We start from the raw sequence: 57,671 nt of genomic DNA, 5'->3' as shown, positions 1-57,671 counted from the left end.
TCCGTTTTACCGCACTAAAGTAAAACTAAAAAAAGAAATTGTAACGATGGGCGTTGAAGGCGTAAATCCGCTTAAAGTTGTGGGTAGCTATGTTAAGCCAAATGAGTGGAACGCACTTATATCTGACCCTGAAGTAATTTTAATTGATACACGTAATGATTACGAAATTGAAATTGGTACATTTCAAAATGCGGTCGATCCAAATACTAAAACGTTCCGCGAATTTCCACAGTGGGCTAAAGAAAACTTAGACCCTGAAAAACACAAAAAAGTGGCGATGTTTTGTACCGGCGGTATCCGCTGCGAAAAATCGACAGCCTACATGAAAGAGCAAGGTTTTGATGAAGTTTATCACCTTGAAGGCGGTATTTTAAAATACCTAGAAGAAGTGCCAAAAGAAGAAACCATGTGGGAAGGCGAGTGTTTTGTATTTGATAATCGCGTTGCGGTTGATCATGACCTACAAAAAGGCTCTTATGATCAATGCCACGCGTGTCGCATGCCAATTACAGAAGACGAAAAGTTAAAGCCTGAATACATGGAAGGCGTTTCTTGTCATCACTGTATTGAAGAAGTAACGGACGAACAACGCGCACGTTTTGCAGAGCGCCAAAAGCAAATAGAACTAGCGCAAGCGCGCGGTGAGGGCCATATCGGTAATGAAGCACAAGCTGTTTTACAGCAACGTAAAGAAGCTAAAAAAGCCCAAAAAGACGCTCAGCGCGGTAAATAAATTTATACAATAAGTGTTACATTTAAAGAGTCTATTTAGGCTCTTTTTTTGTGCCCAAAATTGTGCAGTAATTGTTTTCACACCCCGATGATAGTGTTAGTCTGCAAAATAGATTTAGTCATTTTAATGCGCATACAGGAAGGGATTTATGCAAGCCGAACAAGTTGAAATCGCACAATTTTTAGCACAACATCCTCCTTTTGATGACTTACCTCAAAAAGCGCTTAATGAGCTAGCTCAACAAGTAGAAGTGGCTTATTTTAGAGCAAAAACAGATATTTTGAGTTTTGGACAAGATATTTCTGATTTGTATGTAATTAGAAGTGGTTCTGTAGAAATGTATCGCCGAAATGGCGAGCTGTACAATCGTTTGGCTACCGCAGGTATATTTGGTCAAATGGGTTTATTGATGAACCGTAAGGTGCGTTTTCCTGCAACTGCTCTGGAAGATACGTTAGTGTATTGCATAAATGTTGAGCTATTTAATCGTTACTGTGATGAGTTTGATGCGTTTGCTGATTACTTCGAAACAGACGGTAACGTGCGTTTGCATCAAGCTATTGTCGAGCAAGCCGATGGTAATGACCTGACAACCGCGAAGGTAAAATCATTAATTCACAGAGATGTAGTCACCGTAGATGCAACTTCTACGATACAAGATATCGCTAAATTAATGACCGAAGAGGCGGTATCGTCAGTGTTGGTAACAGATGTAAATAAACCCATAAATGATGACCCAGAAGAAGATGATGGACAAGTAGTTGGTATAATAACTGATAGGGATTTACGCACTAAAGTAGTGGCTAAAGGGCTTGCCTTTAACACGCAAGCAAAAGATATTATGTCCACTAACTTAGTGCTTTTAGATGCTAATGACTATATTTTCGAAGCAGTACTTGCCATGCTTAGAGATAACTTACATCATTTGCCAGTCGTACAGAAAAGACGCCCAATTGGAGTTATCTCACTCTCTGATATTTTGCGTTATGAATCCCAAAGCAGCTTACTGTTAGTGCGTGGCATACTGGCTCAACAAACAATAGAGGATTTGGCGCATTATGCGCGCCAATTGCCCAATGTGTTTGTTCGTATGGTGAATGAAGATGCAAACTCACACATGGTTGGTACAGCCATGGCTGTTATAGGGCGTACATTTAAACAAAGACTACTTGTATTAGCAGAAGAAAAGTTTGGACCACCTCCTGTGCCTTACTGTTTTATTGCTCTGGGCTCAATGGCTCGAGACGAGCAACTTATTGTAACCGATCAAGACAACGCGCTTATTTTAGATGACAGTTACGACGACGAAAAACATAACGCGTATTTTCAAAATATTGCCGATTTTGTGTGTGATGGCTTAGCGCAGTGTGGTTACACCTACTGTGATGGAGAAATTATGGCGTCGTTTAAAAAATGGCGTAAAACTCGCTCACAGTGGTTCGATCAATTTGCAGATTGGATAGCGCAGCCAAAACCACAAGCGCTGCTTAATAGCGCTATATTTTTTGATTTAGACGGTGTGTGGGGTAAAACTAAGTGGGCCGACGAGCTTAAAATATTTATAGCAAAACAAAGTAAAGTAAATCGCGTGTTTTTAGCTAATATGGCAGCAAATGCACGCAACAGAACACCTCCACTTGGCTTCTTTAAAGGCTTTGTTATGGAGCATAATGGCCAACATAAGCGTTCAATGAACTTAAAGCGAAGAGGGACTGCACCTCTTTCTGATGTTATTCGGGTGCACGCATTAGCCATTGGTTCACGCAAACAAAACTCGTTTGAGCGATTAGAAGATATTATTGACGCAAAACTTTTACCACAGGGCAAAGCGCAAGATTTACGTGATGCACTTGAGTACATTGCCATGATGCGGATTCGCCATCAAGCGTGGCAAATAGAGAAGGGCGAAGAGCCCGATAACGACTTAGACCCACATTTACTTTCTCCGTTCGAGCAACGAAACTTAAAAGAGGCATTCGCTATTTTAGAAAAAGCACAAAGCTATTTAAAATTTAGCTACACAGCAAACTCTGGTATGAAGTAGCCTATGAATCCGCGTAATCATAAAGCAATTAATTGGCAAGCTAGGTATAACGAGCTTGCAAATAGCACCAAAAATAAACTCTTAAAACACTTTTATGCGGGTGCTTATAATCAAGACAAAGCTGCAATAAAAGACGTACCTTTTGTAGCAATGGATTTTGAAACAACAGGCTTAAATAGCCAAAACGACGATATAGTGAGTGTTGGTTTAGTGCCGTTCAATTTAGAGCGCATTTATTGTAAGCACAGTCGGCATTGGGTTGTGCAGCCTAGACGAAACCTTCATGAAGAGTCTATTTTAATACATGGAATAACGCACTCTGAGGTAAATGAGGCCCCTGACTTTAATCAAATTATAGAGCCTTTACTTGAAGCGCTCAGTGGTAAAGTTGTCGTGGTGCATTACGCTGCAATAGAGCGCCACTTTTTAAACAATGCTTTATTACTAAGACTTAAAGAAGGGATTGAGTTTGCACTGGTAGATACAATGGAAATAGAAAAAAGAGCACTAAAAGCAAGGCAAGGGTTATTAGGGCGGCTGTTTAACACAAAATTAGGTTCTCTTAGACTAACAGATTGCCGTGCGCGTTATTCTCTACCTGCATATCAAAATCACAATGCGCTAACGGATGCACTTGCTACAGCTGAGCTTTTACAAGCGCAACTGAGTCACCATTATCGTGTAGACACGCCCATTTCAGAGCTGTGGCTCTAGCTTTTAATGACCAAACAAAAAAACGCCGCAAAAATTGCGGCGCTTTCGTTACTAATTAAAAGTGTTACTTACTAAAAGTATTATTTAACTGGGCGAGGCTCAGTTCGTAAACCTAAAACTAAGCTTAAACACATAAACAACAATACAATAGTAAATGGCAACCCTGTAGAGACAGCGCCTGCTTGTAGAGCTTCAATTGCTTGTGTGCCACCAATCCAAAGTAAAGCAGCTGCAATTGCGCCCTCAACCGATGCCCAAAATATACGTTGTGGTACCGGTGCATCAATTTTACCGCCAGCTGTAATTGAATCAATTACTAATGAACCCGAGTCAGATGACGTAATGAAAAATACCAACACTAGGGGCTGTTGATCTTTCACATTGGTAGCCAAATCATTGCACATGCCAGCGCTAACATACTCTCAAACTGTAATTTCAATTTATCGTACCTTGTCGCTATAGCACGGAAGTGCTTTAGCCTTGCAAAGGCATTTTCAACTAAATGCCTATATTTATATAAGCACCAATCAATATCACCATTACCTGTTTTTGAATTTTTCTTTCTAGGGATCACTGGGCTTGAGTTTCTCTCTCGAACCTTATTTCTAATGACTTCACTATCATAGCCTTTGTCTGCGATAACAAAATCGCCTTGGGGCAATAATTCAATCAGTTCATTTGCCACTTTACTATCATGAACATCGCCGCCTGTAATAATAAATTCAATTGGTAAGCCATAACTATCAACAGCTAAATGAATTTTACTTGTATTACCGCCACGACTTAATGCTATCGCTTGTTCTTGTTGAGACGCAGCACCTGTACTGTGTTGATGTGCTTTAACATAACTGCCATCAATGAATTCCCACTCAGTGTCACTATTGGCGGATAATGATTTGAACAACCTTATTAATATTCCTTTTTTAGACCAAAGTAGAAATCGGCGGTAAATAGTATTCCATAAACCAAAACACTCAGGGAGGTCACGCCATGGGCAACCAACACGTAAGCGATATAAAATTCCTTCCATCGTTTGTCTGTGTTCAAGCTTGTTATAAACTCTATCTTCAAGCAAAATTGATTTTAGCTTCGACCACAACTTATCAGTGAGCATTAATCGGGGCATGGTAATCTCGTAAGGTTTGTTTTTGGCGAAGTAAATTATACGAGATTACCGCTTACGCACAAAATTCAAACAAAGATCAACAGCCCCTAATAAAATTGCAATAAACGATAAAATATTAGATAGAGGTAATTCATCAAGCATTTGGAACATAGCTAAAGGTACTTCAGTTAAACCATTAGTGCCTAACGCACCAACACCATTAACTACTTGATCAATCGCAATACCGCCGTAAATAGACATCCATAAAATAGTAACAGCAGTAGGAACAAGTAAAACCGCAATTAAGAATTCACGAATTGTACGACCCCGTGATACACGCGCGATAAACATACCTACAAACGGTGACCAGGAAATCCACCAAGCCCAGTAAAACACAGTCCAACCATGCATCCATGTTTCGTCTTCACGACCGTGAGGATTACTCAATGGAATAATATTTTCTACATAGCCCATTACGGTAGTTGGTACATTACCCATTGCTACAGCAAAGCCTACTAGGGCGTGTTGATCTTTGCGGTATAAAAAACAAACAGCATAAGGATAAGGTATAATTGAATTCGCTAAAAAACGTTACACCGAACCCTCATGCCAAGATTAATGTTAACAGACGCGACATGGAATGTCTTATCAAAAGTAATGCACTTAAGTGGTCGAATTTATAATAAGCCTGAGCATAGAAAAACGCTCGAAGGCATACTCTATAAGATGCGTACCGGTATTCCTTGGCGAGATTTACCGTCTTATTTCGGCTCGTGGAGTGCTATTTATAGACGATTTAATTTATGGTCCAAAAAAGATATTTTGAATGAATTATTTCGAGTGTTATCCCACTATGCTGATATGGATTGGATCTTTATTGATGGCAGTATTGTCAGGGCTCACCAGCATAGTTGCGGTGCAAGAACCGCTGACAATGAATCAATCGGTAAGAGTCGAGGTGGTAATTCGACTAAAATTCATCTTGCAGTAGATAGCGGAGGATTGCCTGTTTATTATGAATTATCCTGTGGAAATACGCATGATATCGTCCATGCAGAGTCACTTGTAGCCAATTGCCCAACGAGTAATGTTGTTGTCGCAGATAAAGGCTACGATAGTGAAAAACTAAGAGAGTTTATTCGTGACAATAGCGCTACACCCGTTATTCCACGCAAGGATAACAGTTTAGTGGGTAATGAAGATATTGACTGGTGCATGTACAAATATAGGCACTTAGTTGAGAATGCCTTTGGTCGGATCAAACAATATAGAGGGATAGCCACACGGTATGAAAAGCTTGAGCGGAATTATCATTCCATGCTCGCTTTAGCATTCACTATGATGTGGCTACCAATATGGGCTGATTAATATATATACTACAAAGATCAACAGCCCCTAGTAGTAAGATCACTATTTAAGTTAGTAGCACGGTTTAATTGGGTTAGCCAAGTATGCGTTATTTAATGGGGTGTTGAATTATGCTTACGTGTTCATTAAAGTGACAACATTCGTGATATAAATTAGCAGGTGATAAATGAACCAGTTAACAGAAACATCAATAAGCTGCCCTTATTGTGGAGAAAGTATAGAAGTATTACTTGATGCAGCAGATATTGATGAGCAATACATAGAAGACTGCCAAGTGTGCTGTAAGCCTATTTCGTTTGTGGTATTTGAAAATGATGACGAGCTAAACGTGAATGTTTACAGCGAAGACGATGCATTTTAACTCGTTAATTAGATAGTCGGCTGCAAAATTGCAGCCTTTTTACTGTGTATGTGTTTGGTTAGCTATTTTGCTCACGCGCTAATTGGTTAGGGAGAAGTTCTTCTACTATTTCGCGTGCTGGAAGTGTATAGCGTGTGCCGTCAAACATTACTGAGGTAAACTCGTTAATATTAGTAATGCCTGTTAAGGTCCAGCCTTCGCCGCGCTTTGGGCAATATACTGTGGTAGTGGGTTGTATTACTTTAAAATCGTCACTCATTACGTTCTCTTACTCTTTTTGCTTAAAGATAATGCTTGTTAATGGGGTATGGTAAGTTAATAATGCGTGCCCATAAAGAGCTAATTTAACTAACCACTTAAATAAAATGTTTAATACCACAAAGCTTGAACGCGTTACGCTGCGTTTAATTACCCACAAACACGCTGCGTGTTTATTTAATATTTTAAACCACCCGCATGTGTCAGAATTTAACGACTACGAAACACCGCTTAGCAAAACACAAATCAAACAATTAATACAAGATGATATTAGTGCCTACTACGAAGGCGAAGTGATTAGAGTCGCAATTGAACATAATACATCAGGGAAGTTAATGGGTACTTGTGGGCTTTATAATTTAACGCCGTGTAAAAGTAGTGCCTTTATAGGGTTTGAGCTGCACCCCGACTTTTGGGATAAAGGCATAATGTTTGAAGTAGTGAGCGGTTTTATTGAAACCCTAGTTAAGGATATTGCGCTTAAACATTTGTCGGCTGAGGTGAGTGCACACAATGCACGTTCCCATAATTTACTTATTAAGTTAGGTTTTAGCTTAAGAGAAAATTCTATTTGGCATAAATCACTTTAACTCAAGACGGCAATTATAAGTGCTTATCTTTTTTGAATCCTCAATCCTTAAAGCTCAGTAAATAAAATACAAAAAATAGCGGCTTTCTATTATAGTTAAGCGTAAGCAAATGAATTTGTTACCCGTGTTTTATTAAACATTTACGCTTAACAAGGATTTTATATGCTAGATAAACTCTCTCAAGATGCGCTTGTAATTTGGGCGACCATTGACCCAATAGGCACTATGGCGCTGTTTGCTGCGCTTACTTCTCATTTAACTGATGATGGGGATGATTTTAGCCGCGTTTTCGGTTGAGCTTATTATGACCGCGCTGGAAATAAAACAATGGGTTAAGCTCGATTAAATAACTCCTAAACATTGAAAGGAATGCCGCATGGCAATAAAAATAACAAAACACTCTTTTATTAATTTAAGTTTAGCCGTAGTCATTTTTGCTATTGGTATTTTAGCCATACGTTATTACAACCATTATGTATCGGCCTATACAGATGTAACAATTAACTCAAGCGTGCTTAATGAGTCGCGCAAAGTGTTTATAAGATTACCTGCTAATTACAATCCAAAAAAAGCGTATCCGTTAATTATTAAAACCGATGGTAACTTTAATTTAGATACATGGGACAAAGCACTTACAAAACAAGCTAAGAGCGAAAAAGGGGATAAGGCTATATTGGTGTCTATTCCTAATTTGTTTTTTACAGATACACGTAATCGCGATTTAGTGCCTCCTTATGCCCGCCAAGATGTAAATACACAAGCGCGTCCAGAGCACGAAACACTGATTGAACCAAATGGCGAAGCCGACAAATTTTTAGCGTTTATTGAAACTGAGTTACTCCCTTATTTATCAGCAAAATATAAGCTTAGTAATAATCGTGTATTAAGTGGTTTTTCGGCAGGTGGTAGCTTTGTACTTTATACACTGCATACAAAGCCTGAACTGTTTAATGGCTACTTTGCATTTAGCCCAGCTGCTTGGTACGACGACATGACCGTAGTTAATAATGTAAAAGCATTTTTAACTACTCAAGCAAACAAAGTTAAGGCGCCTACTTATTTATATCTATCGGTTGGTGGGGCAGAGCACCCGTTAATGTTAAAAGCGTTTAATAATTTAGAGACCGCTTTAACAGCCAACCCTAATAATAACCTTGTGTGGCAAAGCGCTGTAAATGAAGGTGCTGAGCACTCAGATAATCCACCACTTAGTGTAGCTAAGGCATTAGCTGGTTATAGTACGTTTATTAAAAAGTAGATTAGATTGATTCAAAGTGTTAACTGTATGTATATACAGTTAACGTTGTTCTGTGTATTTAGAATGCTTAATCAGCTTTATAGTACTTTACTTAGTTTAATATTATCAACGGCTTAAAAAATCAAGCTGGTTTAAATTATTTTGTCAGGAAATACGTGCACTGTGTTTATATACAGTACATGGCTATTGAGTTAGAATGCAGTCAGTACCTATGAGCATAAACACATCTATTTGTTACTGCTTTTAATCAGCCTTTCGCCTTTGTGATCAGCAATAAGCAGTGTAAGTACTTTGCTATTTCAATATAGTTTCAGCATCTTTTTATACTCTTGATGGAGCCAATATAAATTGGCTGGTGGCTTTATATCAGGCATTGATCAGACCCCTAGGCAACTTTTTGGATTTTATATAAATGCAACGCATGTCCACCAATGAGCCTTATTATCTTTTCCCTGAACTCATCAAAACCATCCAAGCTGATTTTGTCGCCTTGCTGGAGTAGATTAATTCCCTCAAAACACTGAAAGACCCAACGTAATGTTGGGTTAGATATTTCTTTATTGATTTGATTCGCTATCGTGGCTTTTTCTTTTTTCATATTCGCTCTCATTCGTCTTTGCGCGATTGAATAAACTAACAATGAAAGTGTCATCACCATCAACAGAGCATCTATTCTACTTGGCTTTTTGATAAATAATGATGAAACAAAAAACAAGGGGTCTTTTAAAAACCTAAACCCTTTTTCTACTTCAGATTGTGCTTTGTAATGCTTAAGTAAACCTACTGGTGAAAGGGCTTCTTTATCAATATTCGTTGCTAATACGAAGCATGACTTTTGTTCTACAATCTGTTTTATTGCGCTTTCGTTTTCTTCAATTTCTGCCGTGATTTGCCATTCAATATTTTTTACTGGCGCATCTTTTTTAGGTCGCCCTTTACCTTCATAGACTTTATGCTTAATAAATTGCTGAGTCGCTATTTGATGATGCTTCATCTTTTTCGCTAATTTATCTAATGCGCGTTGTGCGTCAGTTTGACAAGCGAAACGTTGAGCTTGTAAATGGAAGAGGTCTTTTTTGATGCCTGTGTGTGCTCGCTCAACTTGTCGAACAATGCTTTTTTGTGCTCGGCTATTAGCTGCTTTTGAATAAATAATCATCCATCTTTGCTTTATCCCCATATGCTCAATCTCTTCAACAACATATTGATAGTTATCATCAATATTAACCCATTGGTTGGCTGCTATGGCTGTACTTATAGAGGATTTTTCAAGAGAAATTGTTGAAGGTACTAGCGTGAGAAATTGAATTTTGGTTAAAAACTCAGCATTACTTTTATGATAAAGTTTACAGTCTGCCACAAGGTATTTAGGAGCTTGGCTTTTTTTGAACTCGTCAACAAGCGCCTTACTTCGCGCTTTAAAAATAGCGGTGTCTGCGCTGTTACCATCCCAGTTTTTACATGCAAGCGGGATCCCACCATCTTGGCTAACAATGATTTCTTGTACGACTTGTTTTAAATCAGGACGGTGAGCCTTGCTATAGCCATGAGTAATTTTAATGACGTTTTCATCACTATCTCCATCATCAAAAGCATATTCACCTGTCAGAGAGTGACTCGTTGTATCAAGTGATTCAAAGGTTTTATCAACTTGTTCTATTTCACATGCTTGTCCGGAGACTAATGAAAATAAGCTTTCACAGCCAAACTCGAAGCATTGATCGAGAGTTCTACCAAGTTTGTGACGATTAAAATGTGATGCTTGAACCCCTTCACGAAATAAATGTTCAAGAGGCAAGTTAGTAAAAAATTGAGGGCTGAGTGATAAAGATCGATTGGCAAAACCGAGTCCATTCATGATCATGCCTTTTACAGCTTCACCGGGGGTGATTTCTTGTTTATCGTCTTGAGGTAAGTATTGATCTAAAAGGCTGACAATTTTTAAGTCTTCTATAACACCTGAAACAATACCGTGATGGTCTAACCGTTTGATTTTTAGATTCATATACACCTCAAAGTTGAGATGTTATTTTATCAAATTAAAGAGAATTAAGCGTTTAAATTAAATCGAAATTTTTGAAATTGGTCTGATCAATGTCTGTTATATCAAAAGAACACATCATACTAATATTGTTATAATGCTAAACTTAGCAATAGAGTCAAATTAAAAAAAAGTAATCAAAGAGGTTAATGCCAGTCAGTTAACAGCTGACTGGCATTTTTTATTGGGGTATTTACTGGGTTTTGGTTTCACACATCTCGGATACGCCCGCTCCTGTTTTATCGGTAATATGTGATGTTCAACTTGAGCTTGTAATTGCTCTATTGATTTAGGTATCCGTCCTGCATTTTCTATAAACATTGTATGAATAAGGTTAATAATACTAATAGCACACGTCGTAAAACTCAGGTGTTTTGCATATATTCCAGACTTTTTCTGCGCCATTTTCACCATTTTCACCATTTGATATCGGAGCAAGTTATAGCTCAACATTACGCCCCATAATTCTTGCGCTATCATCTCAGGTTTCTTGCTGCGTAGCGTGAAGTGACTATTCAGTAACGTTTGTTTCATTTCTCGATAACCAAGTTCAATTTCCCACCGTTCACTATAGAGGTCAACAATGTCAGCCTTAGGGAAACGCATTGGATCAGTCAGTGAAGTGAGTATATTCACCTCTTTCCCCTTAACCGTTTTTGTGACTAGCCTGACTTCAATGCTCTGTGGTAAATCGTCGAACTTTTTTCTCGCTTGTGCTGTTGCTTTTAGCTTGATAAGTTTGTCTTGACGACCTAAAGAGCGAACAATTTCATATTGCGTGCCTTTTCTCATCGGTTGAAGCCAATGCCTATTTTCCCCAGCATGATGCCAACGATTGAGTAAGCCTAGAGAATAGAAGCCTCTATCAAATAACGTCAGTGAGTTATCGGGTGTTGCCTCGATTAAGTCTTCAGCCAACACCATTTCACTAGTACGACAACTATCAAAGGCGCTCCCCATTAATAAATGGCTAGTTAACTCCATCAAACACACCATGCGAACCTGAGGGAAAGCCGTGTCACCATGCTGATTTTTCCACACGGAGAATGCATGTTGATTTTCAGCAGTATCCGGTGTGCGCCAAATAACACCATCAACACCCAGTAGTGATAGCCCGCACCATGTGGGATGGTTCGCATCAGCATTCCACATTTGCTGACTTTTCTCAAAAACCTGTTTAACGGCATCAGCCCCAAGCCGCTGCCTAGCCTGTACAACCGCACTGGGTGCAACGAGTTCTTTTTTACCTGGTAAAGCGAGCCCTAATTTACTGACAATACTCCACAGTGGGTCTTCACGATAAAACGACATACAAATGACTCAGTTGACCTAAGCCTTCTGAATTGGGTGCGTAGCTATTGGCAAGAGAAAGTGCGGTAGTGAGTTGCAAAATAAAAGGCTCCTGAATAAATTCAGAAGCCTTTATAAACTAACCAGAAGATCGGTCAATGGATCGTCAAATATTTCTTAACTGATCGGCATTAATCAAAGAGGTAGTCAAAATAATAAAGCCTGCGATAACTACATCCACTAAAAATATAAATGCCGAGTAGTGGATTATGAGTGCTTAATTAAAGTTTTACTCGCTCATAGTAATGGGCTGCAAAATGGTAAACGTAAAAATAGAGGCATCGTGAATGGTGCTATTACAAATTAAAAATCTGATAGCAATGCGGCTGTTAATGTATTTGTTGAAATAGCCTTAAATGCAAAATTCAGTATTGAAAAAAGTATGGAAAAATAAAAAAAGCCCAGTTAAAAAAGTTAAAAGGGCTAAAAGGGTTGTGCTTAGGGAAGTTGTAGTCTTTTTTTTAAACTTATATTTAAAACTTATATCTAAATCCAAATGCTATACCGTCATCTTCCGACTGCTCCATTTGTGCTTGTTGATCATCGTTATCGCTTTCAAAGTCGCTAAAGTCTTTACGCGCTTCTACGTAGGCAATAGTGTCTTCGTCAATTAAGTAGTGAAGGCCAATAACAGCAAACTGACGATTAAATATATCGTCTGGGTCGGCGTTAAAGTTTGGCTGAATTACGTAATCATCACCGGCATCAAATATGTTGTAGGCAATAAAAGGGCGAAAATCGTTATCAAAGCGGTAAGATGCAAATGTTTCTATACCGATTGCGTCTTTAATTAAGCGACCAATGTTATCTGTGTCGTGATTTTTGTTTTTATTTACGTTGGCAGCAACGTATAGGCCGAGCTTATCAATGTTGCCCCACATAATACCTGCACCATAAATTAAATCTTCAACATTGCGAGTAGAACCATCGCCAAACGTTAAATCAAACTCACCACGGTTAACACCTGCTGTAAGTGTTAGCATGTCAGTTGGGGTATAAGTTACAGACGCACCAAATGTGTAATTAAATTCAACTTCTTGGGCTGCACTATCGCCAGAGTTCCATAGCGCTTCACATTCTTCTTCTGAAATGTCGGTTATGTCACAGGTATAGAATTCGCTGTTTTTAAGCTGCGCTTGTACTGCAAAACTAAAATCGTTATAGCGATTGCGGTACTGCACTAATTTATCTCCACGGCCAGTGCCATTAACAGCGCCATCGTCTTTGTTATAGGTGTAAACACCAGCCGCATTACCATCCCATACAAAGCTATTATTTGTGCCGTAAACCACGTCGTACCATGCACCCCATTGTTTACCAATAGTTAGTTGCCCGTACTTTCCGTGCGAAAGGCCTGCGTAACCTAAACGGTTATACAAAAACTCGTCCTGAATAGACTCAAAACGATTGTTATAAATAATATCACTGCTGCCAACAGGGTTTACACCCCATTCTACGAGTGCAAGGGCAGTCCAGTCTTTCTTCATAGGTTGGATCTTAAGAAAGCTTGAAGTTGAACTCTGTTAATGATCAAATAGTTACGCCAATAAAAACATGACTAAAAACAGAGTTCACATGCAGATTAACCAAGTTTCAAACCAATTAAAAGCCCTTATCTCAGAAAAACACCTCATTGAGCTTGCAAAAACCTCTGGATTTCAAGTTCGACACCGTTGCCTGTCGATCGTTTCTCTGCTCAAAGCCGTATTTAAAAGCTTATCTTGCCTGCAAGACGCTAACTTGTCAGATATCCATCAAAACTTGCGAACGCAGGCTGATTGCACGATAAGTTATAAACCCTTTCATAATCAAATTCGAAAACCAGCCTTGACTGAGCTTGTCCGTGAGCTCGTTATTCAAGCGATGTCTAAATTGACTGTAAACACGCTGGATAAAACCTTTTTTACCCAGCGAGGAATACAGCGAGTGTTATTGCAAGATGGTTCTTCATTTGCTCTACATGATGAATTAGCGCAGGTTTTTGCTGGTCGTTTTACTGCTGTAAGTCCTGCCGCAATTGAGTTGCACGTTACCTATGACCTATTTAATGAACAACCCTGCGAAATAGATATTCGTCCTGATGTTGAAACTGAGCGCGCCTTTTTACCAGGTAGCCACACACTTGAAGATACGTTATTACTTGCTGATGCTGGGTATTTTGACTTAGATTACTTTGAGCAAGTAGCTCAAGATGGCGGATATTTTTTGATCAGAGCAAATAAAAACATTAACCCAATCGTTACATCAGCCTATTGCGCGGGTATAGAACTTAAAGAAAAGAACATTAAACTCAAAACGTTACTCGATAAATTCGCAAGCCAACCACTTGAATTAACAGTACGTTGGAAGAAAAATGGGCCCGAGTACAGGCTTATCTATTTACCGAATGAAAAGCGCCCCGTTTTCCTTGTTACTAATTTAAAAGAGGCACAGTTTAGCTTTGACGAGCTACTCGATATATATGCAACTCGTTGGCAAATTGAGTTGTTTTTCAAAGAACTAAAGTCATGGAATAACCTTAAAGGGTTCATCACACGAGATCCTCATATTGCCGAATCATTGGTTTGGCTGAGTATACTGCAAACACTTATCAAGCGTTTTATCTGCCATAGTGCAGCGGGTATGTTTAAGTGTGCGATCTCGACATTTAGAGCGAGTAAGTGCAGTTATCTTTGGTTGGATGATATTCTGGATTGCATAGAACAAACACGGTGCAGCCATAAGATACATCGTGTATTTGAGCTACTAGCGGTAAATTGTAAGCGGCAAAGCATTGAGAAAAACAATGATATTTGCCGTTTTAAGATAGGAAGTCACACGGTCTGTGTTCCTTAAGAACTAAGCTATGAGTGTTTTTTAGCATATTTTTAATAATAACCTCTATATATCAAAGATTCATAAACCGTAAATTACTTATACATTCATTGAAAGAGCAAAATAACAAAGTAATAGAAAATTCTTTGGACGCTATTTTTACAATTGAAGAAACGGGACAAATTGTTCATTTTAATAACACGGCTAAAAATGTATTTGGCAGTGCTCTAGAGGACAAAGAAAACGATTTCATTTCACTATTCAACTTAAATAAAGCGGATATTAATTGTATTGAAGAAACTATAATTGATGGGGCAAAAATGCCCTTCGAAGCTATTTATACTGATGCATTTGGTAACAAGCAATTTTATTCGATAACACTCAGTAGTATTTTTGATGTGTATAACAACCGCTATCAAGTTGCTGCGATTTTAAGAAATATTACTTCACTGAAAAACATACAATCAGAACTTGAAGGTTTAAATAGTACTTTAGAGCTTAAAGTATCCCAAAGAACCATAGAACTAGAACGCGCTATAGATCAAGCCCTAGCAGCGAGCCAAGCAAAAAGTGACTTTGTTGCTAACATTTCTCATGAAATTCGTACCCCAATGAACGGCGTATTAGGCATGCTAGAAATGTTAAAAGAGGAGGGGCTATCTGAGCAACAGCATCATTATTTAAAATTAGCTAACAGCAGTGCACATTCATTAATGAACTTAATTAATGACATCTTAGACTTCTCTAAAATTGAAGCCGGAAAACTCGATATTGATAATCATACTTTTGATGTTGTCACCGTATGCAGTGATATGATTACTTCTTTAGCATTGCAAGGACAACGAAAAGGACTTGAAGTTTTTTTAGATACAAAAGACGTTATCGACCGGATGGTGATTGGTGACAGTCACCGCTTAAAACAAATTTTGATAAACTTAGTTAATAATGCCTTTAAGTTTACCCACAAAGGTGAGGTTAGCTTAACAATTGGCTCTAAGTACATCACCAATTCTAAACTGTTAATGAGTTTTACGATCAAAGATACCGGGATTGGTATTGCTCCTGAAAATTTAGATAGATTATTCGAGGTGTTTACACAAGAGGATTCAAGTACGACTCGTCACTTTGGTGGAACAGGTTTAGGTTTATCTATTTGCAAAAAGTTAGCCCAGTTGATGGGAGGTAATATTACGGTTACTAGTAAAAAAGGGATTGGCAGTGTTTTTATTGCTACGGTAGAGTTGCATGTTGCACAGCAGAAAAAGTTAAATACCAGCATTGAATTAGCGACATCAATTAACGTGGCAACATTAATTGCGCGTGATAACGTATTTAACAACGTCACAAATTTACTAGTACACGCGTGTAAAATAGATAAGGATAAAATTGTCCGCTTAGATTATTTTAGTGGACATAGTGCATTTGATGCCGACTTATTAATTATAGATGATGAGCATCCACAAATTGATGCCCTCATTAGTTTTTGTAATCAATATGATAAGAAATATGTGCTGATTTTACGTGATATGGTAGTAAACAAGCAGTCTACGATAGTGGCCGAATATAGCCATATTTTAAATAAACCACTTACCCAAGATCAGTTTAGCTACAAGTTAGCGAGTTTATTCGGCGCAAATAATGAACTTGTGGTTGCAGCAGCTAACCATTTAATTGAAGAACCTATAGAGCCAGACTTATCGAATTATAATGTATTATTAGTTGATGATAATATGATCAACGTTGAAGTTGCTAAAGCTATTTTAAAACATACGAAAGTAAAAATAACCACCGCATCAGATGGCTTAGAAGCATTAGAGGTATTAAAACTACATGAGGGTAAAACCTTCGATATTATTTTAATGGATTGTCAAATGCCAAATCTCAACGGTTACGATGCTACTAGCGCAATAAGAAGTGGTAAAGCGGGAAGTGAATATTCGTATGTGCCAATTATTGCTATGACAGCAAGTGCGATGGAAGGCGACAGAGAGCGCTGTTTAGCTGCAGGGATGAACGATTATATTACTAAGCCAATAAAGCCACAAACGCTAAAGAGTAAGCTATTAACTTGGTTAAACTGAATCACATCCATTGTGTAAGTGTTCAGCTGCTATGCAGCTGATTTTTTTGGTTTAGCTTCTACTGAGCTGACTATCGTTGCAGCTAGTTTTGTAATATCAGCACTGTCGAGCACGGTTTGCGTATCTGACCAATGTAATAACTCAATTTTTCCATCTTTTTGCTCTACAAGTGCCGTGCAGCTCTCAATCCAATCCCCATCGTTGCAATACATAATCCCATCATCCACTTTTATTTTAGGGTGATGAATATGTCCACAAATAATACCATCTACTTTTTGTTTTTTAGCTTCGCGGATAGCGGCATCCTCAAAGGCTTCAATAGCTTCACGGGCTTTGTGTACTCGCGCTTTGATCCACGCGGCAAGTGAGTAGTAATTCCCACCAAATACTTTACGTATACGATTTATCCAACGATTTAAAAACAATAAAAAGTCGTATCCTGCATCACCAGCTATGCTAATGAGTTTGTTATAGCGAGTTGCGATATCAAATTCATCACCATGAACAAGCAAGAATCGCTTATTAGCTTTAGTGGTGTGAATAAACTGCTGATGGACCTCAACACCGAATAAAGTTTGATCAACGTAGTTACGAAACGTCTCATCGTGATTACCGGGAATATAAATGACGCGTGTCCCATTAGCTGCTTTTTGTTGCATAGAATTTAATACTTGATAATGTGAAGAGTGCCAATAAAACTGACGTTTCATTGACCATAAATCGATAATATCACCGACTAAATAAAGTGTATCGGATTCTACCGAGTTTAAAAAATCAAGTAAGTAATCAGCTTTACAATCTTTGTAACCTAAATGAACATCAGATATCCAAATGGCTGGATAATGTTGTTTTTTACGCAGTTGATTGTTTGTCATGCCCGTCATCCATAGTGTAATAATTAAACACTGTAGATAAATCTAATGACACTTATGAGACACTTTAGCGAAGCCTCCATGACAATTTACACCAAGGCACGTAATTAAAAGATTTCTACAAAGCTAGAAAAGGTGAGTCATTGAGCAGCTATTATTATGCATTGCTATTAATCGCTCATCAAAAAGGCCGCATTTAAATGCGGCCTTTTAGTCTATTTTAAGCGTGCGTGTTATTAACCTTTAACAGCCGCTTTAATTGTATCAATTGCTGTGTCGATATCAATCATTAGCTTTTCACCGGTGCGGCGGTTTTTAAGCTCAACTTTGTTTTCGTCAAGGTTGCGCTCACCAATTACTAGCGTAAATGGCACACCAATGAGTTCCATATCGTTAAACATAACACCAGGGCGCTCTTTACGGTCATCAAATAACACATCAAGACCTGCATCTTTTAAACCTTGGTAAAGGTCATTTGCAATATCAGGAATACGATGCGATTTGTGCATGTTCATTGGCACAATTGCTAAATCGAATGGCGCGATTGATTTTGGCCAAATGATCCCGTATTGATCGTTGTTTTGCTCTATAGCAGCAGCAACAATACGTGAAACACCAATACCGTAACAACCCATGGTCATTGTTTGGTTTTTACCGTCTTCGTTTAATACGCCCGCTTTCATTGCTTGTGAGTATTTAGTGCCAAGCTGGAAAATATGCCCAACTTCAATACCACGTTTAATTTGTAAAACACCTTGCCCACATGGGCTCATATCGCCTTCAACAATATTACGGATATCAGCAACTTCATAATCAGTTACATCACGATCCCAGTTAATGCCGCTGTAATGCTCGTCATCTTTATTAGCACCGGCAACAAAATCAGCAAGTACGTTAGCCGTTCTATCAACAATAATTGGCATCGACAGGCCAACCGGGCCAAGTGAACCAGGTCTTGCACCAATCGCAGCAACAATATCAGCCTCTGTTGCCATTTCTAGCGGAGAGTCTACTAACGGGTGCTTCTCAGCTTTTAGTTCGTTTAATTCGTGATCGCCACGCAGTACCAAGGCAACTAAACCACGTACTTCGTTTTCATCAGGCGTACCATAAACAATTAACGTTTTAACACCGCGATGAGGTTTTACACCGTAGTGTTTTTTAAGCTCGTTAATCGTTTTAGCGTCAGGAGTTGGAAACGCTTTAAGCTCTTTTGATGCTTCAGGGCGTGGATCGTTTGGTGCAAGCGCCTCTGCTTTTTCAATATTAGCGGCGTAGTCACTGCCATCACTAAATGCAATGGCATCTTCACCTGATTCAGCAAGTACATGAAACTCATGCGATACGCTACCGCCAATAGAGCCTGTATCTGCGATAACAGGACGGTAATCAAGACCTAAGCGCTCAAAAATATTACAATATGCCTTGTGCATCGCTTGATATGTTGCATCTAAACATTCTTCACTTAGGTGAAAAGAGTAGGCATCCTTCATTGTAAATTCACGAGCACGCATCACACCAAAGCGAGGACGACGTTCGTCGCGTACTTTAGTTTGTACTTGGTATAAAGTAACTGGTAACTGTTTATAGCTGCTTATTTCTTTACGTACGAAATCAGTAATCACTTCCTCGTGCGTTGGTCCAAGTGCAAATGTACGGTTATGACGATCAGTAAAGCGCATTAGCTCAGGACCAAACTCATTCCAACGACCAGACTCTTCCCACAAATCAGCCGGTTGAATAACTGGCATTAGCATTTCAATGGCGCCAGCTTTGTCCATCTCTTCACGTACAATGTTTTCTACTTTACGTAGCACACGTAAACCAGAGGGTAACCAAGTGTATAAACCCGAAGCGACGCGACGGATCATACCGGCTCTAAGCATTAACTGATGCGATACGATTTCAGCATCTGATGGCGTTTCTTTAAGTGTTGCGAGTATATATTGGCTTGTACGCATGTTTTTTCCGAAATAGAGTAATTATGTTCTTTTAATAGAGCTTAAGTTTAACAGCGGATGCTTTTACACTAAAGCGCTAAGTGAGTTATTTAGTTTTTTTCTATGCTTGTTACTAGGTTATGCTCGCCATTGACTTGCCAGCGAATATTATAATTGTACAAAGTCATACCGTAGCTTTGCTCGCCATCTTTTTGTTTTTTATAGGCAGGGCGGGGATCTTGTTTTAAAACATTAGCTATAAAATCATGTAAATCTGGGTACTGTGTTTGCGCATTAACAAACTCAATTGCCTGAGGGCTAAATTCAACCGTCATTTGTGTTTCTGGGCGTGTATCTGCAAAGCCAGCACTGGCTTCAAACATAGCATCTGAATAAGGTAAGTACGGTTTAATATCGATAATGGGTGTGCCATCAAGTAAATCAATGCCAGCGAGTAATAAACTAAGTTGTCCGTTTTTATACTCAATACCTTCGAGCTTTACTGCGCTCATACCAATCGCGTTTGGTCTAAATGTAGCGCGGGTAGCAAATACACCTTTTCGTTCATTGCCACCTAAACGAGGTGGGCGAACCATGGCAGAATAACCTTTATCGGCCGTTTCATGAAAACGAAATAACAACCAAATATGAGTAAATTCATCTAAACCACGTACAAACTCTTCGCGATTAAAATCAGGTGCAAAAATAAGTTTTGCCTTGGCTTGTGGCACTAAACGAGGCTGCCTAGGTATAGCAAACTTTTGTTTATAAGGAGATTCAATGTGGCCAATAGCCGAAATGGTATAATCGCTCATAGTACTCGGATACAAATAAAATAGAGCGCTATTCTACCTTTATTTAGCGACTATGGCATTAATGTGAATAAGTTTATTACTTATAGACTGTTTGGTTTACATGATGAAAATTAGCAGGCCTTAAAACAAAAAAGGGTAAGCTCTTAAGCCTACCCTATTAATACATGTTAAAGACTCATTAAAACATGTATTGAACTGATACAGACGCTACATCCATGTCTGGATCAATATCATCGTCAAGTTTGTAACGTTCATACTCTAAACGAAATTGAACATTTGTTGTAAGCGCATATTCAATACCTGCACCGTAAAACGCATCTCCACCATCTGTAGAGGTTGATATACTTCCTACTGGTAAGTCTTGTGTGTAGTCTGCGTCCCATTCAAGCCAACCACCTTTTGCGTATACAGTGAAGCTTTCAGATAGAGGAAGCCCTAGGCGTGCGGCAAGTGATACGCCATCAATCTCAGCTTTACTGTCTATGTCACTAACTTCATCAAAGTTTTGGTAAGCAAGCTCTAAGCTTAAGTACTCGTTAAATTGAGTACCAACATACCCTTTGAGCATTTGTGCATCGTCGTCAAAGTCAGTGTCGTTGTCACTGTCTTCAAACTCAAAAGAATATTGACCGTAACCGATACCAGTATAAATACGTGGAGAATCAAAATCAGAAATATCAGCGTGTGCTGCTGTGTTAAAACCCAGTGTTGCTAATGCAAGTGCAGAAAGAGAAAGTGTTTTAATCATTGTGAATAGCTCCTTTACAAATTAAAAATTAATGTTCGATTAAGTCAATCAAACTTCAATTTAATAAGTGCAGTGAACATGCCAATTTTAAAAACAAGTAAAAACCCCTCATAATACCTACTTTAGTACTGGTTATCGCAAGGGGGTGTTTGGTTTTTAAGCAATGCGAGCTTTTGTAGTGATTTGTTTTCTAAGCAGTTTTGTACGTTTTACAAAACAACATGAGTTTTTTACACAGCTACATTTTGAATTTACAGAACAGCTAAAAGTTATACATTGTGTAACAAGTTTTCAGTTTCAATTGCTATTTCTTTCATTTTAATAGCGTAGTTTTCTAATTTTAAATCTTCGTCTGTCACTGCTTTAAATTCAGGCACTTCTACTGGATAACCCGTTTCATCCATTGCGACAAAACTTATAACACAGTGATTTGTTTCAACCATATTTTGTGTCTTTGGATCGCCACAACGTACTTGAATAAATATCTGCATACTTGTTTTACCGGTATGCGCTATTTTAGCTTCTACTTCGACAATTTGCCCTACTAATATTGGACGTCTAAATTTAACCCCAGCAACTGACACAGTCACACAATAATGACCACTCCAGCCAGCTGCACATGCATAACCAGCTTGGTCAATCCACTTCATGACGACTCCACCATGAACTTTACCACCAAAATTTACATCGGTAGGCTCTGCTAAAAAACGAAAAACAACTTTTGACGACGGCATAGATATTACTCATTTATTAATACTGCATATGAGCATAGCGCAAAAAAGGGGCCGAAGCCCCTGCAATTTAGGATATGTTTATAATTTATATGTAAAAAACGTAGTTATATAACTATACGACGCATAATTTAGTTACATATTAGGGTAATTTGGTCCACCAGCGCCTTCAGGTGTTACCCACGTAATGTTTTGGCTGGGGTCTTTAATATCGCAAGTTTTACAGTGCACACAGTTTTGGGCATTAATAACAAACACTTTATTGCCTGCTATTTCTTGTACTTCGTAAACGCCAGCAGGACAATAACGTTGTGCGGGTTCATCAAATTTAACTAGGTTTACGTTAATAGGAATTGACGCATCTTTAAGCTTTAAATGACACGGCTGTGATTCTTCGTGGTTAGTATTTGATAAAAACACACTTGAGAGTTTATCAAAGCTAAGTTGTCCATCTGGTTTTGGATACGCAATTTTGTCAGCAGCTTTTGCATCAACAAGGGTAGAGTGAACGGGCGTATTATCTTTAAATGTAAACGGTAAACCGCCATTAAAAATATTTTGATCAAGCGTGTTATACGCACCACCTATAAACTTACCAAGTTTGTGCATTGCAGGGCCAAAGTTACGAGATTGATATAGCTCTTTATATGCCCACGATTGCTCAAACGCTGTCTGGTATTTAGTTAAATCGGTATTTGCTAACTCATTTTGCAGCGCTTCGAAAATAACCTCAGCGGCAATCATTCCCGATTTCATTGCTGTGTGATTACCTTTAATTTTTGCAAAATTAAGTGTGCCTGCATCGCACCCTACAAGTAAACCACCAGCAAAATGCATTTTTGGTAATGAATGCAAGCCACCTTTAGCAATAGCACGCGCACCGTAAGCAATACGTTCAGCGCCTTCAAGTACCTTTTTAAAAACTGGATGGTGTTTCATTCGCTGAAACTCATCAAACGGACTCAAATGTGGGTTTGAGTAATTTAAATCAACAATTAAACCAACAACAACTTGATTGTTTTCACTGTGATACATAAATGCACCACCATTAGTATCGCCGCTAAGTGGCCAACCTGTACCATGAACTACCTTGCCAAGCTCATGTTTACTTTCATCTATTTGCCAGATTTCTTTAAAGCCTAAACCGTAATGCTGCGGCGATGAATCCGCATCAAGTGCAAACTCATTGATTAGTTGTTTACCTAAATGACCTCGGCAACCTTCGGCAAAAATAGTGTATTTTGCACGAAGCTCCATGCCAGGCATGTAACCGTCTTTTTCATTCCCGTCTTTGTCTACACCCATATCGCCAGTAATAATGCCTTTTACTGCTTTATCTTCAATTATTAAAGAGTGTGCGCTAAATCCTGGAAATATCTCTACGCCTAAGCGCTCAGCTTGCTCTGCAAGCCATCGACATACATTGCCCATAGATATAATGAAGTTACCATCATTATGAAATGTTTTTGGTGTAGCAAAGTGGGGGATTGATGTCGCTTTTTGCTCGTTATTAAACCAATAAATTTCATCATTAGTTACTTTGGTTGTAACCGGTGCGCCAAGCTCTTGCCAATTAGGTAGTAGTTCATCCAAAGCTTTGGTTTCAAAAACAGCACCAGAGAGTACATGTGCACCTACTTCAGAACCTTTTTCGACTACGCAAATCATGCACTCTTGTTGTTTTTCTTGTGCTAATTGCGCGAGTTTAATTGCACTTGAAAGCCCAGCAGGGCCTGCACCAACAATTACTACATCAAATTCCATGGTTTCACGTTCGACCATAATAACCTCTTTATCTATGACGGACTTATTTGAATGTTTACTACGCATTTAAATAAGGTGTACAGCCTATTTTTAACCTTGCAAATTAAACGTTACAGACTGTGAATAGTTAAAGGTTATTTTAGGTTGACGTTTACGTCAACAGGAAGTAGTCTAATTTCATAAAATAAATAGGTTGACGTGCACGTTACCTTGTAGGTTTAAATAATTATGGAGTTCCTATGAAAGTCCTCGTACCAATAAAAAGAGTGATTGATTACAACGTAAAAGCACGCGTTAAAAGTGATAACAGCGACGTTGATTTAACCAACGTAAAAATGGCAATGAACCCGTTTTGTGAGATTGCTATAGAAGAAGCAATTCGCCTCAAAGAAGCCGGCACAGCCAGTGAAGTGGTTGCCGTAACTATTGGTCCTAAAGCATCACAAGAACAATTACGCACAGCATTAGCATTGGGTGCTGACAAAGCCATTCACATCGAAACCGATGAAAAGCTCGAGTCACTTCATATTGCAAAGCTACTCGCTAAAATTGTAGAGCAAGAAACGCCTGAACTTGTCATTTTAGGTAAACAGTCAATTGACTCAGATAATAATCAAACAGGTCAAATGCTCGCTGCGCTTACTAATCGTGGGCAGGGTACATTTGCATCAAAAGTGGTTATTAAAGATGGCAAAGTAAACGTAACCCGCGAAGTTGATGGCGGGCTGCAAACGGTAGCACTTAATTTACCGGCAGTTGTTACAACCGACTTACGCTTAAACGAGCCTCGCTACGCATCACTGCCAAATATTATGAAAGCCAAACGTAAGCCGCTTGAAGTAATAGCAGCAGATTCGCTTGGTGTTGATTTAACACCGCGTATTCAATTAATAAGTGTTGAAGAGCCAGCTAGACGCACCGCAGGAATTATTGTTGAAGACGTTGCACAGCTTGTAGAAAAATTAAAAACAGAGGCAAAGGTGATTTAAATGAAAACACTCGTAATTGCAGAGCACGACAACGGTGCCTTAAAGCCAGAAACCTCAAAAACTATTAACGCCGCAGTAAAAATGGGTTTTCCTATTGATATACTAATTGCAGGTAACAACTTAAGCGCAATGAGCTCACAAGTTGCCAGCATTGATGGCGTAGCTAATGTTTTAGTGGCCGATAATGTCGTTTATGAACATCAGTTAGCTGAGAGCATGAGCGATTTAGTGTTATCACTTAGCGACACCTACAGCCACATTGTTGCAAGTGCTACTACAACGGGCAAAAACTTTATGCCACGTGTTGCCGCGCTATTAGATGTCGCGCAAATTTCTGAAATTATCGCAGTAGTGGACGCAGATACATTTAAACGACCTATTTATGCAGGTAATGCAATCGCCACGGTTAAATCACTCGACAGTAAAAAAGTAATTACCGTACGTGCCAGTAGTTTTGATTTACAAGGTGAGCAATCAGCTGTTGCTTTAACAAATATTGATACAGTATCAGATTCGCAATTAAGCAGCTTTATAAGTGTTGAGCAAACAGAATCAGAACGTCCAGAGCTTACAGCTGCTAGTGTGGTCATATCGGGTGGTCGCGGTATGAAAAACGGCGAAAACTTTGCATTACTTAATGGTATTGCCGATAAACTAGGTGCAGCTATTGGTGCGTCGCGTGCAGCAGTTGACGCAGGCTTTGTACCTAACGACATGCAAGTAGGGCAGACCGGTAAAATTGTAGCGCCTAACTTATACATTGCCGTGGGGATTAGCGGTGCTATTCAGCATTTAGCGGGCATGAAAGACTCAAAAGTAATCGTCGCGATTAATAAAGACCCAGATGCACCTATTTTTCAAGTCGCTGATTACGGTTTAGTGGCTGACTTATTTGAAGTACTGCCACAGCTTGAAGGCGCTTTATAACGCTTAATCGAGCAAAATTTATTCTGGTTGAAAGCCGTGGTGTTCTTTGAGTGCTGCGGCTTTTTTATTCGGTTAATTCAAGACACAAAAAAACCAGCCAATTGGCTTAATGCCGATCAGTTAAGAAATATTTGACGATCCATTGACCGATCTTCTGGTTAGTTTATAAAGGCTTCTGAATTTATTCAGGAGCCTTTTATTTTGCAACTCACTACCGCACTTTCTCTTGCCAATAGCTACGCACCCAATTCAGAAGGCTTAGGTCAACTGAGTGATTTTTTATGTCCTGACTTTATCAAACAATGCGCTGAAACCGCTGGTGTCGCGACGATAAGGAAAAGAAGGCTTCCTGTTGAGATGTCCGTTTGGACAGTCATTTGTATGTCGTTTTATCGTGAAGACCCACTGTGGAGTATTGTCAGTAAATTAGGGCTCGCTTTACCAGGTAAAAAAGAACTCGTTGCACCCAGTGCGGTTGTACAGGCTAGGCAGCGGCTTGGGGCTGATGCCGTTAAACAGGTTTTTGAGAAAAGTCAGCAAATGTGGAATGCTGATGCGAACCATCCCACATGGTGCGGGCTATCACTACTGGGTGTTGATGGTGTTATTTGGCGCACACCGGATACTGCTGAAAATCAACATGCATTCTCCGTGTGGAAAAATCAGCATGGTGACACGGCTTTCCCTCAGGTTCGCATGGTGTGTTTGATGGAGTTAACTAGCCATTTATTAATGGGGAGCGCCTTTGATAGTTGTCGTACTAGTGAAATGGTGTTGGCTGAAGACTTAATCGAGGCAACACCCGATAACTCACTGACGTTATTTGATAGAGGCTTCTATTCTCTAGGCTTACTCAATCGTTGGCATCATGCTGGGGAAAATAGGCATTGGCTTCAACCGATGAGAAAAGGCACGCAATATGAAATTGTTCGCTCTTTAGGTCGTCAAGACAAACTTATCAAGCTAAAAGCAACAGCACAAGCGAGAAAAAAGTTCGACGATTTACCACAGAGCATTGAAGTCAGGCTAGTCACAAAAACGGTTAAGGGGAAAGAGGTGAATATACTCACTTCACTGACTGATCCAATGCGTTTCCCTAAGGCTGACATTGTTGACCTCTATAGTGAACGGTGGGAAATTGAACTTGGTTATCGAGAAATGAAACAAACGTTACTGAATAGTCACTTCACGCTACGCAGCAAGAAACCTGAGATGATAGCGCAAGAATTATGGGGCGTAATGTTGAGCTATAACTTGCTCCGATACCAGATGGTGAAAATGGCGCAGAAAAAGTCTGGAATATATGCAAAACACCTGAGTTTTACGACGTGTGCTATTAGTATTATTAACCTTATTCATACAATGTTTATAGAAAATGCAGGACGGATACCTAAATCAATAGAGCAATTACAAGCTCAAGTTGAACATCACATATTACCGATAAAACAGGAGCGGGCGTATCCGAGATGTGTGAAACCAAAACCCAGTAAATACCCCAATAAAAAACGCCAGTCAGCTGTTAACTGACTGGCATTAAGCCAATTGGCTGGTTTTTAGTATTTATAAACATTTTACTAAATATTAGTAAGTTGCGCTGCCTTTAGTACGAGGGAAGGCAATAACGTCACGTACGTTGCCCATACCTGTTACATAAGCAACTAAGCGTTCAAAGCCTAAACCAAAGCCTGAATGTGGCACGCTACCGTATTTACGTAAATCGCGGTACCAGCTGTAATCTTCTTTGTTTAAGCCCATTTCTTCTAAGCGTGCATCAAGTACATCAAGACGTTCTTCACGTTGTGAACCGCCAATGATCTCACCAATACCAGGTGCTACAACATCCATTGCGGCAACGGTTTTACCGTCTTTGTTTTGGCGCATGTAGAATGCTTTAATATCACGTGGGTAGTTTTTAATAACTACCGGTGCTTTAAAGTGCTCTTCAGCTAAGTAACGCTCGTGCTCAGACTGTAAATCTACACCCCATTCAACAGCGTACTCAAACTTTTTTCCACAGTTTTTAAGGATTTCTACAGCGTCTGTGTAATCAACTTGTGCAAAGTCTTTATCTACAAACTCTTCTAAACGCGTAATTGCGGTTTTTTCTACACGTTGTGCAAAAAATTCCATGTCATCACGGCGCTCTTCAAGTACGGCTTTAAACACATACTTAAGCATGTTTTCAGCCAGTTTTGCTATATCTTCTAAATCAGCAAACGCTACTTCAGGCTCTACCATCCAAAACTCTGCAAGGTGGCGAGAAGTATTTGAATTCTCTGCGCGGAATGTAGGGCCAAATGTATAAATTTTTGACATTGCAGACGCGTAAGTTTCGCCATTTAACTGACCAGATACAGTAAGGAATGTTTCTTTACCGAAGAAATCTTCGCTGTAATCAACATCGCCTTTGTCTGTAAGCGGTAAGTTTTGCATATCAAGCGTTGATACACGGAACATTTCGCCAGCGCCTTCACAGTCGCTTGCCGTAATGATTGGCGTGCTGATCCAGTAAAAGCCTTGTTCGTAGTAAAAACGGTGAATAGCTTGTGCTAAACAGTTACGTACACGAGTTACCGCGCCAATCATATTTGTACGAGGGCGAAGGTGGGCGTGCTCACGTAAGTACTCAATGCTGTGGCGCTTTGCCGACATTGGGTATGAATCTGGGTTTTCTACCCAACCTAACACAGTCACTGAGTTAGCTTGAATTTCGTAAGATTGACCTTGGCCAGCAGATTGTACTAAAACACCAGTAACCGACACAGAACAACCGGCTGTTAAGCTAGTAACTTCATCATAATTATTCAGTGAATTAGGAACTACCGCTTGAATAGGATCAAAACACGAACCGTCATGAACGGCTAAAAATGAAATTCCTGCTTTTGAATCGCGGCGAGTACGGATCCAGCCCTTAATTGTTACTTGGCTGTCTACCGCAACATTGCCTTTTAATAGCTCTGAAATCGCTAAATGGCTCATCTTCACTCCAATGATATAAGTTGCCTAACTATTTTATTTTAACTGTGCGCAACACTCGGGCATAAATTGCACATAAACGGCGCTGCACTTGAACCCTGTATCTTACCTAGTAAAGTTAAATAAAAAAACTATTGTGGGCAACTCTTTAAAAGTTTTTATGCATGCGGTTTATTTTTAAGCAGTTTTAGAGGGTTTATTACTTCTAATGTTATTTGTTACTCTCAAATTTAGTGATTTTGTGGCATTATTAACAAACTAATTAAATTTATTTTTATTCACCTTTAAAAAATCGATGCTATGAAACAAGTTTTTATATTACGTGGACTACCTGGAAGTGGTAAGTCTTATTACGCGCAAAACCTTGCCGACGAATTAGGCGGCGCTGACGAAAGCCAGTACCTAATTTGCTCAACAGATGATTACTTTATTAATGAGCAAGGCGAGTATCATTTTGACAAGTTTAAATTACCGCAATTTCACAATTTAAATTTAGCGCGTTTTATAAATGCACTTTCCCAAGGCACGCCTTTGGTAATTGTAGATAACACTAATATTAAAAAGTGGGAATTTGTAGCGTATTCGCAAGCGGCTATCGCTTTAGGTTATCAAGTAAAAGAAGTGATAGTGGGTGAAGTGAAAGACAAATCAATGCAGCATTTATACGCTAAACGCAACTCCCATCACATCCCACTTAAAACGATTAGCAAAATGGCGTACATGTTTGAGTGGTAATCACTTAGAGATTAGATAAGGCTTTTATATCGCATTGTGTAATGGCATTTAAATGAGCAGTGATTTTTTCATTGCTCCAATCCCACCAAGCTATATCTAGCAGCGTATTTATTGTTTTATCGTCAAATCTGGTTTTTATCACTTTAGCGGGATTTCCACCTACAACGCTATAAGCCTGTCTCTTATACACAAGTCTTTGAATATCGTTAAGTCTGTGATCTAATCGATCATCATCACTCATAGATTTATCATATGCACACAAACACTTCTGAAGAATGGGCTCAATTAATTTTTGGTAACGCTAATTTAGGAGATCCGAGACGCACCCGACGATTAGCTCTACTAGCAAGCGATATGGCTGAGAATGCAGACAGCTCAATTGTTAAGGCTTCTGATACACCCGCAAAAATTGAAGCCGCTTATCGTTTCATTAGAAATGAGAAAATATCCCCTCAAGCGATTGCCGATTCAGGATTCTCACAAACGAGTGAAGCGGTAAAGCAGTTGCCTTTGGTTCTCGCTATCCAAGATACGACAGGATTGACATTTAAACACAGTGTTTGCAAAGAATTAGGCGATGTGAACTGTGCAAATACATTAGGAAAACCATCAAAAACAAGAACGCTATATGCGCATTCAACTTTAGCAATTGATGCAGATACGGAGCACGTTATTGGTTTACTCGACCAGTCCTATTGGTTTAGGAAATCAAAGGTTAAAGGGACTAAAGATCAACAACAGCAACGCCCTTACGAAGAGAAAGAAAGCTATCGCTGGCAACAAACATTAATGGATATAAAAAAACGTACAGGTGAATTATCAAATATACTTAACATCTGCGACAGAGAAGCTGACATTTATGAGTACATGACTTACCAAAAAGATGAAGGGCATCGATTTTTAGTCAGAGCAAAAGAAAATAGAAAATTAATAGAGCCTCAATGCAATCTCAATCAGTTAATAGAAACAGCGCAGGGTCAGTGTTGTTACACTATTAATATAGCGCAACGTGCGGGAAGAAAAGCGCGTCAGGCCCGAATTACATTGAGCTATCAACCTATAACACTCGCCAAGCCTAAGCGAGTACAAGGGCAAGAATCACCGACATTGAGCGTCAATGTCATTGTCTGTCAGGAAAAAGAAAGTACGCAAAAAAATCCATTATGTTGGATTTTATATACGACAGAGCCCGTAAATACAGCAGAAGATGCCCAGAAATTAGTAAGATACTATGAACTTCGCTGGCGTGTAGAGGAGTTTCATAAAACATGGAAAACAGATGGAACCGAAGTAGAAGATTTACGTTTGCAGCACAGTGATAATATTTTACGAATTGCGATCATTAAAGCGTTTATTACTGTCAGGTTATTACAGCTGCAAAATATGGCGCAAAGGAGTGAATTAGACAAAGAAGTGAGATGTACAACTTGTGTTAAAGAGATGACGTGGAAATTACTATGGGCAAAGGTTGAAAAGGATGTGTTGCCGGATAAAGTACCGTCTCTCCATTGGCTATACTATAGTTTAGCGAAATTGGGAGGGTGGTATGACAGTAAAAGAAATGGTCGAGTTGGCGTAAAAGCACTCTGGAAGGGGTGGTTGAAATTAGCAGAAATGGTCGAATCTGCCGAATTGTTAATATCAATTCAGCAGACAGAAAAGTTGTGATCAAGAGACAGCGCTATAAGCAGGTACATCGCAGGTAACAACTGATTTACTGGCAATAATAGCGCCGCTGCCAATTTTTACCCCGGGCATAATTGTAGCGTTATAACCAATCCAAACATCATGACCAATTTCTGTATTGCCTTTAAAGGGTAAATCATTTGATTTTGGTGCAAATTTTTCCCAGCCATTACCAAATATAAAAAATGGATAAGTAGAAAATCCAGAAGTTTGATGGTTAGCGCCATTCATTATAAAAGTAACGTCTTTAGCTATCGCACAAAACTTACCTATGATCAGACGATCCCCAATAAAATCGAAATGGTAAAGCACATTTTTTTCAAAATTCTCAGGGCCATCAGGATCGTCATAATATGTATAATCGCCTACTTCAATATTGATAGAAGTAATATAGTTTTTTAAAAAACCTACTTGAGGAAAACCTTCCATTGGTGAAGGATTATTGGTGTTTGGTCCGTTCATGAGGTTTCCTCTTAATTTTGAGTTAGGTATAGATATTAATCTATAGATTTATAAACGGCTAGTGGGTGCGATGTGCTTAGTGATACATGCACTTCATCGCCTGGGTTTACCACAACTTCATGGCTTACTCGGCTAGTTACAACCGTAGAACACGCAAGTTTTACAGCGCACAAGCGGCTGCCACCTTCAAAACGTACCCAAATTACTTCGCCGTTATTGCCAATACTGCTTTGAACAAGTAACACATCGTCTGGTCGAAGTAGTACATCAACGTCGCCATTTTCACAGTCAACGCCATGAGCGGGCGCATTACCAATTGAGGTAGTGGCTTGTCCTTGGCTAAATTGGCCGCTAATAAAGCTGGCTTCACCTAAAAAGCGTGCCACAAAGCGATTGTTTGGGGTACTAAAGCAGCGCTCTGGTGTATCAATTTGCTGAATTTTACCGCCTTTAAGCACACCAACACGATCACCAACGGAGAGTGCTTCTTCTTGGTCGTGTGTTACCCAAATAGCGGGTACGCCAGCGGCTTTAAGTGCGTTTCTAATATCCCAACGAAGCATGTCTTTAAGAGCGGCATCTAAGTTTGAAAGCGGCTCATCAAGTAATACAAAATCAGGTTGGTGGGCAAGGGTGCGCGCAAGTGCTACACGCTGTTTTTGTCCGCCAGAAAGCGTTGCTGGTTTTTTATCTCTAAAATCGTTCAGTCCAAGTAGGTTTATCCAATACTCAGCAGGAGCTGTATCTTTTAATCTAAAGCAAATGTTTTGCTGTACGGTTAAGTGCGGAAATAACGCAAAATCTTGAAATACAATACCTACACTGCGTTTTTCAGGAGGTAGTGTTAATTTGGGTGTAGCGCGCCATTTACCCGTGTTTATTTCGCCTTCGCTAATAGGTATAAGGCCAGCAAGGGCTTGTAAAATTGTACTTTTACCACAACCTGTTGGCCCTACAAGCATAAGGATTTCGTTTTCACCCAGCGAAAAGTTTAAATCGCTTACTACGCGGTTACTGCCATAATCTATAGACAACTGACTTACAGATAGCATTATTTTTTAAATCCTTCATGTTCAAACTGGTTGCGTCTTTCGCCAGACATCATAATAGCTAAGCCGCAGGCAGATATCACTACTAACAATAATCCAGGAATAGCGGCGCGACCAAAATAGCCCGCTTCGTATACACGCCATAAATAAGTAGAGAGTGTTTCAAACCCTGTTGGGCCAAGTAGTAGAGTAGCTTCTAGTTCGCGCATTGACTCTAAAAACACCAGTGCTGCACCGGCAATAATACCGCGCATAGTTAAAGGTAGTGTTATGCGAGTAAATACTTCTCGTGGGCTTGCCCCTAATACGCGCGCAGACTTTACTAAGCTTGGATCTAAGTGTTCAGTGCTTGTTCTAACAGAGCCTACAGCAAGTGGTAAAAATCGCAGCATATAAGCAATAATAAGCAATCCCAGTGTTTGATATAAAAACGGTAACTGCAAACCACCGTAAACAAGCGCTGTTCCCATTACTATGCCTGGAATACCAAAACCAAAGTAAGTAACACGCTCCATTATACGACCCGCTTTTCCACTCAGTGCAGCATGTGCAACGGGGATCGCAACGATAACAGCTACAATTGCCGCAATACCTGATGCATACGTAGAGTTCCATGCAATATTAAAATCAAATGAGCTAAAACCATCGCGAGCTAACCAAAGCGAAAATATAGCCAAAGGCAAGCCAATAGCGAGTAGTAAAACAGGTGCAAACGTAACAAACATGGCACTTAACTGTAATTTACTTGGAAATAAAATTAACGGGCGACCATGGCGCTCAGGCGCTGTTTTTATTTGTGATTCAACTAAAAGTAAAAAACCGACAATAACCATCAGTTGAAGTGAAAGCATTGCAGCGCGTCCTAACGCAAAAGCGTTGTATTCAACGTAAATTACGCGGGTAAACGTATCTAAGCGCATCATTGCGGGCGTGCCAAAGTCTGATAACGTATAAAGCGCGACTAACAATGAGCCTGCTGCAATACCGTTAACTACGCGCGGTAATATTACTTTAAATATACTTTGCGTCATCGACATGCCTAGCGTACGCGCGGCATTAACCATGCTCGCGTCAAGGCTCAGTAAAGATGAGCGAGTTGTCATCATTACAAACGGGAAGGTATACAGCGTCATTACAATGGCGGCACCTGTTAGGCCATACATTGATGGTGTTTCTATTCCTGTTAAGGTGTTTATTTCGCCACCGGGGCCAAAAGCAGCATAAAGGGTAAACGCGCCAATATAACTGGGAATTGCCAGCGGGGCTGCAAATACAACCAGCCAGAGCTTTTTAAATGGTAAATGCACATACGCGCTAATAAACGCCAGTGGCACTCCAATTAAAATAGATCCGAGTACCGTTAAACCCATTAACGATAACGTGTTACCTAAAATTTGCAGATTGTGGGTGTCAAACACTGAGCTTGCATCGCTTGCAAGCACAATTAATACATAAACAGGGGTTAGCGCAACAAGCGCTGCAAGCAGCGCCATTGGATAAGAGGCAGGTATTTTCATTACAATACGCCGCTGCTTCGCATCAAATCTATAGTAGGGCGTAAATCAGCTAGCTGTGTTAAATCTACTTTAGGTGGGGAAATATTAGCAAGTGACGGTAAACCCTCTGGTTGGGTAATACCATTTACTAACGGAATTTCGTACGCTTCACTGGCTAAGTAACCTTGTACTTCTTTACTTAGTAAGTAACGCATAAAGTTAGTAGCAAGCGGATCGTCGTTAAGCGCTAATACACCCGATGCATTAACTAAACAGCCCGCATCATTTTGTGTAAATGCTAAATCTAGCTTGGCATCAGGCTTACCTGATTTTAAACGCAAAGTGTAATAGTGATTTGCAAAACCAATATCAACTTCACCGCGCTCAACGGCCATAACAACACCTAGCTCGCCGGCGTATGTTTTAGCACGTTTTTGAATCTTTTTAAGCCACTTAGCGGTTTTGTCGTCGCCTTCTAAAATTCGCATTGCGGTTACAAACGATTGAAAAGAAGCGTAGGCGGGCGCCCAGCCAATACTTAAATCGCTGTCGGCAATTTCCATAATACTTGTTGGAATTTGATCTTTAGTTAAACGCGACGTGTTATATGGCAATGTACGAATACGGCCAGTTACTGGTGCCCACTCTTTATATCTAAACTGTGGTTGTAACTGAGCAGATAAATCACCAGGGATAGGTTGTGCAAGGCCAGCATCGGTTACTAAACCAATTGCGCCTGAATCAACCGCCCAAAATAAATCAGCGCGGCGAACGCCAGCTTTAGCTTCTGCAACAATGGTATTTGCTAAAGCAGCAGTAGGACCACGGCGTATACCGAGTTTAAAGTCTGGATTTTTTTTCTGGATTGCTTGTAATACGTTTTCATACAAACCACCTTCGCCTCGGCCTAAATAAAGCGTTAACTCGCCTTTAAGCTTTGGTAAATCGTCAACAGAAACAGGGTTTGCTATATCAGCGGCTAGCGCACGAGAAAGAGGCAGTGGCAATGAGCCAACCACCCCTAACGCAGCTAGGCCTTGAATAAAGGTCCTACGCTTCACTTAAAATACATCCTTACGTGCTTTTTCGGCTTTTTCTATTAAAACCTTAGCGCGGTCTAATTTGGTTTGCATGTCAATGATCACATCGCGTACTTCATCTACGTTTTTGCTGTTTTTAATGGCTTGTGGCAGTGTTACGTTAAAGTCTTTTTCCAGCACTTCAACTAGTTTTGCATCTTGTTCAATAAGTGTACCTTCAACGCCTTCAAACAGGTGCAAATAAGTATCGTGAACAATTTCAGTTGCTTCGTCTCGTAAACGCTCAGCAAATTTAGCTACTACACGGTCTAATTTGTGCTTAATTTCATCAATTGTGGCACTTTGTGTCATTTCTTTTGTAGCAGTTGTTTTTACAGAGTCTAACAAGCCTTTTTGCTGGAATTTTGCAGCAAGCTTAACAGCCCCAAGGCCTTGCCACAAGGCTATGTTCATCGCTTTTTGCTGTTTACGAACTTCCTCAGCAGGCTGCTTATTATCAATGGCCATTTTTACGCCATAAAGACCCTGCCAAATAGAAGCGTATACTGGTACAAAGTTAGTTTCTATTGCGCTGTGAAACTTAACTGATTCCCAATATTCAATTAAATCATCAGTTTTTACGGCTTTTGCGCCTTTAGTATCGTAGTCGCTTACCATGGTATCAACTTTGCCTACCATCCATTCTACTTCTTCTGCGTAACTTTTAAGGTTAGCTTGAAGATGATTAACATGCTCGCCAATAGGGCCGTTAGCTAATACTGGTTGAGCCATAAACGCCGAGGCGAGTAAAAGGCTTGCACCTAAAGTTTTGGCTGGTTTAAATAGTAATTTCATAGCAAAGAAGTCCAAAAAGGTAATTGTAAATGATAGACATTATCATATAGCTAATAGCTAACGAGATCAATAACTACAAACTCGCTTAATAGATAAAAACACTAAATGTAGCGGTAGGTTACAGTAAATAGCGCTATAACCTGTATTCACTACCGGCTATTAAGCGTAATGCTTGCCTTTAATGGCATTATAAATGGCATCACACAGTGTTTTTATACTGGTGTCGTCACTTATATACGGTGGCATAAGGTAAATTAGTTTACCGAATGGACGTATCCATACACCTTGTTCTACAAAATAAGCCTGAATTATAGCAACATCAACATTGCCAGCAGCCTCGTTTAGTTCAACAACACCTATTGCACCTAAGGTACGCACATTGGAAACCGCATCTAGTTCACTGCATTTATTAAGTTGTTGTAGCTGGGTGTTTATTTGCTTTATTCGTTGTTGCCAGTTTTGCTCAAGTAACAAGTCAATACTTGCACAGGCCGCTGCACAGGCAAGCGGATTACCCATAAAAGTAGGGCCGTGCATTAAAACACCTGCTTCACCTTCGCTTATGCCAATGGCTATTTTATCGCTAGTGATAGTGGCCGAGAGCGTCATTGAACCGCCAGTTAATGCTTTACCAATACACATTATATCGGGCTCTATGTTGGCGTGCTCTACAGCAAATAATTTACCTGTACGGCCAAAGCCTGTGGCAATTTCGTCGCAAATTAGCAATACGTTATATTGGGTGCACAATTTACGTACGCAGGCTAAATAATCAGGGTGATAAAAGTTCATACCACCTGCGTTTTGTACAATAGGCTCAATGATAAAGGCGGCTACTTGGTTGTGGTTTGCTTTAAAGTATTCTTCAAGCTCTTGGGCTTCTGCTTGGTTAAACTCGCCCCCAAATTGACTAACCGGTGCAGGTACAAAAACGTGTTCAGGTAAAAAGCCTGAATATAAACTATGCATTGAGTTAACGGGGTCGCATACGCTCATGGCTGCAAAGGTGTCGCCATGGTAGCCCTTGTAAGGCGTCATTAATTTTTGTTTTGTTGTAATGCTTTGGCTTAACCAATATTGCAGCGCCATTTTAATCGCTACTTCAACACTTACTGAGCCGCTGTCGGCTAAAAACACTTTAGTTAAACTAGGCGGCGTTATATTTACTATTTTTTTGCACAGCTCTACCGCGCTGTTATGCGTAATACCGCCAAACATAATGTGGCTCATATTATTAATTTGCTCAATCATGGCGTTATTTATAACAGGGTGGTTATAGCCATGTATTGCGCTCCACCACGAGGCCATGCCATCGATTAATTGCTCACCAGTTTCGAGGTGAATAATATTGTGATTAGCATGTGTAACGGGGTATACCGGAATTGGCTTAGTCATAGATGTATATGGGTGCCAAATGTGCTCACGATCAAAATCAAGGTCAATAGTATTCTTTTTAATCATATGTAAACTTTAACTTGGTGGGCTTCATTGACAATGTTACTTCAACTCGTAGACTAAGCCAATATCACCGTTATGAAAAAAATAAGAGAGTATTATGGAACTTGCACCTGTTCGTCACGATTGGACCCACGCTGAAGTTAAAGCATTATTTGAAATGCCATTTAACGATTTACTGTTTGAAGCCGCATCAGTTCACCGTGCTAACTTCAACCCAAATGAAGTGCAAATTTCTACGTTGTTATCAATTAAAACAGGCGCTTGCCCAGAAGATTGTAAGTATTGCCCGCAGTCGGGCCATTACCGAACAGATTTAGAACGCGAACGCTTAATAGAAGTAGAAAAAGTAGTAGAGCAAGCACGCCTTGCAAAACAAAAAGGCGCTACCCGTTTTTGTATGGGTGCTGCATGGTCAGATCCAAAAGACAGAGATATGCCATACATTTCGCAAATGGTTAAAGAAGTAAAAGAGCTAGGGTTAGAAACCTGTATGACGCTGGGTAAACTCACAAACGAAAAAGCGCATGAACTTAGAGACGCTGGGCTTGATTACTACAATCACAACCTTGATACGTCACCTGAGTATTACGAGCAAATTATATCAACCCGTACATTTGAAGATAGATTAAATACCATTGACCACGTACGCGATGCCGGTATGAAAGTATGCTCGGGCGGAATAGTCGGTATGGGCGAGCAAGCAAGCGACCGTTTTGGACTACTTATGCAACTAGCTAATTTGCCACAACAGCCAGAAAGTGTGCCTATTAATATGCTCGTTAAAGTTAAAGGCACACCGCTTGAAAACGTAGACGATTTAGATCACTTTGAATTTATACGTACCATAGCAACAGCGCGTATTATGATGCCACACAGCTATGTACGTTTATCGGCAGGGCGCAACGCCATGAACGAGCAAATGCAATCTATGTGCTTTTTTGCAGGCGCTAACTCAATATTTTATGGCGATAAACTACTTACCACCGAAAACCCAGACGCTGATGCCGATATGAACCTAATTAAAAAACTAGGCATGAACCCAGAAAAACGTCATGACTATTCAGACGAAGCAGTAGAAGCCTCGCTTTCATCGCAAGTAGCCGACAAAGCAACCTCTGAATTGTTTTACGAAGCGTAGGCTTTTATATCTATGCCTTTTGATTTTATAAATACGCATCTGCAGGCTCGCCAGCAAGATGCGTTACTTCGTAAACGCCACGTAGTGCAATATGCAACAGTGCGTACCATAACGGTTAATAATAAAACCTATCTTAATTTTGCCAGTAACGATTACTTAGGTTTTGGTGATGTGGCTGTTAATCTTAATGACTCCCAAGCATTAGGCAGCCACAGCTCAGCATTGGTTACCGGTTATCAGGCGCAGCAAAAAGCGCTTGAACAATACTTATGCGGGCAATTTGGTTATGGCGCAGGAATGCTATTTAACTCAGGGTTTAGCGCTAATAGCAGCGTAATTAAAGCGTTGTTTCAAGATAAAGCGGCTGCGCAAAACAGCGCTATTTTTCAAGATAAGTTAAATCATGCAAGTTTGATTGACGGGGCTATGCACTCTAACGCGGCTTTAGTGCGTTTTAATCACAACGACATGAACCATTTACGTTCACGGCTCGAAAAATCAAAAGCGCAAAACAAGCTTATTATAAGCGAAGGCGTATTTTCGATGGATGGCGATATAGCGCCTCTTAAAGAATTACTCGCACTTGCAAAACAGCACAACGCATGGCTAATGATTGATGACGCACACGGCTTTGGTGCATTAGGTAAAACCGGTTTGGGCAGTTGCGAAGCGTTTATTACTCAAACGCTGCCAGATATATTAGTCATTACCTTTGGTAAAGCAGTGGCTAGTAGCGGCGCGTGTGTATTAGGCAGTAAACAGTTTATTGATTACATGCTGCAATTTAATCGCGATTACACGTATTCAACTGCTATGTCGCCGCTTATGGCAAGTCACACTCTTGCGCGTATTAAAAACATAAAAACAGCTGATGATAAACGCGATAAGCTAAATGCCAATATTGCGTTATTTAAGGAACTCGCTAAAACTCACAATATTGCTGTAATGCAATCAAACACAGCCATACAACCCATTGTATTAGGCTGCGCTGAGCAAACGTTGCAAGCGGCTGAAAAATTAAAGCAGCAAGGCATTTGGCTTACCGCTATCCGTCCGCCCACGGTGGCACATAACACCTCACGTTTGCGCATTACACTTACTGCCGCTCATACGGAGCAAGACATAACGCACTTAGTTAAGCATTTAGTAGGTGCAGTAGCATGACTGCTCAGCCAGTATTAAAAACAGACCTAGTGCAAACACAACTTGTAAAACCGTGCCTAGTGAGTAGCGAGTTAAATAGAGAGCCAAGTCGAGAGCTAAGCAAGGAGCTTAAAAAGTCTACACAAAGTAAGTTTTCAAAAGCGGCGGCGAGTTATAACACCCATGCAAATGTTCAAAAACACGCAGCGAGCGATCTATTTGCGCTAATAAAACCAGGCATTAATAAAAATAAGCTTTGTGTTGATTTAGGCGCAGGCCCGCTTGTTAATACGCATACCTTACAAAGTATGTTTACAAGCGTTATTGCCATGGATTTGAGCATAAACATGCTGCAAAGTAGTAATTTAACCGCACCAAAAATATGCGCCGATATGGATAACTTACCGCTACAAGCAAACAGTGTTGATGTTATTTACAGTAACTTTGCAGTGCAGTGGTCTGCTAATTTTTCGGCTTTAATGCAATCACTTTACAGTATATTAAAACCAGGCGGGCGGGCGTACATAAGCACTGTGGTAGAGGGCTCACTTAACGAAATAAAAACAGCCTTTGCCGCGCTTGATTCAAACAGCCACATAAATACCTTTAATAGTGAATTGCATATAAACCAATCAGTCCAAAATGCAGGGTTTATTATTAACAGCGCTAAAAAACGTATTTACACCGATGAATACACAACACCTTTAAAAGCTATCGCCTCCATTAAGGCTATTGGCGCTACTACGCAAAATCATACCAATACGCGCCAAGGGCTACTTACCAAATCGTCGCTACAAAAAGTATGCAGTGCGTATCCGCTTATAAATAACAAAGCATGTGTGTCTTATCATGTGGTGCTGTTATCATTAGAAAAACACTAAATAAGCCCAAATACATTAAAGGCAACGCATGAAAGAATTTTTTATAACAGGCACCGACACCGATGCCGGAAAAACCCACGTTACCAGTTTGCTATTAAAGTTACTTGCCCAACATAAAAAACAAGCTATTGGCTTTAAGCCCCTTGCTGCTGGCTGCGAAATGGCGTTCGATCAACTAGTAAACATCGATGCCCTTATACTAATGGAAAGTGCAACAGTGAGCGGTAAATACGACGTAGTAAATCCGTTTGCGTTTGCACCCCCTATTGCGCCGCACATAGCCGCTGAGCAAGTTGGAGTTAGTATTACTATTGATAAACTTAGTGATGCTTATAAAAACGTAAAACAACAGGGCGCTAATTACATACTTACCGAAGGCGCTGGTGGCTGGGCGTTACCTATTAATAAAAACGATTATTTATACGACTGGGTTAAAGCAGAGCAACTGCCGGTAATACTCGTTGTTGGTATGAAACTAGGTTGCTTAAATCATGCGTTACTAACCGCTGCGCATATGCAAAGTATGGGTATAAACTGCGTTGGCTGGATAGCAAACCAAGTTGATAAAAACATGGACGAATACCAAGCAAACCTTGATTCACTTAAAGCACGTTTACCGTTTCCAATACTTGCTATAAGCCCATACAGCGAGCAAACTCCTAAGTTACAAATATACAAAAGCTTGCTTAGTGCGTTATCTATTAACACTTAAGTGGTTTTAAAAAAGTTACTTTTTTAGGTAAATCTTGAAATAGTCAGCCTTAGTACACATATAAACGTTTATAAATACATAGCTTGCTTAAAGACAATGTTACTAAGGACATAACGACTATATGACGCACCCATTTATTGAAAGCTACGCCCCAGATGCGCACGTAAGCGCTGAGCCAAAAGCACTAAACTATGGCTTACCTAAAAAACGCGTAGGCATAATAGGTGGGGGCACAGCTGGCGCCACAATAGCCATTAGGCTTGCTGCGTTAGGGTTAGAGACTTATGTACTTGAAAAGAAAAAGTCGTTAATTGATGGCCCACCAATGTGCCATTTGCATGCAGGTGGTAATTTATATCGCGAAATACCCGACGAAGACTGCATAGATTTACTCAAGCAATGTATAGATATTGCGCGCCTTTATCCTCACACCATCGATGTTCGCCCCACAGTATTTGCAGTGCCTAAGCGCGATGACGACGCCCCGGAGGATTTATTTCCGCGTTTAAATAAATTAGTAAAAGCCTACAGCGAGCTTGTAGAGCAAGACAGCGCTAATAAAGTATTAGGCGAGCCAGAGCATTATTATCAGTTATATAGTTATGAGCAAATGCTAAAGCTTGCTAAACAAAAACAAGTAGCCAAGCCCACGTCGTTAGATGAGTGGATGATACCCGTGGCTAAGCATTTAGATTTAGATAAGCTAAAGTTTCCGCTTATTGTTGCACAAGAATATGGTTGGAATATATTTCGTTTATCGGCCAGTGCACAACTCGCCCTTGCACAGTACAAACACGCTCATGTTTTAACAAGCACCAGTGTTAAAAATGTATCGCCAGTTATAAATACCAATAAAGATAAGCAAACACATAAGTGGTGCATTGAATACCAATCAGAGCCAAGCCTTGATGAACAATCTGATACACAAACCATTGAGGTAGATTACCTAATTAATGCGTGTGGTTTTCAAACCGGTATTATTGACGACCTGGTTGGTGTAGATGTAAAACGCATGGTCGAATTTAAAGCCTCTTACATTACTCATTGGCAAGGTGCTGGTGGGCAAATACCCGAAATAATCATTTATGGTAACCGTGGTACGCCAGAAGGTATGGCGCAGCTAACGCCTTACCCTAACGGATATTTTCAAATACATGGCATGACTAACAACATTACATTGTTTAATGATGGCTTAGCTGATGCAACGCCAATGAGCGCACAGCCTAAAATTCCCAATAAATACCTGCACTGTATTAAAAATGGCTGGGATGAAGGAGCTTTGCAAACACGCACCCAAACAGCAATTGAGTATGTAGCCGAGTTTGTCCCTGCATTTAAAACTGCTAGCACACAAAATAATGCCTTGTTTGGCGGGCAACAAATCCCAGGGGATGACGACACTTTGCGCGTAGCCGATGTAAGTTTATATTCGCATATTAATTATGCACGGGCCGAAAATGTTAAAGCATCGTCAACGTTAATAGCGGCAGATCAAATAGTGGGTGAGTTTATAAAATTAGGAATAATAAGCAGCGATCCTGCTGTAAATTATCACCGTAGTACACACCAATGGTCGTATCTTAAACATAATAGCGGTGACAAAATTGACAAAATTGACAAAATTGACAAAATTGACAAAATTGACAAAATTGACAAAATTGACAAAATTGACAAAATTGACAAAATTGACAAAATTGACAAAATTGACAAAATTGACAAAATTGACAAAATTGACAAAATTGACAAAATTGACAAAATTGACAAAATTGACAAAATTGACAAAATTGACAAAATTGACAAAATTGACAAAATTGACAAAATTGACAAAATTGACAAAATTGACAAAATTGACAAAATTGACAAAATTGACAAAATTGACAAAATTGACAAAATTGACAAAATTGACAAAATTGACAAAATTGACAAAATTGACAAAATTGACAAAATTGACAAAATTGACAAAATTGACAAAATTGACAAAATTGACAAAATTGACGAAATTGACGAAATTGCACGCATGTTGGCACACGAGCGTGGTTTTCCAATTGATATGGCAGAGCTTAATAACAGCTTGTAATAAGCTGACTTATAAAGAAACTTTAGTCTTAAATTTGCTGTAAAACGCTTCTTAAAAAAATTATCAATAAACACATAAATAACACTTGTGTTATGACATAGTTTGTCACAGAATAGCGTTAACGTTATGACATAGTGTGTCATAACGCAGTGATTGCTTTAACCTAATTTAATTTTATGTTCGGTGATCAAACCTATTTTTGTGAGGACAATATGAAACGTATATTTTTGTTTTTATTAACTAACCTAGCGGTTATGTTGGTATTAGGTGTAGTGCTTTCAATAATAATGAGTGCGCTGGGCTTAAGCCATCGTAGCCTTGGCGGAATTTTACTTATAGCCACCGTATTTGGTTTTGGTGGATCGTTTATTTCGTTATTTATGTCGAAATGGATCGCTAAAAAATCAACAGGCGCGCATGTAATTACGCAGCCTCGAAACGAAACCGAACATTGGCTTGTACAAACGGTATCTGCCCAAGCACAAAAAGCAGGCATTAAAATGCCAGAAGTGGCTATTTACGACAGCCCAGAAATGAACGCGTTTGCAACGGGCCCAAGTAAAAACAACTCGTTAGTGGCAGTAAGCACAGGCTTAATGCACAACATGACCAAAGATCAGGCCGAAGCCGTACTTGCCCACGAAGTATCGCACGTGGCTAACGGCGACATGGTAACGCTTACGCTAATACAAGGCGTGGTAAACACCTTTGTAATATTTGCCGCAAAAGTATTGGCTGGCATTGTAGATAACTTTATTAATAGCGATGAGGAAGAGGGCGGCAGTAGCTGGACATACTTCTTATTCGATATGTTATTCCAAGTATTATTTGGTGTGCTTGCAAGCATAGTGGTGGCTAGTTACAGCCGTAAGCGTGAATTTGCAGCCGACAGCGGCGCAGCTAAATTGGTAGGTGCTGACAAAATGCGATCAGCCCTTGAGCGATTAAAGCAAAACCAGCTGTCGCAATTACAAGGCTCAATGATGGCCTTTGGTATTGCAAGTGGTAAAGGTGTTGCTGAACTGTTTTCATCGCACCCACCGCTTGATGCGCGAATAGACGCTCTGCGTAAATAAGCTAACTCTTATTTACAAACACAAAAGCCAGCGTAATAGCTTAATGCCAGTCAGTTAACAGCTGACTGGCGTTTTTTATTGGGGTATTTACTGGGTTTTGGTTTCACACACCTCGGATACGCCCGCTCCCGTTTTATCGGCAATATGTGATGTTCAACTTGAGCTTGTAATTGCTCTATTGATTTAGGTATCCGTCCTGCATTTTCTATAAACATTGTATGAATAAGGTTAATAATACTAATAGCACACGTCGTAAAACTCAGGTGTTTTGCATATATTCCAGACTTTTTCTGCGCCATTTTCACCATCTGGTATCGGAGCAAGTTATAGCTCAACATTACGCCCCATAATTCTTGCGCTATCATCTCAGGTTTCTTGCTGCGTAGCGTGAAGTGACTATTCAGTAACGTTTGTTTCATTTCTCGATAACCAAGTTCAATTTCCCACCGTTCACTATAGAGGTCAACAATGTCAGCCTTAGGGAAACGCATTGGATCAGTCAGTGAAGTGAGTATATTCACCTCTTTCCCCTTAACCGTTTTTGTGACTAGCCTGACTTCAATGCTCTGTGGTAAATCGTCGAACTTTTTTCTCGCTTGTGCTGTTGCTTTTAGCTTGATAAGTTTGTCTTGACGACCTAAAGAGCGAACAATTTCATATTGCGTGCCTTTTCTCATCGGTTGAAGCCAATGCCTATTTTCCCCAGCATGATGCCAACGATTGAGTAAGCCTAGAGAATAGAAGCCTCTATCAAATAACGTCAGTGAGTTATCGGGTGTTGCCTCGATTAAGTCTTCAGCCAACACCATTTCACTAGTACGACAACTATCAAAGGCGCTCCCCATTAATAAATGGCTAGTTAACTCCATCAAACACACCATGCGAACCTGAGGGAAAGCCGTGTCACCATGCTGATTTTTCCACACGGAGAATGCATGTTGATTTTCAGCAGTATCCGGTGTGCGCCAAATAACACCATCAACACCCAGTAGTGATAGCCCGCACCATGTGGGATGGTTCGCATCAGCATTCCACATTTGCTGACTTTTCTCAAAAACCTGTTTAACGGCATCAGCCCCAAGCCGCTGCCTAGCCTGTACAACCGCACTGGGTGCAACGAGTTCTTTTTTACCTGGTAAAGCGAGCCCTAATTTACTGACAATACTCCACAGTGGGTCTTCACGATAAAACGACATACAAATGACTGTCCAAACGGCCATCTCAACAGGAAGCCTTCTTTTCCTTATCGTCGCGACACCAGCGGTTTCAGCGCATTGTTTGATAAACTCAGGACATAAAAAATCACTCAGTTGACCTAAGCCTTCTGAATTGGGTGCGTAGCTATTGGCAAGAGAAAGTGCGGTAGTGAGTTGCAAAATAAAAGGCTCCTGAATAAATTCAGAAGCCTTTATAAACTAACCAGAAGATCGGTCAATGGATCGTCAAATATTTCTTAACTGATCGGCATTAAGCGTAATAGCTGGCTTTTTAGTGTGTAGTAAGCTGGTTATTTACCAAAAATAATATCGGTAATGCCTTCTGGTGAGAGTATTTCTATCCAGTAACCGTCAGGGTCTTTTATAAATGCTAAGCCCTTCATTGAGCCATCGTCTGGCTTTTTCACAAATTCTACATCGTACTTTGCAAAGCGTTCACTGGCTGCGTATACATCGGGTACACTAATACCAATGTGACCAAATCCTTTAGGTTCTTGGTTACCGCTGTGGTAGCCCTCAAAGCTGTCGTCGTTTTCTGTGCCCCAGTTATGGGTAAGCTCAATGAGTGCAGGGCGACCAAATACCCATTTAGCTTTGGTTTTATCATCACCTTCTGGCTGCTCTGGCTCGTAGCCTAAAAAGTACAATGTAAACTTCATTTCAGGAAAGTCATACTTACCTAACAGCTTCATACCTAATACATTTTGATAAAATTCGAGCGACGGTTTGGGATCTTTAATACGCAACATAGTTTGCTGCATCACATAGCCTTTAGTGGCTTGTTCAATTTGCTCTGGAGATTCGTTATAGCTAGACATGGTAATCCTTTGTATAAATTAAGAAGCGAAAATAGAGATATAATGCTTAAGCTATCATAATCAACCATAAGTTAAATTTAAACTGCTTTAACTCATTACTTACCCTTTTATTCATATAGCTTTAATTTGTATGCGTGTACGGTTTAACTAAACGCTATAAGTAATTTTAAATACAAGGAGCCACTATGTTTTACGATGATATTCAGGGGTTATTACGTGTTCGATTTTATAGTCACCATTGCGCTGGGCTCTATATTGGCGTCTGTTATTATTTCAAAAAGTGTTCCGTTAGCTGAGGGCATACTTGCCTTTGTCGTATTAATAGGGCTGCAATATATTATTACGTGGCTTAGTGTGCGCTCGTCAAAATTTGCAGTGCTTATAAAAGCAGAGCCCACATTTTTAATGAGTGATGGTGAATACTGCGCTGCTGCACTTAAATCGCAGCGGGTAACTAAATCAGAAATTCGCGCTGCTATTCGTGGTGCAGGCATATTAGCCATTGAAGATGTAGCCGCAGTCGTGCTCGAAACAGACGGCAGTTTTAGTGTAATAGCGCACAATAACAGTGGCTCTAAAACTGCGTTAAAAGATGTTTTTTAGCTATTTAATCGGCTGACAAATACCATTAATTTGAAGATTTAAAATAACTGTAAATAATATTACTTGTTGCATGGTTTTAATTCTGGAACGTATAATAACAAGTGTTAACTAAATGGAATTTGCGTAAATCGCAGCTTAAGCAGAACAGGTGGATAAATGAACAAAGGATTGTTAAAGTCGTGGAAAACCGACAAAGGTTTTGGTTTTATTAAATCAGACATCCTAGAGCACGACACATTTATACACATATCAGCGCTCAAACACATGAGCCGCAAGCCAAAAGTTGGCGACACTATTTACTTTGACGTTGCAACACAGTCCGACGGTAAAAGCAAAGCAGTTAACTGCCGCATAGAAGGCGTTGCAGAGCTTAAATTACTAAAAGCACCTAACCAAAAAAACAATAACCAGCCGCATCGCATTGCCAAATCTAATTTTGCCAGTAGCTTTTTAGGTAAAGTCGCCTCAATTGCGCTTATTGCTGCACTTTGTTTTTATGCGATTAATAAATACAACACTCACTCAAGCAGCCAAACACCCGTTATTACCAATGATTTAGCCACCAATGACGATTTAGCTACTTTTGATGAAAAATATCCTAAAGTCGTTATTCCAAAAATCATTATTCCTAAAAGCACGCAAAATTTTACCTGCGATGGTAGGCAATATTGTACTGAAATGCGCTCACGCGAAGAGGCGGTGTTTTTTATTAATAACTGCCCTAATACAAAAATGGATGGTGATGGTGATGGCGATCCTTGTGAGAACGATACAAGGTTTCAAAATGAATGGTAATTTTATAAACCGTTTAGCTAAAGGTTAAATTTAAGATGGGTTTTACTGTGTGCTGTATAAAAATACAGTGGTACGCAATTTGTCCCATAACATTATTAAAAGTCGTTATGGGGTTAAATAACTAAGGCTACTGAGTAGCAATTGTAATTATCGAACAATGTAATATACGCCGTTTTGGTGTGTTATAACCCCCCAAAGTGGGGTTCAATAAGCTGTTATACCTCAATCGTGTCAATCGGGATTATGTAATCTATGTTTGGAAAGTCAAAACAAAAAGAAGTTCAACCTGTGGCTGAATTCGTAAATAAACAACCTGAAGTTCATCAACATCCTATGATCTGCTTATTTGATTTTAATGATGATGTATTACAAGAACTTGAACGGTTACAGTTTAACTGTACTCAAGGTAGTTTTGGTTCTTGCATTAGAGTGAACAACGAGAAGTACGCTGAAAAACTGATGAAGCTTAATCATGACTATCCAAAAAATTTACATGAGTTTGATATCCTCATGTTAGACATGACAGGTAATAAAATAGAAGATTTTTCTCATGATGACCATAGTTTAGATAATAATAAAGGCTCTAAAGCCCACGCCTTGCTTAGTCGCTTCCCTGAGAAAATTTTCGATCCAAGACCATTCTCTGTAAATATCGTATCTAATGAAATCCAAGAGATAATAAAAAAGAAATCGATCGTTATTGCTTTTTGTGGACAAGAGCATAATGCAGACTACGAATTTGTTGAAATAACATCTCGTGGTAGTGAAGTAACAGGTAAATGTTCTTATTCTAATTTAAATTTTTATAGTTCAGTCGCTTCTAGATCCAAAAGGCATGGAAATAAGTCTGTTATTGCAAAAGGTAATAAAATATCTTCAATATTTGAAAAACACCTGAATGAAATTGAGTACAGTAATGTTTTTAATCACCCTACCATATGGAAAGATGGTAAATATCAAAATAGCGAAGATTTTATCCCACTTTTGCTTAATGATCGTGAAGAAATCATCAGCTACGCCCATTTTGTTGATAATTGTTTAGTACTAGTTTTTCCTGATATTAATGAAAAAAGTCAGTTTATTAGTGAGTTGTTTAAAACATACCTTCCTGACATTATGCCTGATATTTTTCCATATCACGGTGAATTTGGCTGGCTAGATAACGGTGAATACTTATTGCCCAATGAAGGGGAGTTATTGAAACAGAAATCCGATCTTGGGATTGAGTATAAAAAAAACCTTCAAAAAATAGAGCAAGAAATTAAAAAAACAAGAGAGCAGTATAGTTTTCTACATGAGTTGATTTATCAAACAGGTGATGATTTAGTTAAACCTATTCAGGAATATTTGGTTTGGCTAGGTTTTGATTCAGTCGTGGATATGGATGAAAAAGTAACAGACATATTTGAAGAAGATCTTCAAATTGAAACTGATAAAGGTCTTCTTGTAATTGAGATTAAAGGTATTGGCGGAACATCAACCGATAAAGCTTGTTCTCAAATCAGTAAAATAAAATATAGAAGGGCTGAACAACGCGGAAAATTTGATGTGTTTGGCCTATACATAGTAAACCATCAACGATATTTAGCTCCAAAAAATAGAACAAATCCACCATTCACTGAAAACCAAATTAACGATGCCAAACTTGAAAAGAGAGGGCTGATAACAGCTTACAGCTTGTACGAAGCATATTTTTTAATTCAGGATGGAATCCTAACTAAAGAAGAGGTTAGAGACAGTTTGTTTGATTTTGGTTTAATTACCTTGGAGCCAAGGAACACAATATCGATTGGAGTTTCAAATGAAGTATTTAAGAATGGTGAAATAGCAATCTTAAATTTAACAGATACATGTACTATAAAAACAGGTTCGACGTTAATAGGTAAGAAAGATGGAAAGTTATCAAAATTAACGATTAATTCTATTCAGCTTAATGGAAGTGATGTCGATGACGCAAATATCGGAGAGGTGGGGATCGCATTAAGTATGCCCATTAAAAAAGGAACAGAATTGTATTTGCAAGAGGTATAATCGGGTAGCCGGAGGTCTCTAACCTCCAGCCCCCACACCACCCATCATGCGGGTCCGCAATGGGCGGTTCATCTCCCGTAATGAATACCGATCCAAATATCTCTCAATGACACTAAACCTTGTGATGCTAAATAGTCATTGCCTAGCGCAATGTTAATTCCTTTTGTTTTTGAGCTTCGACAAGGCCCTTTACTGGTGATACCACAGGCTATCGCGAGTCGTTCGCTAACACCCAGTTTTATTAAACTGCGTACTTTCGTACGTGGTTTACGCCATTGCCGCCAGTAGCACATTCTTATCCTACGGCGGATCCAATGATCTAAATCCACCGTTAACTGATAAGCGTTGGCTATTAGGTAATAGTGTCCCCAGCCACGTAAATACTGCGTGAGTTTATGAATTTGTAGGGTCATTGAGATCCCCCAGTTGCGGTTAGTGAGTTCTCTTACATTTGCTTTAAATTTCTTTAGCGCCTGTTCGTGGATCTGCACTTGAGCGTAGCGGAAGGTAAACCCAAGAAATTTCGAGCCTGATACTGGACCGACTCGACTTTTCGATTCATTCACTTTGAGTTTTAATCGCTGAGTGATAAACGCAGTAATTTCCCGTTGGATTATTAGCCCTTCACTTTTCGTTTTTACTAAAATGATTATGTCATCAGCGTAACGTGCAAACTTAAGGTGTTTGTAGGTTAGCTTCTTATCTAATTCATCGAGTAAAATATTGGAAAGTAAAGGGGATAATGGCCCACCTTGAGGGACTCCTTTGGTTGACTCAAACCACAGACCCGTTTCGCGCTCTGCGATCCCCGCTCGGAGGTATTTACCAAGTAGGCGCATGAGTGCTTTGTCTTTGACTTTACGACCAACACGATTCATCAGCATGTCATGGTTTACTTCATCAAAGAACTTAGACAAGTCAATATCAACTGCTGTTTTATAACCTTGTTTAACACAAGATTGAACATGATTTACTGCTTGGCTGGCTCTTTTATGAGGGCGATAACCATAACTATGTGGTGAAAATAGAGGCTCAAAGTAAGGGCTAATCACTTGAGCAATAGCTTGTTGGATCACTCTGTCGATAACAGAGGGGATCCCAAGCATTCGCTCACCGCCATCAGGTTTAGGTATCATCACGCGTTTGACTGGCAAGGGTTGATAAGTGCCGCTAAGTAATTGTTGTTTAATACCCAGCCAATGTAACTTAGCGAAGTCATTAAATTCCTCAATACTCATATTATCAATACCCGCAGCCCCTTTATTGCGCTTAACATGTTGCCATGCAGCGCTAATATTGTGGTTGCTCAGTACCCTTGCCATCAGGTCATGATTTGTTTGGTTGTATTCATTCGAGGTATTATTCACCATAGAACGCTGTTCATCACTATCACAACACGGTGATCTATGTGAATTCAAGTTCATTTGTAGTATCTCCTCTGGTTAAGATGTTCAGGCCTTCACCATGTCTTATCCATTACGATAAGTGTTGGGCTACTCGGCAACTGCTCCTGCGTTGCTCTACCTCCTGCATCCATGCAGTCGTATGCCGTCTGCTGACTTCTGATAAATCACTCTAGCGATTACTCGATAAAGCGCGTCTAAACTAACGCTTGTTTACTGCTATTTCGCTCGCTGTAGGTCGCAGCAACCAAAGCGCCAAGGGTTGAACAACCAGTCCCTAACTGGTAATCTTCAAGCATTAGCGCGGATGCGTGTTTATCAGATCTCCCCGAATAAGGTGCATCGACTTTCTCTGCACAACTGCATCATTTACGGTGGCCGTTAGATCACATGACTTCGCTATCTTGTGCTAGCTCGTCTCCAGCCTACGCCTCATATGATGTTTTTGTTCATCAGCTCGCAGATTTGCTAGCGGCTTCCTCCAGACTATCTCTCGCGATTTAGCCCTTGCCATTCGCTAGTAGTTATCGTTTAATAACAGCATGTTATTTAAACGGTGATCTTCCTACAGAGGACTTTCACCTCATAAGTCAATGCCCATGTCGGGCGTACATCGGGTAGCCGGAGGTCTCTAACCTCCAGCCCCCACACCACCCATCATGCGGGTCCGCAATGGGCGGTTCATCTCCCGTAATGAATATTGATCCAAATATCTTTCAATGACACTAAACCTTGTGATGCTAAATAGTCATTACCTAGCGCAATGTTAATTCCTTTTGTTTTTGAGCTTCTACAAGGGCCTTTACTGGTGATACCACAGGCTATGGCGAGTCGCTCGCTAACACCCAATTTCATTAAACTGCGTACTTTCGTACGTGGTTTACGCCATTGCCGCCAGTAGCACATTCTTATCCTACGGCGGATCCAATGATCTAAATCCACCGTTAACTGATAAGCGTTGGCTATTAGGTAATAGTGTCCCCAGCCACGTAAATACTGCGTGAGTTTATGAATTTGTAGGGTCATTGAGATCCCCCAGTTGCGGTTAGTGAGTTCTCTTACATTTGCTTTAAATTTCTTTAGCGCCTGTTCGTGGATCTGCACTTGAGCGTAGCGGAAGGTAAACCCAAGAAATTTCGAGCCTGATACGGGACCGACTCGACTTTTCGATTCATTCACTTTGAGTTTTAATCGCTGAGTGATAAACGCAGTAATTTCCCGTTGGATTATTAGCCCTTCACTTTTCGTTTTTACTAAAATGATTATGTCATCAGCGTAACGTGCAAACTTAAGGTGTTTGTAGGTTAGCTTCTTATCTAATTCATCGAGTAAAATATTGGAAAGTAAAGGGGATAATGGCCCACCTTGAGGGACTCCTTTGGTTGACTCAAACCACAGACCCTTTTCGCGCTCTGCGATCCCTGCTCGTAGGTATTTACCGAGTAGGTGCATGAGTGCTTTGTCTTTGATTTTACGACCAACACGATTCATCAGCATGTCATGGTTTACCTCATCAAAGAACTTAGACAAGTCAATATCAACCGCTGTTTTGCAACCTTGTTTAACACAAGATTGAACATGGTCCACTGCTTGACTGGCTCTTTTATGAGGGCGATAACCATAACTATGTGGTGAAAATTGAGGCTCAAAGAAAGGGCTAATCACTTGAGCAATGGCTTGTTGGATCACTCTGTCGATAACAGAGGGGATCCCAAGCATTCGCTCACCGCCATCAGGTTTAGGTATTATCACGCGTTTGACTGGCAAGGGTTGATAAGTGCCGCTAAGTAATTGTTGTTTAATACCCAGCCAATGTAACTTAGCGAAGTCATTAAATTCCTCAATACTCATATTATCAATACCCGCAGCCCCTTTATTGCGCTTAACATGTTGCCATGAAGCGCTAATATTGTGGTTGCTCAGTACCCTTGCCATCAGGTCATGATTTGTTTGGTTGTATTCATTCGAGGTATTATTCACCATAGAACGCTGTTCATCACTATCACAACACGGTGATCTATGTGAATTCAAGTTCATTTGTAGTATCTCCTCTGGTTAAGATGTTCAGGCCTTCACCATGTCTTATCCATTACGATAAGTGTTGGGCTACTATGCCGTCTGCTGACTTCTGATAAATCACTCTAGCGATTACTCGATAAAGCGCGTCGAAACTAACGCTTGTTTACTGCTATTTCGCTCGCTGTAGGTCGCAGCAACCAAAGCGCCAAGGGTTGAACAACCAGTCCCTAACTGGTAATCTTCAAGCATTAGCGCGGATGCGTGTTTATCAGATCTCCCCGAATAAGGTGCATCGACTTTCTCTGCACAACTGCATCATTTACGGTGGCCGTTAGATCACATGACTTCGCTATCTTGTGCTAGCTCGTCTCCAGCCTACGCCTCATATGATGTTTTTGTTCATCAGCTCACAGATTTGCTAGCGGCTTCCTCTAGACTATCTCTCGCGATTTAGCCCTTGCCATTCGCTAGTAGTTATCGTTTAATAACAGTGTGTTATTTAAATGGTGATCTTCCTACAGAGGACTTTCACCTCATAAGTCAATGCCCATGTCGGGCGTACACAAGCCATTCAAGCAGGACAATAACAGTTGGCTATTTGCTCCTTCGTCGCTTATTTTAGCCAACTATCATTTGCCTCTTAATGGGGCGTTGGTGCGTCAAGCTAAGCTTGATCCATCTTGCAGGGTGCAAGTCCCTGTCGGGCAAGGTCTAACTAACCTCCTGTATCGAGTGTTGCGCCTTTGGCGGAGTGTGGGATTAGCAATTGCTTTTCAGTTATGAGGATAGCATCACACGAACAAGATTGGCGAAGCGTACACAGAGAATTATGTAGGCCATAGGGGTTATCGTGATCCTGAAGTGCTGATATCGCTCCGATAAATATTAGATCTGACTGACGAGGTTTGCAACGCCACCGAAGTCCATGCAAAACAGCCGTGTTAGTAAGGTTGTGGCGAGTCAGCGGAGTTTCAAAGCCGTGGCATGTATAAAGAGATGGTTTGAGAACTTGAGAGATCCAAAGGTGTTCCACAAGGATGGTGGTAGGAAAGCTTAACGAAAAGCAAAGCTAACGATGACCTTTTGGAAGTCAGATCAGCCCATAGTAGTCTGGGCAGGGGAAAGCCCTGTACATGGCGAAGGAGCTGACAGTTATATCGGGTACTAAGTCAACACATAGACCGGACAAAGTAGGGCTGGAAATATTATGACAACAACACTTAATACCCTTGCATTTAAAGCACATACTCACCCTAAGCACAGGTTTCAGAATCTATATGGATTGCTAGATGCCGCAAGCCTGTATGAAAGCTGGGGTCAACTCAATAAATTAGCCAGTCCGGGTATTGATGGCATTACGATGCCAAAATACAAGTTGACGTTAATTGAAAATATCGAACGTTTAAGTCAGCAACTCAAACAGAAAAGTTATCGAGTTAATGATATTAAACGCATCTACATCCCAAAATCCAATGGTAAAGAACGACCGCTAGGGCTTCCAACAGTTGATGACAAACTTGTGCAACAAAGTGTTAGTCAGATCCTGCAAAGTATCTGGGAGCAAGACTTTATGCGCAATAGCTATGGGTATAGGCCGAATAAAAGTGCACATCAAGCAGTACATAGCCTAACAATGAATCTTCAATTTAAAGGATATGGTTATATCGTTGAAGCTGACATTAAAGGCTTCTTCGACAACCTTGAGCATGAATGGCTGATGAAAATGTTAGCGTTACGCATTGATGATAAGGCAATGCTTAATTTAATCAACCAGTGGTTAAAAGCGCGGATAAAATCACCCGATGGCGTATTCACTAAACCATCAAGTGGAAGCCCTCAAGGTGGAATTATCAGCCCAGTGTTGGCTAATATATATCTGCATTATGCTTTAGATCTCTGGTTTGAAAAGAAAGTAAAGCCGAGGATGCGTGGAAGTGCAATGATGATCCGCTATGCAGACGATTTTGTTTGCGCATTTCAATTTGCAAATGACGCAGAGCGCTTTTATAAAGTGTTACCCAAGCGATTAAAGAAATTTAATTTAGACGTTGCGCAAGACAAAACCTCGCTAATGCGATTTAGTAGATTTCATGTTGGTCGAAAACGTCACTTTGTATTTCTAGGGTTTGAGTTCTATTGGGGCACAGATTCAAATGGTAAGCCACGACTTAGGCGACGAACGGCTGCGAAGAAGCAAAAGGCGACGCTGAGTGAATATTATCGATGGATCAAAGCAAGGTATTCATTAAAATTGAAAAGCTGGCTACCTCAATTGAGACGAAAACTGTTAGGATTTAGAAATTACTTTGGTTTACCAGACAACAGCCGAAGCTTATCCACAATATATGACTATGTGCTACATAGTTTATATAAATGGTTGAACAGACGCAGTGGTCGACAAAGTTATAACTGGAGTAATTTCAAGAAGATGATAGGGTATTTTAACATTGAGAGTATCAAAGTCAGCAAGCGAAATATCCTTGTTGATTGGTACTAGGGTCGTGTGTTTTTTTTTTACACGAGTGAATATATAACTGAAGAGCCGGATGCGGTAGTTCCGCACGTCCGGATCTGTGTGGGGTCGGCCTAGCAATAGGTCGCTCTACCACGATAGGCTGTAGAATTACTCTTTTTAGGAACATACACAACTATTCTTGGTTGGTTGCTTTTTAACCTTGAATCCATCTATTCGCTGTGATCTAATAGATATTATTCACCCATGGTAAACTGTTATGGCTAACTATAAGCCTGACTTATCCTGTCAAAATAAATTCATTCCTATCAATTTCGCTGAGCAGATTCTGCCTGGCACATTTGAATATGCCCTTTGTTATATCGTCGAAAATAAACTCGATTTATCGGGATTTGACGCGTGGTATAACAACGACAAAACGGGCGCTGCTGCGTATCCGCCTTCGGTAATGTTAAAGATTATTTTACTGGGCTATGCACATGGTTTAATTAGTAGTCGCCGAATTGCTAAAGCGTGTGAGACGAACATTTTATTTATGAGTGTGTCGGGTGATATCCAGCCACATTACACATCTATAGCGGGTTTTGTGGCTAAAATGCATGAACAGATTGAGCCACTTTTTACGCAAGTGCTGATGATATGTGATGAGGAAGACTTGATAGGCCGCAACATGTTTGCCATTGATGGATGTAAATTAAAGTCCAATGCGAGTAAAGAGTGGAGTGGCACATTCGATGAGTTAGGCCGCAAAAAAGCAAAACTAGAACGCGCAAGTAAACGTATTATTGAACGCCACCAATCAGAAGATGGTCTGGGCGAAGAGTTGATAACTCAGGACTTAAAACAAAAAGAAAAGCTGGATAAAAGTGCAGATAAAATTACCGAGTTCTTAGCCACTCACAAAGAAAAAATAGGCAGTAAAGGCAAGCCTGTTAAAAGTAATATCACTGACCCTGATAGCGCGAAAATGACCACGTCAAAAGGGACAATTCAAGGCTATAACGGCATAGCGATAAACGATGACAAACATCAAATCATCCTGCAAGCACAAGCGTGGGGGTCGGTGGGCGAACAACAAACTCTACAGCCAGCTGTTAAGCAATTAAAACAGCAACTCGCTAAACTCAATACAGAAAAAATGGCAGATAAACACACCATTAAATTCACCGCAGACAGCGGGTTTAACAGCGAAGTGAACCTTGAATATATGGCGAAAAGTGGGTTCGATACCTACATTGCGGATAATCAGTTTAGAAAACGAAATCCGCTGTTTAAAGACAGCGAAACATACGAAACGGAGCAAGAAAAGCGCCGGCTAAAACGCAGCAAAGGCAAGCCACGCTTATTTACCTCAGATGATTTTCATTATGATGAAGCAACCCAAACATGCCGCTGCCCAGCAGGTAATGATATGTGGCGAAGTGGTATAAATGTAAAAAGTCACAATCAGCAATACACGCGATTCTGCGGTTACTTAAAAGACTGTAAAGCGTGCCCGCTACAACAGCAATGCATGCGAAAACCACCGATAGACAGGGGACGACAAGTTCAGTTTATAAATAATGAATCACGCAAAAAGCTGAGCTATGTAGACAAAATGAAAGTAAAAATAGATAGCCCCATAGGGCGACGACAATACAGTAAGCGATTAGGCTGTATTGAGCCAGTGTTCGGAAACATTACAGTGAATAAAGGGATGAATAAATTGACCTTACGGGGTCAAACGAAAGTGAACGCCCAATGGCAACTGTATTGCCTTGTTCATAATATAGAAAAGCTGAAAAACACGATGCATTAAGAGAGGCAACCCCTTTTAAGCCAAAATAAAGCCACTGAAACACCCGTAACTCCTTCCAAAACGCCAGTTAAAACAATACCAAACCAGCTTTTATATTCTATGAAAAATACAGTAATCAATTGAATCAAAATTGGAACTCAGCTATGGTCTATTTATCAATAAAAATAAATTTAAAAACGAGTTAATCTACAGGCTCGTTAGGCAAATAAAGCAGAGGATTCCAGATGGAGTTGTTTGGTGTAGATTCA

47 protein-coding genes and 5 pseudogenes (2 of these 52 cut by a window edge) are annotated in these 57,671 nt (G+C 40.0%); 27 read left to right on the top strand and 25 right to left on the bottom strand.

From position 1 onward, the window contains the following. The 3 genes from trhO to AC0VZ4_RS10665 form a co-directional block, all read left to right on the top strand. A protein-coding gene (gene trhO, locus AC0VZ4_RS10675; protein ID WP_475439651.1) for an oxygen-dependent tRNA uridine(34) hydroxylase TrhO crosses the window boundary here: on the top strand, positions 1–733 show its 3' portion. The gene continues 275 nt to the left of window position 1, outside the view; only the last 733 of its 1,008 coding nucleotides appear in the window; its start codon lies off the left edge, out of view; it ends in the stop codon at positions 731–733. Between the two features lie 148 nt (positions 734–881). Then, positions 882–2,777: a DUF294 nucleotidyltransferase-like domain-containing protein gene (locus AC0VZ4_RS10670; RefSeq protein ID WP_475439650.1), complete on the top strand. Its 1,896-nt coding sequence runs from the start codon at positions 882–884 to the stop codon at positions 2,775–2,777. A 3-nt stretch (positions 2,778–2,780) separates the two neighbouring features. Beyond that, positions 2,781–3,491, top strand: coding sequence for a 3'-5' exonuclease (locus tag AC0VZ4_RS10665; RefSeq protein WP_007376590.1), 711 nt, complete (start codon positions 2,781–2,783; stop codon positions 3,489–3,491). Positions 3,492–3,571: 80 nt separating this feature from the next. Here the strand turns inward: AC0VZ4_RS10665 and AC0VZ4_RS10660 are convergent. From AC0VZ4_RS10660 to AC0VZ4_RS10650, 3 genes and pseudogenes are all read right to left on the bottom strand, one after another. After that, positions 3,572–3,853: pseudogene (locus tag AC0VZ4_RS10660) on the bottom strand (BCCT family transporter); the annotation flags it as partial. Between the two features lie 14 nt (positions 3,854–3,867). Continuing rightward, on the bottom strand, positions 3,868–4,617 hold the full coding sequence (locus tag AC0VZ4_RS10655) for an IS5 family transposase (RefSeq protein ID WP_475439649.1): 750 nt from the start codon (positions 4,615–4,617) through the stop codon (positions 3,868–3,870). 87 nt (positions 4,618–4,704) lie between these two features. Continuing rightward, positions 4,705–5,115: pseudogene (locus AC0VZ4_RS10650) on the bottom strand (BCCT family transporter); the annotation flags it as partial. Between the two features lie 87 nt (positions 5,116–5,202). Between AC0VZ4_RS10650 and AC0VZ4_RS10645 the strand changes: the two are divergent. Together AC0VZ4_RS10645 and AC0VZ4_RS10640 are read left to right on the top strand one after the other, a co-directional pair. Continuing rightward, positions 5,203–5,964 (top strand): IS5 family transposase, encoded by a 762-nt coding sequence (locus AC0VZ4_RS10645; protein WP_475439610.1) that lies wholly within the window; start codon positions 5,203–5,205, stop codon positions 5,962–5,964. A gap of 166 nt (positions 5,965–6,130) precedes the next feature. Next, positions 6,131–6,325: a CPXCG motif-containing cysteine-rich protein gene (locus tag AC0VZ4_RS10640; protein WP_002962627.1), complete on the top strand. Its 195-nt coding sequence runs from the start codon at positions 6,131–6,133 to the stop codon at positions 6,323–6,325. Positions 6,326–6,383: 58 nt separating this feature from the next. Here the strand turns inward: AC0VZ4_RS10640 and AC0VZ4_RS10635 are convergent, their stop codons facing one another. Further along, positions 6,384–6,584 (bottom strand): hypothetical protein, encoded by a 201-nt coding sequence (locus AC0VZ4_RS10635; RefSeq protein WP_002962626.1) that lies wholly within the window; start codon positions 6,582–6,584, stop codon positions 6,384–6,386. A gap of 106 nt (positions 6,585–6,690) precedes the next feature. Between AC0VZ4_RS10635 and AC0VZ4_RS10630 the strand changes: the two genes are divergently transcribed. The 3 genes from AC0VZ4_RS10630 to AC0VZ4_RS10620 all read left to right on the top strand — a co-directional run bounded on the left by AC0VZ4_RS10630 (position 6,691) and on the right by AC0VZ4_RS10620 (position 8,431). Next, positions 6,691–7,173: a GNAT family N-acetyltransferase gene (locus AC0VZ4_RS10630; protein WP_149605296.1), complete on the top strand. Its 483-nt coding sequence runs from the start codon at positions 6,691–6,693 to the stop codon at positions 7,171–7,173. Between the two features lie 162 nt (positions 7,174–7,335). Next, complete coding sequence (locus tag AC0VZ4_RS10625) at positions 7,336–7,470, top strand: hypothetical protein (protein ID WP_475439648.1); 135 nt, start codon at positions 7,336–7,338, stop codon at positions 7,468–7,470. Between the two features lie 79 nt (positions 7,471–7,549). After that, a complete protein-coding gene (locus tag AC0VZ4_RS10620) occupies positions 7,550–8,431 on the top strand; it encodes an alpha/beta hydrolase (protein ID WP_475439647.1) in 882 nt (293 codons plus the stop codon). Between the two features lie 385 nt (positions 8,432–8,816). Here the strand turns inward: AC0VZ4_RS10620 and AC0VZ4_RS10615 are convergent, their stop codons facing one another. The 3 genes and pseudogenes from AC0VZ4_RS10615 to AC0VZ4_RS10605 form a co-directional block, all read right to left on the bottom strand. Next, positions 8,817–10,436: an IS1634 family transposase gene (locus tag AC0VZ4_RS10615; RefSeq protein WP_475439646.1), complete on the bottom strand. Its 1,620-nt coding sequence runs from the start codon at positions 10,434–10,436 to the stop codon at positions 8,817–8,819. A gap of 192 nt (positions 10,437–10,628) precedes the next feature. After that, a pseudogene (locus AC0VZ4_RS10610) lies at positions 10,629–11,862 on the bottom strand (IS4 family transposase). 433 nt (positions 11,863–12,295) lie between these two features. Next, positions 12,296–13,309: pseudogene (locus tag AC0VZ4_RS10605) on the bottom strand (porin); the annotation flags it as partial. A gap of 88 nt (positions 13,310–13,397) precedes the next feature. Here AC0VZ4_RS10605 and AC0VZ4_RS10600 point away from each other — a divergent pair. Next, positions 13,398–14,657, top strand: coding sequence for an IS4 family transposase (locus AC0VZ4_RS10600; protein WP_475439645.1), 1,260 nt, complete (start codon positions 13,398–13,400; stop codon positions 14,655–14,657). A gap of 89 nt (positions 14,658–14,746) precedes the next feature. Then, on the top strand, positions 14,747–16,717 hold the full coding sequence (locus AC0VZ4_RS10595) for an ATP-binding protein (protein ID WP_475439644.1): 1,971 nt from the start codon (positions 14,747–14,749) through the stop codon (positions 16,715–16,717). Between the two features lie 29 nt (positions 16,718–16,746). On the opposite strand, the gene AC0VZ4_RS10590 is transcribed toward AC0VZ4_RS10595, so the two are convergent. The 6 genes from AC0VZ4_RS10590 to AC0VZ4_RS10565 all read right to left on the bottom strand — a co-directional run bounded on the left by AC0VZ4_RS10590 (position 16,747) and on the right by AC0VZ4_RS10565 (position 23,605). Continuing rightward, on the bottom strand, positions 16,747–17,592 hold the full coding sequence (locus tag AC0VZ4_RS10590; RefSeq protein WP_475439643.1) for a UDP-2,3-diacylglucosamine diphosphatase: 846 nt from the start codon (positions 17,590–17,592) through the stop codon (positions 16,747–16,749). A gap of 233 nt (positions 17,593–17,825) precedes the next feature. After that, positions 17,826–19,550 (bottom strand): proline--tRNA ligase, encoded by a 1,725-nt coding sequence (locus AC0VZ4_RS10585; protein WP_475439642.1) that lies wholly within the window; start codon positions 19,548–19,550, stop codon positions 17,826–17,828. Between the two features lie 89 nt (positions 19,551–19,639). Next, positions 19,640–20,344: a tRNA (N6-threonylcarbamoyladenosine(37)-N6)-methyltransferase TrmO gene (gene tsaA, locus AC0VZ4_RS10580; RefSeq protein WP_475439641.1), complete on the bottom strand. Its 705-nt coding sequence runs from the start codon at positions 20,342–20,344 to the stop codon at positions 19,640–19,642. 178 nt (positions 20,345–20,522) lie between these two features. Beyond that, positions 20,523–21,092 (bottom strand): outer membrane beta-barrel protein, encoded by a 570-nt coding sequence (locus AC0VZ4_RS10575; RefSeq protein WP_008133741.1) that lies wholly within the window; start codon positions 21,090–21,092, stop codon positions 20,523–20,525. A gap of 269 nt (positions 21,093–21,361) precedes the next feature. Further along, positions 21,362–21,826 carry an acyl-CoA thioesterase gene (locus tag AC0VZ4_RS10570; protein ID WP_007375777.1) on the bottom strand — a complete coding sequence of 155 codons (465 nt, stop codon included), beginning with the start codon at positions 21,824–21,826 and terminating at the stop codon, positions 21,362–21,364. 132 nt (positions 21,827–21,958) lie between these two features. Next, positions 21,959–23,605 (bottom strand): electron transfer flavoprotein-ubiquinone oxidoreductase, encoded by a 1,647-nt coding sequence (locus tag AC0VZ4_RS10565; protein WP_475439640.1) that lies wholly within the window; start codon positions 23,603–23,605, stop codon positions 21,959–21,961. Positions 23,606–23,826: 221 nt separating this feature from the next. Between AC0VZ4_RS10565 and AC0VZ4_RS10560 the strand changes: the two genes are divergently transcribed. From AC0VZ4_RS10560 to AC0VZ4_RS10550, 3 genes are all read left to right on the top strand, one after another. Continuing rightward, entirely contained in the window at positions 23,827–24,576 is a 750-nt protein-coding gene (locus tag AC0VZ4_RS10560; RefSeq protein WP_475439639.1) for an electron transfer flavoprotein subunit beta/FixA family protein, read from the top strand. Further along, positions 24,577–25,503, top strand: a complete 927-nt coding sequence (locus AC0VZ4_RS10555) for an electron transfer flavoprotein subunit alpha/FixB family protein (protein ID WP_475439638.1) — start codon at positions 24,577–24,579, stop codon at positions 25,501–25,503. Between the two features lie 201 nt (positions 25,504–25,704). Further along, positions 25,705–27,030 carry an IS4 family transposase gene (locus AC0VZ4_RS10550; RefSeq protein WP_475439637.1) on the top strand — a complete coding sequence of 442 codons (1,326 nt, stop codon included), beginning with the start codon at positions 25,705–25,707 and terminating at the stop codon, positions 27,028–27,030. A gap of 54 nt (positions 27,031–27,084) precedes the next feature. Here AC0VZ4_RS10550 and asnS read toward each other — a convergent pair whose 3' ends face one another. Continuing rightward, positions 27,085–28,482: an asparagine--tRNA ligase gene (gene asnS / locus AC0VZ4_RS10545; RefSeq protein ID WP_475439636.1), complete on the bottom strand. Its 1,398-nt coding sequence runs from the start codon at positions 28,480–28,482 to the stop codon at positions 27,085–27,087. Positions 28,483–28,779: 297 nt separating this feature from the next. Between asnS and AC0VZ4_RS10540 the strand changes: the two genes are divergently transcribed. Next, positions 28,780–29,214: an AAA family ATPase gene (locus AC0VZ4_RS10540; protein WP_008133749.1), complete on the top strand. Its 435-nt coding sequence runs from the start codon at positions 28,780–28,782 to the stop codon at positions 29,212–29,214. Positions 29,215–29,218: 4 nt separating this feature from the next. On the opposite strand, the gene AC0VZ4_RS10535 is transcribed toward AC0VZ4_RS10540, so the two are convergent. After that, on the bottom strand, positions 29,219–29,455 hold the full coding sequence (locus AC0VZ4_RS10535; protein ID WP_475439635.1) for a hypothetical protein: 237 nt from the start codon (positions 29,453–29,455) through the stop codon (positions 29,219–29,221). Positions 29,456–29,466: 11 nt separating this feature from the next. Here AC0VZ4_RS10535 and AC0VZ4_RS10530 point away from each other — a divergent pair, with 11 nt between their 5' ends. Then, positions 29,467–30,882 (top strand): IS4 family transposase, encoded by a 1,416-nt coding sequence (locus tag AC0VZ4_RS10530; protein ID WP_475439634.1) that lies wholly within the window; start codon positions 29,467–29,469, stop codon positions 30,880–30,882. 6 nt (positions 30,883–30,888) lie between these two features. On the opposite strand, the pseudogene AC0VZ4_RS10525 reads toward AC0VZ4_RS10530, so the two are convergent. The 6 genes and pseudogenes from AC0VZ4_RS10525 to bioA form a co-directional block, all read right to left on the bottom strand. Further along, positions 30,889–31,362, bottom strand: a pseudogene (locus tag AC0VZ4_RS10525) (CatB-related O-acetyltransferase); the annotation flags it as partial. A 35-nt stretch (positions 31,363–31,397) separates the two neighbouring features. Further along, positions 31,398–32,414 carry an ABC transporter ATP-binding protein gene (locus AC0VZ4_RS10520; RefSeq protein ID WP_475439633.1) on the bottom strand — a complete coding sequence of 339 codons (1,017 nt, stop codon included), beginning with the start codon at positions 32,412–32,414 and terminating at the stop codon, positions 31,398–31,400. Continuing rightward, on the bottom strand, positions 32,414–33,928 hold the full coding sequence (locus AC0VZ4_RS10515) for an ABC transporter permease (RefSeq protein ID WP_475439632.1): 1,515 nt from the start codon (positions 33,926–33,928) through the stop codon (positions 32,414–32,416). The genes AC0VZ4_RS10520 and AC0VZ4_RS10515 overlap by 1 nt, the downstream gene beginning before the upstream one ends. After that, positions 33,928–34,968 carry an extracellular solute-binding protein gene (locus AC0VZ4_RS10510; protein ID WP_475439631.1) on the bottom strand — a complete coding sequence of 347 codons (1,041 nt, stop codon included), beginning with the start codon at positions 34,966–34,968 and terminating at the stop codon, positions 33,928–33,930. Before AC0VZ4_RS10510 ends, AC0VZ4_RS10515 begins: the two co-directional genes overlap by 1 nt. Continuing rightward, positions 34,969–35,781, bottom strand: coding sequence for a hypothetical protein (locus tag AC0VZ4_RS10505; protein WP_475439630.1), 813 nt, complete (start codon positions 35,779–35,781; stop codon positions 34,969–34,971). Positions 35,782–35,940: 159 nt separating this feature from the next. Then, the gene (gene bioA, locus AC0VZ4_RS10500; RefSeq protein ID WP_475439629.1) at positions 35,941–37,242 is read right to left on the bottom strand and encodes an adenosylmethionine--8-amino-7-oxononanoate transaminase; all 1,302 of its coding nucleotides are present in this window, start codon (positions 37,240–37,242) and stop codon (positions 35,941–35,943) included. A gap of 94 nt (positions 37,243–37,336) precedes the next feature. Between bioA and bioB the strand changes: the two genes are divergently transcribed. The 6 genes from bioB to htpX all read left to right on the top strand — a co-directional run bounded on the left by bioB (position 37,337) and on the right by htpX (position 44,266). After that, positions 37,337–38,377: a biotin synthase BioB gene (gene bioB, locus AC0VZ4_RS10495; RefSeq protein WP_475439628.1), complete on the top strand. Its 1,041-nt coding sequence runs from the start codon at positions 37,337–37,339 to the stop codon at positions 38,375–38,377. A gap of 12 nt (positions 38,378–38,389) precedes the next feature. Next, positions 38,390–39,541, top strand: a complete 1,152-nt coding sequence (locus AC0VZ4_RS10490; protein ID WP_475439627.1) for an aminotransferase class I/II-fold pyridoxal phosphate-dependent enzyme — start codon at positions 38,390–38,392, stop codon at positions 39,539–39,541. Next, positions 39,538–40,401 (top strand): methyltransferase domain-containing protein, encoded by an 864-nt coding sequence (locus AC0VZ4_RS10485; RefSeq protein WP_475439626.1) that lies wholly within the window; start codon positions 39,538–39,540, stop codon positions 40,399–40,401. Before AC0VZ4_RS10490 ends, AC0VZ4_RS10485 begins: the two co-directional genes overlap by 4 nt. Positions 40,402–40,429: 28 nt before the next feature. Then, the gene (gene bioD, locus AC0VZ4_RS10480; RefSeq protein WP_475439625.1) at positions 40,430–41,113 is read left to right on the top strand and encodes a dethiobiotin synthase; all 684 of its coding nucleotides are present in this window, start codon (positions 40,430–40,432) and stop codon (positions 41,111–41,113) included. A gap of 121 nt (positions 41,114–41,234) precedes the next feature. Beyond that, positions 41,235–43,190: an FAD-dependent oxidoreductase gene (locus AC0VZ4_RS10475; RefSeq protein WP_475439624.1), complete on the top strand. Its 1,956-nt coding sequence runs from the start codon at positions 41,235–41,237 to the stop codon at positions 43,188–43,190. A gap of 212 nt (positions 43,191–43,402) precedes the next feature. After that, positions 43,403–44,266 carry a protease HtpX gene (gene htpX, locus AC0VZ4_RS10470; protein WP_475439623.1) on the top strand — a complete coding sequence of 288 codons (864 nt, stop codon included), beginning with the start codon at positions 43,403–43,405 and terminating at the stop codon, positions 44,264–44,266. Positions 44,267–44,316: 50 nt separating this feature from the next. Here the strand turns inward: htpX and AC0VZ4_RS10465 are convergent, their stop codons facing one another. Together AC0VZ4_RS10465 and gloA are read right to left on the bottom strand one after the other, a co-directional pair. Beyond that, positions 44,317–45,642 carry an IS4 family transposase gene (locus tag AC0VZ4_RS10465; protein WP_475439622.1) on the bottom strand — a complete coding sequence of 442 codons (1,326 nt, stop codon included), beginning with the start codon at positions 45,640–45,642 and terminating at the stop codon, positions 44,317–44,319. A 131-nt stretch (positions 45,643–45,773) separates the two neighbouring features. Then, positions 45,774–46,301: a lactoylglutathione lyase gene (gene gloA, locus AC0VZ4_RS10460; RefSeq protein WP_008133768.1), complete on the bottom strand. Its 528-nt coding sequence runs from the start codon at positions 46,299–46,301 to the stop codon at positions 45,774–45,776. A 216-nt stretch (positions 46,302–46,517) separates the two neighbouring features. Here gloA and AC0VZ4_RS10455 point away from each other — a divergent pair, with 216 nt between their 5' ends. From AC0VZ4_RS10455 to AC0VZ4_RS10445, 3 genes are all read left to right on the top strand, one after another. After that, entirely contained in the window at positions 46,518–46,904 is a 387-nt protein-coding gene (locus AC0VZ4_RS10455; RefSeq protein ID WP_475439621.1) for a DUF421 domain-containing protein, read from the top strand. A gap of 156 nt (positions 46,905–47,060) precedes the next feature. After that, positions 47,061–47,699 (top strand): cold shock domain-containing protein, encoded by a 639-nt coding sequence (locus AC0VZ4_RS10450; RefSeq protein ID WP_475439620.1) that lies wholly within the window; start codon positions 47,061–47,063, stop codon positions 47,697–47,699. A gap of 252 nt (positions 47,700–47,951) precedes the next feature. Beyond that, positions 47,952–49,730: a hypothetical protein gene (locus AC0VZ4_RS10445; RefSeq protein ID WP_475439619.1), complete on the top strand. Its 1,779-nt coding sequence runs from the start codon at positions 47,952–47,954 to the stop codon at positions 49,728–49,730. Positions 49,731–49,798: 68 nt separating this feature from the next. Here the strand turns inward: AC0VZ4_RS10445 and ltrA (AC0VZ4_RS10440) are convergent, their stop codons facing one another. Both ltrA (AC0VZ4_RS10440) and ltrA (AC0VZ4_RS10435) read right to left on the bottom strand, forming a co-directional pair. Next, complete coding sequence (gene ltrA, locus AC0VZ4_RS10440; RefSeq protein WP_475439618.1) at positions 49,799–51,154, bottom strand: group II intron reverse transcriptase/maturase; 1,356 nt, start codon at positions 51,152–51,154, stop codon at positions 49,799–49,801. 660 nt (positions 51,155–51,814) lie between these two features. Next, positions 51,815–53,170 carry a group II intron reverse transcriptase/maturase gene (gene ltrA / locus AC0VZ4_RS10435; protein ID WP_475439584.1) on the bottom strand — a complete coding sequence of 452 codons (1,356 nt, stop codon included), beginning with the start codon at positions 53,168–53,170 and terminating at the stop codon, positions 51,815–51,817. 1,189 nt (positions 53,171–54,359) lie between these two features. Here ltrA (AC0VZ4_RS10435) and ltrA (AC0VZ4_RS10430) point away from each other — a divergent pair. The 3 genes from ltrA (AC0VZ4_RS10430) to AC0VZ4_RS10420 all read left to right on the top strand — a co-directional run. Beyond that, on the top strand, positions 54,360–55,649 hold the full coding sequence (gene ltrA / locus AC0VZ4_RS10430; protein ID WP_475439617.1) for a group II intron reverse transcriptase/maturase: 1,290 nt from the start codon (positions 54,360–54,362) through the stop codon (positions 55,647–55,649). 235 nt (positions 55,650–55,884) lie between these two features. Continuing rightward, positions 55,885–57,423, top strand: coding sequence for a transposase (locus AC0VZ4_RS10425; RefSeq protein WP_475439616.1), 1,539 nt, complete (start codon positions 55,885–55,887; stop codon positions 57,421–57,423). 224 nt (positions 57,424–57,647) lie between these two features. Then, positions 57,648–57,671, top strand: partial view of a hypothetical protein gene (locus AC0VZ4_RS10420; RefSeq protein WP_017006644.1) — the 5' end (the start) only. Its footprint extends 606 nt past the window's final position; the window shows 24 of its 630 coding nt (coding positions 1–24); it begins with the start codon at positions 57,648–57,650; the stop codon falls past the right edge of the window.

Source organism: Pseudoalteromonas sp. QJM3NY_22 (genome assembly GCF_056173065.1).
The sequence above is the reverse complement of the archived record's forward strand: the minus strand, read 5'-3'. Positions and strand labels throughout refer to the sequence as shown.

What these genes read in the sequence shown, in the direction of transcription:
- AC0VZ4_RS10630 (WP_149605296.1), top strand. Translation starts at nt 6,691, where the DNA reads ATGTTTAATACCACAAAGCTTGAACGCGTTACGCTGCGTTTAATTACC.
- AC0VZ4_RS10665 (WP_007376590.1), top strand. Translation starts at nt 2,781, where the DNA reads ATGAATCCGCGTAATCATAAAGCAATTAATTGGCAAGCTAGGTATAAC.
- AC0VZ4_RS10615 (WP_475439646.1), bottom strand. Translation starts at nt 10,436, where the DNA reads ATGAATCTAAAAATCAAACGGTTAGACCATCACGGTATTGTTTCAGGT.
- htpX (WP_475439623.1), top strand. Translation starts at nt 43,403, where the DNA reads ATGAAACGTATATTTTTGTTTTTATTAACTAACCTAGCGGTTATGTTG.
- AC0VZ4_RS10640 (WP_002962627.1), top strand. Translation starts at nt 6,131, where the DNA reads ATGAACCAGTTAACAGAAACATCAATAAGCTGCCCTTATTGTGGAGAA.
- AC0VZ4_RS10425 (WP_475439616.1), top strand. Translation starts at nt 55,885, where the DNA reads ATGGCTAACTATAAGCCTGACTTATCCTGTCAAAATAAATTCATTCCT.
- AC0VZ4_RS10655 (WP_475439649.1), bottom strand. Translation starts at nt 4,617, where the DNA reads ATGCCCCGATTAATGCTCACTGATAAGTTGTGGTCGAAGCTAAAATCA.
- AC0VZ4_RS10540 (WP_008133749.1), top strand. Translation starts at nt 28,780, where the DNA reads ATGAAACAAGTTTTTATATTACGTGGACTACCTGGAAGTGGTAAGTCT.
- bioD (WP_475439625.1), top strand. Translation starts at nt 40,430, where the DNA reads ATGAAAGAATTTTTTATAACAGGCACCGACACCGATGCCGGAAAAACC.
- ltrA (WP_475439617.1), top strand. Translation starts at nt 54,360, where the DNA reads ATGACAACAACACTTAATACCCTTGCATTTAAAGCACATACTCACCCT.
- ltrA (WP_475439584.1), bottom strand. Translation starts at nt 53,170, where the DNA reads ATGAACTTGAATTCACATAGATCACCGTGTTGTGATAGTGATGAACAG.
- AC0VZ4_RS10475 (WP_475439624.1), top strand. Translation starts at nt 41,235, where the DNA reads ATGACGCACCCATTTATTGAAAGCTACGCCCCAGATGCGCACGTAAGC.
- AC0VZ4_RS10445 (WP_475439619.1), top strand. Translation starts at nt 47,952, where the DNA reads ATGTTTGGAAAGTCAAAACAAAAAGAAGTTCAACCTGTGGCTGAATTC.
- AC0VZ4_RS10505 (WP_475439630.1), bottom strand. Translation starts at nt 35,781, where the DNA reads ATGAAATTACTATTTAAACCAGCCAAAACTTTAGGTGCAAGCCTTTTA.
- AC0VZ4_RS10515 (WP_475439632.1), bottom strand. Translation starts at nt 33,928, where the DNA reads ATGAAAATACCTGCCTCTTATCCAATGGCGCTGCTTGCAGCGCTTGTT.
- AC0VZ4_RS10560 (WP_475439639.1), top strand. Translation starts at nt 23,827, where the DNA reads ATGAAAGTCCTCGTACCAATAAAAAGAGTGATTGATTACAACGTAAAA.
- AC0VZ4_RS10485 (WP_475439626.1), top strand. Translation starts at nt 39,538, where the DNA reads ATGACTGCTCAGCCAGTATTAAAAACAGACCTAGTGCAAACACAACTT.
- AC0VZ4_RS10535 (WP_475439635.1), bottom strand. Translation starts at nt 29,455, where the DNA reads ATGAGTGATGATGATCGATTAGATCACAGACTTAACGATATTCAAAGA.
- gloA (WP_008133768.1), bottom strand. Translation starts at nt 46,301, where the DNA reads ATGTCTAGCTATAACGAATCTCCAGAGCAAATTGAACAAGCCACTAAA.
- AC0VZ4_RS10625 (WP_475439648.1), top strand. Translation starts at nt 7,336, where the DNA reads ATGCTAGATAAACTCTCTCAAGATGCGCTTGTAATTTGGGCGACCATT.
- AC0VZ4_RS10555 (WP_475439638.1), top strand. Translation starts at nt 24,577, where the DNA reads ATGAAAACACTCGTAATTGCAGAGCACGACAACGGTGCCTTAAAGCCA.
- AC0VZ4_RS10520 (WP_475439633.1), bottom strand. Translation starts at nt 32,414, where the DNA reads ATGCTATCTGTAAGTCAGTTGTCTATAGATTATGGCAGTAACCGCGTA.
- AC0VZ4_RS10530 (WP_475439634.1), top strand. Translation starts at nt 29,467, where the DNA reads ATGCACACAAACACTTCTGAAGAATGGGCTCAATTAATTTTTGGTAAC.
- bioA (WP_475439629.1), bottom strand. Translation starts at nt 37,242, where the DNA reads ATGATTAAAAAGAATACTATTGACCTTGATTTTGATCGTGAGCACATT.
- ltrA (WP_475439618.1), bottom strand. Translation starts at nt 51,154, where the DNA reads ATGAACTTGAATTCACATAGATCACCGTGTTGTGATAGTGATGAACAG.
- AC0VZ4_RS10450 (WP_475439620.1), top strand. Translation starts at nt 47,061, where the DNA reads ATGAACAAAGGATTGTTAAAGTCGTGGAAAACCGACAAAGGTTTTGGT.
- AC0VZ4_RS10600 (WP_475439645.1), top strand. Translation starts at nt 13,398, where the DNA reads ATGCAGATTAACCAAGTTTCAAACCAATTAAAAGCCCTTATCTCAGAA.
- AC0VZ4_RS10565 (WP_475439640.1), bottom strand. Translation starts at nt 23,605, where the DNA reads ATGGTCGAACGTGAAACCATGGAATTTGATGTAGTAATTGTTGGTGCA.
- AC0VZ4_RS10490 (WP_475439627.1), top strand. Translation starts at nt 38,390, where the DNA reads ATGCCTTTTGATTTTATAAATACGCATCTGCAGGCTCGCCAGCAAGAT.
- tsaA (WP_475439641.1), bottom strand. Translation starts at nt 20,344, where the DNA reads ATGAGCGATTATACCATTTCGGCTATTGGCCACATTGAATCTCCTTAT.
- bioB (WP_475439628.1), top strand. Translation starts at nt 37,337, where the DNA reads ATGGAACTTGCACCTGTTCGTCACGATTGGACCCACGCTGAAGTTAAA.
- AC0VZ4_RS10635 (WP_002962626.1), bottom strand. Translation starts at nt 6,584, where the DNA reads ATGAGTGACGATTTTAAAGTAATACAACCCACTACCACAGTATATTGC.
- AC0VZ4_RS10670 (WP_475439650.1), top strand. Translation starts at nt 882, where the DNA reads ATGCAAGCCGAACAAGTTGAAATCGCACAATTTTTAGCACAACATCCT.
- AC0VZ4_RS10585 (WP_475439642.1), bottom strand. Translation starts at nt 19,550, where the DNA reads ATGCGTACAAGCCAATATATACTCGCAACACTTAAAGAAACGCCATCA.
- AC0VZ4_RS10620 (WP_475439647.1), top strand. Translation starts at nt 7,550, where the DNA reads ATGGCAATAAAAATAACAAAACACTCTTTTATTAATTTAAGTTTAGCC.
- asnS (WP_475439636.1), bottom strand. Translation starts at nt 28,482, where the DNA reads ATGAGCCATTTAGCGATTTCAGAGCTATTAAAAGGCAATGTTGCGGTA.
- AC0VZ4_RS10575 (WP_008133741.1), bottom strand. Translation starts at nt 21,092, where the DNA reads ATGATTAAAACACTTTCTCTTTCTGCACTTGCATTAGCAACACTGGGT.
- AC0VZ4_RS10645 (WP_475439610.1), top strand. Translation starts at nt 5,203, where the DNA reads ATGCCAAGATTAATGTTAACAGACGCGACATGGAATGTCTTATCAAAA.
- AC0VZ4_RS10570 (WP_007375777.1), bottom strand. Translation starts at nt 21,826, where the DNA reads ATGCCGTCGTCAAAAGTTGTTTTTCGTTTTTTAGCAGAGCCTACCGAT.
- AC0VZ4_RS10590 (WP_475439643.1), bottom strand. Translation starts at nt 17,592, where the DNA reads ATGACAAACAATCAACTGCGTAAAAAACAACATTATCCAGCCATTTGG.